This is a genomic window from Flammeovirga yaeyamensis (assembly GCF_018736045.1).
Lineage (GTDB): Bacteria > Bacteroidota > Bacteroidia > Cytophagales > Flammeovirgaceae > Flammeovirga > Flammeovirga yaeyamensis.
Genome location: NZ_CP076132.1, coordinates 1 through 57,671 on the forward strand (window position 1 = coordinate 1; position 57,671 = coordinate 57,671).

Sequence of the window (57,671 nt, forward strand, 5' to 3'; positions counted from 1 at the left end):
ATGAATAGCAAATATTTTTTCAGAAGATACTTACTTCTATTTTTTACCATCAGTTTAGCATTTGGCTTATCATCTTGTTCCATTCGAAAGAGTATTCTTTTTAAAACAGAACAAAATATCAACGATGAAGCTTTCTTAAATGCTGAAAACTCCGCTTTAAACAATTACACAATAGATGTAGATGACTATATCGCTATGTCTGTATTTACCAACGAAGGTGAAAAAGTAGTCGATCCAAACGGTGATTTTCTAACAACTAAGCAAATTGCTTCTCAAAGAGGAAATGGTGGTAATGCCAACTTTAACAACAACGGAATGATCGAAAGTCCGAACAGTGCCTTGAATGCACCTATTAGGGAAAACGGTGACGATCCGAAAAAATATTTGATAAAAAGTGATGGGACAACAGAACTGCCATTAATTGGAAATGTAGAATTAAAAGGTTTAACCCTAGATCAAGCCAATAAAAAACTAGCTGAATTATACAGTAAGTTTTATCAAAAGCCATACGTAATTACTCAATATACCAACAAAAGAGTAATTGTTATGGGGGCAACAGGAGCAGAGATTGTTCCTCTTCGAAACGAACACATGACACTTTTGGAAATCATTGCATTAGCTTCTCAGCAAGGAGCAAATACAGCTAGGAATAATGGTGTTCCTATTCAAAACGATATTATGGCGACCAATATTCGAATGGTACGTCCTGATCCTGTACTCGGATTTAATAAGCCTTCTGTTCAAATCGTAGATTTAAGTACAATCCAAGGTTTAAGCAAAGCTAACCTTCATGTAATGCCCAACGATGTAATTTACATTGAGCCAAGAAGAAAATCGGATACAAGAAATTTACAAGATTTGACCCTTTTAGTTAGTGTAGTATCAAGTGTTGTATCACTTTATCTATTGATCCAACAAATTTCTACTGGAAACTAAAGTCTAAAGATATTCTATGAGTGATTTTGAAAAAGAATGGGAGGACTTAGAGAACAACGAAGAAAGTTCTACCAATGATATAGATTTTGATAAACTCGAGTTTGTCGTAAAGAAGAACATTATTTGGGTGATTCTACTCTTAATTTTGAGTGGTGTAGCCTCCTATCTTTATATTCGATGGACTCCCGAAATATATCAAGCAAATACATTAAACCAAGTAAAGTTAACCTCATCCTCTCAGGAATTTGCCGAGAAGTTTGGTATCACCAACAGTTCTCTTGAAGAAGGAAAGCTAGAAAGTGAGATGGCGTTAATTACTTCAGGTGTGATGTACGAACGTATTGTAGATTCTCTTATAGATCTATCTGTAGAATATTATTCTGTTGGAGATGTTCGTGATTCTGAATTATTCGAAGATGGAGTTCCATTTACCCTCACTTATCCATCTGGAAAACAACCCGCTTTAAAAAACACACCTTTCTACCTGCAATTTTCAAATGGCGGTAAGGAATATGTGATTACCTATAAAGTCGGGCAAACCGAAAAAGAAATAAAAGGACGTTCTGGTGAAATCATTATTTTAGGAGGTCAGTCATTGATTATTACCCCTAAAAATAAAATTCTAGAAACAAATAAATATAGTTTTACATTCAATTCTAAAGCGAGCATTATCGGTTTTCTTAAAAGGAATTTATCGGTAATGATTTATGATCCAAAAGCGAAAACTATTCAAATTTCTTTTACCGCTAGAAATAGAAAAAAAGCAGAGCGAGTGCTAGAAGCTATCAATAAAGCTTACAGTCAGCTTTCAAGAGAAGGTAAGGCTTTGGTGTATGAAAGAGCATTGGAGTTTCTGTATTCACAAATTGATATTACAAAAGACTCTCTAAATAATCTGGAAACTAAGATGCGAGAGATGAGCTTCAACAAAGACCTTAGTTCTTATATGGAAGCTGGGCCAATTGTAGGAAATATTCAAGAGTTAGAAAAATCATTAAACTCTCTCAAGTCAGAGAAGAAGAAATATCAAAAATTAAGAACGTTGCTTCAGGCAGATAGTAGTATCGTCTACATTCAGGCTTATGCAACTATTCTTACTGATGGAAGTATTTCATCTAGTTTAGACGAGCTAGCCAAATTAGAAACTGAAGCACTACGTATCAGAGAATCTTACACTTCTAATACTGTTGCAAGTAATTCTACATTGGAACTGTATAAAAAATTAAGGTACGAAGTCGCAGAATCTATTCGCTTTGCTGAACAGTTTTTGGATGAGAACATCAATGATCTACAAAGAGAAATAAGTAAACTTAGGGCGGTATTTTTCCAAAATATTGGAGGAGATCCTGATTTAAAGAAAATCGAAAAAAGGGTTTCTATTTACACTGACATCTCAGATCTTTTGACCAATAAACTTATTGAGGTCAGTATGGCTCAAGCTAGTACCATCGAAAGTTCTACAGTAATCGATGCCCCTCGGGCAGGAACAGCACCAATTAGTCCAAGGAAAATGATTGCCATAGCTATTGCTATTGCTGTAGGTATTTTCTTATCAGTATTACTTATTGTGATCAATTACTTGTTGATGGACAAAATCAATGGGTTAAAGCATTTAGAAAGAAGAACGAACATGCCAATTCTTGGTTTGATTCCTAAATATGAAAAAGAAGAAATGTCGGTATCGAAATTAGTTGTATCAACTGATCCAAAATCGACTATGTCAGAGGCTTTTCGTTCTATTCGTACCAATTTAGACTTTATGGTATCAGATTTCTTAGATGATAATCCCGAAGAGGAAAAAGAACAAAAAACATCTAAAGTGATCTCTGTTACCTCTACAATTAGTGGTGAAGGTAAAACATTCGTTGCTTCTAACTTAGCGGGTATTATTGCTATGTCGGATAAAAAAGTGATTATGGTTGATCTTGATTTAAGAAAACCAAAAGTCCACTTAGCCATGGGAGGAAGTAACACTATAGGTGCATCATCTATATTAGTAGGACAAAATACGATAGAAGATTGTATGCAAGAAACTGATATACCAAACTTAAAATATATTAGTGCAGGGCCTATACCTCCAAATCCTTCTGAATTGATCTTATCCAATAATTTCAAAAGGTTTATCAAACAACTAAAAGAGAAGTTTGATGTCATAATGCTAGATTCTCCTCCTGTAGGTTTGGTGACTGATGGTATGATTGTAATGAGACATGCCGACAATCCAATCTATGTTGTCAGAGCAGATTACTCTAAACAATCGTTTATTGATAACGCAAACAACCTTTACAAATCGGGTAAGTTTAAAAATATTTCTATTGTACTTAATTCCGTTCCAGATCGTAGAAGTTACGGTGGATATGGTTACGGCTATGGAACCATGACGTATAGCTCTCAAGGTTATGGTTATGGATATACTTACGGTTATGATTCTGATCTTACTGAGGAAGATGTCGCTTATTTTGATGATAAAAAGAAACCATTCTGGAAAAAATGGTTTAAAAAATAGGTCTAACCTCTGATCCCAGAATTGTAATTTTTTAATTTCATCCACATTTTGTAGTATTACTTATTATTTAAGTTTGTGTAATTTCTGTAGATAAACAAAAAACCTAATAATACCATCACTTAAAATGATGGGTATATTTTTAGTGCTCAGGAAAAAGATCATCATAATTTATGAAGTGGTTATTCAAGTTATTTGGGAAAAAGGATCAATCTAAAAATAAAGAAGTAATTAAGGAACCCATGGGACCTCCGATTACTACTGATATGCACGCCCATTTTCTTCCTGGAATTGATGATGGTGCTCAGAATATTGGAGAATCTTTAGCTATTATCAAATCATTGCACTCCATGGGTTATACTAAATTAGTAGCTACCCCCCATGTGATGAGCGACTTTTTTAAAAATACTCCAGAAATTATCCATAAAGCACTAGAGGAAGTTAGAACAGCAGTAAAAGAAGAAGGTATCTCTATAGAGATTGATGCTGCAGCAGAATATTATCTAGATGATGTTTTTATCAAAAAACTCAGACAAGGCGAGAAGTTTTTGACCTTCGGAGATAATTACTTGTTGATGGAAACTTCATTTATTAATCCATGTATTTTTATTGATGAAGCTATATTCTTAGCCATTTCAAAAGGATATAAGCCCGTCATTGCCCATCCCGAAAGATATGGATATACCTATGAAAATAACTTTGACGAAATCGTTCGTTGGAAAAAATTAGGTGCTTTACTTCAGATCAATGCCCTTTCATTAGCAGGCTATTACTCTTCGAATGCTAAACGTTATGCAGAAAGATTGATTGATGAAGGACACGTAGATTTTATCGGAACGGACACTCACAAAGCAAAACATCTACATTGGTTAGAAAAAGTAAGGAAACTATCGTACTATAATAAGGCTCTTGGCTTATCTTTGCTAAACCATAGCATAAAAGAAGTGCCACAAAAATAATTTACACCTTGCAACTTGAAGGAAAAAAAGTATTCATCACCGGAGCAACAGGCTTTGTCGGTGGATATATCACTAGAACATTACATCAGCAAAAAGCTAAAATAATCGCATTAAAAGGGAGAAAAAATGATACTTCTTTCATTGAAGACATCAAAGATGATATTCAATGGGAAGAAGCAGATATTCTTGACCCTAATACTCTTAAAGAAGCACTTCAAGGTGTGGATTACATTGTACATACCGCTTCTATAGTTTCTTTCGAAAAAGGACTAGAAGAATTGCGATCTGTGAATGTTGACGGTACAGCAAACCTAGTAAATATGGCTATAGAAGCAAATGTTGAAAAGTTTATTCACATCAGTTCTATTGCTGCTTTAGGTGTCCCTGAATTTGGCAACGAAATTGACGAAAACTCTAAATGGACTGGAGAAAAAGGTGTTTCTGCTTATGGTATATCTAAATACAACGCTGAGCAAGAGGTGTGGAGAGGATACAGAGAAGGTTTAAATGTAGTGGTTTTAAATCCGTCTGTGATTTTAGGTGTAGGTGATTTCTCTAGAAGCTCATTGGCGATTTTTCAAACAGTAAAGAAAGGGCTAAAATATTATCCTACTGGATTTTTTAGTTCTGTAGATATACGTGATGTGGTCGATGCTGTGGTTAAAGTATTCGATGAACATATTTCTGGAGAGCGATTTATTCTCAATGCACATTCTATTCCTTATAAAAAAGCCTTGGAACTAATGGCCGATGGTTTGAATGTCGCTCCTCCGAAGAAAAAGATTTCAAAAAAACTAACACAATTGGTTTCTTCTTTTGAAGGTTTTATCAGTTTATTTTCTGGAAAGCAGAAGAAATTAACGAAAGATGTGGTACGCACAATGTACACTCAGAATGTATATAAAAGTGATAAAGCCATGTCAACGCTTCAACTTCAGTTTAAACCTTTAGAAGAGACCATGAATTGGGTAAAAACACATCAAAACTAAACCTAATTCACCTTCATACAGTTTAATTATATACACAGTTTACATTTCTAACATTCGATATTTATTACGATATTGTTGTTTGCGTTGTGTTATAAAACCCAAGCTTAATTATTGGGTACTAAATAATTAATAAACAAGGAGCTTTACGATGTCGAATCAATTTAACGACGATATAAATAAGGTCATCAAAGAATATGAGAAAAACCTTAAAGAAGGACGTAGTGATTTCTATGACCTAGACACTTTTGAGGAGATTCTTGAATATTACTTTGAGGAATTTAAAATCAATAAAGCTTTAAGCGTTTGTGAGCATGCCGAAAGCTTTTACCCAAATTCTGCATTAATCAAAGTCTATCGTTCTAAGATTAGTGCATATATGGGCAATTATAAAGAAGCCTTACAATTATCTAATGAGGCGGAAAAAATAGCTCCAAACGATTACATCGTGCTTTTCCAAAAAGGCACTATCCATTCAATTTTAGGAGAAACTGAAAAAGCCATCGGGTATTTTTATAAAGCGTTGGATGAAAGTCATGCCTCAGAAAAAGGCGAACTTTTATACAATATGGCCATCACTTATTTATCTGCAGATCAATTTGATGATGCCTATGAAGTGTTTAAATCTGCCCTTGCTGAAGATCAATCTTTAGAGGAAGCAGTGTACGAACTTTACGATTTAGCACTTAAGCTCAATAAGTTAGGTGATGTTGAAACATTATTGGAAGCACTTATTGATCTCAACCCTTATAAAGCAGAAAGTTGGTACAACAAAGGTATTTTCTTTAGTCAAGCCAAACAATTTGATAAAGCTTTGGCTTCCTTCGAATATGCTACATTGGTTAATGAAAAGTTCGAAAATGCCTATATGCATATGGGGCATTGTTATTTGAACAAAAAGGAATTTGCCAATGCGTTTAGAAAATACCTGGAAGCTTTACAAGTCACTAAAAAACCAACACCAGAGTTGTACTGTCATTTAGGTGCTGCATCAGAAATGATGGAGGACTATAATGTTGGGATCCGTTATTTTAAAAAGGCATTAGAAATAGATGTCGATTACGATGATGCTTGGTTTGGAGTAGGAGAGAACCACAGAAAACTAGGCAACTTCCTTGAAGCCACTCATTATTTAAACAAGGCGGTAAAGCTTAATCCTCATTATGATGAGTATTGGTATGCCTTGGCAAAAGCAGAAAGTTCTTTAGGAAATTTCGTTGCTGGAATTGAAGCATTCAAAAGTGCTACTAGTCTAAATCCGAATAAAATAGGTATTTGGTTGGATTGGTCTGAGGTGTACAGCAAAAACGAAGAGATGGACGAGGCGATTGAGGTCATGAAAAAAGCCATCAATAATATTCCAGAACATGCTTCTTTATATTATCGTAAGGCCGCTTATCAATTACTTGATGGTAAGATGAATGAGGCTTTTGCTTCTATTCAAAAAGCATTGGAACTCGACTACGATGTACATCAAGAATTAATTGATTATATGCCTGAGGAATCGATGAAAAAAATTCTAAAATCCGCAATTGATAAGTTTAAAAGATAATAATTGAAAAATTGTTCAAGTATTTTGATTTTTTAACATAATTATACCTCTAATAATAAAGGCTTTTACGAAATTGCGACGCATCGCAAAATTCTAAGCTTTTTAGATCATTCTGCGGTGTAAAAATGTATCGACTTCTGTATCAATTTGTAGTCGATTTTTTTTATTACAAATCGTCTGAAGATGAATTACGTATTAAATAATCTCCCTGAAAGAAGTGCAAAGCCTAGAGACAAAGGTTTAACGATGGCAATGGACAAAGGAATGTCCCTACGTGAAGTAGAAGATATTTTAGAAACTTCGGGTGATTACATAGATATAGTAAAATTAGGATGGGCTACTTCTTACGTATATCCTAAACTACAAGAAAAAATTAACCTGTATCAAGAAGCTGGAATTAAAGTATACTTAGGTGGAACATTGTTCGAAGCATTCGTTATTCGCGATCAGTTCGAAGATTACTTAAGAGTTCTTGATAAATTCAACTTAGATTTCGCTGAAGTATCAGACGGATCTATGGACATGGCTCACGATGTAAAATGTGAGTATATCCACAAATTATCTCAGCGTGCAACTGTTGTATCTGAGGTAGGATCTAAGGATGAAGAAAAAATTATTCCTCCATACAAATGGATCGAATTAATGCGTGCTGAATTAGACGCTGGTGCTTGGAAAGTAATCGGTGAAGCTAGAGAAGGTGGTAACGTTGGTTTATTCCGTTCTTCTGGTGAAGTAAGATCTGGTTTGGTAGAAGAAATTCTTACTCAAATTCCTTACGAAAAAATTATCTGGGAAGCACCTCAAAAAGCACAACAAGTTTGGTTTATCAAATTGATTGGTACTAACGTAAACTTGGGTAACATTGCTCCTAAAGAAGTAATTCCTTTAGAAACTATCCGTTTAGGTTTAAGAGGAGATACTTTCCACGACTTCTTAAACGAAGGCTGGAAGTAATCCATAAAATATATAAATAGAGGCAATCTCAACCTTTGAGATGACCTCGTATCAAAAGCCCCTGATTTAAATCCGGGGCTTTTGTTTTTTTTGAGATCACCTCATTTTTATTTAAAACAATAACACTTTCCAAGCCTCATTGATCATTCCTTTATTGATCAGGTGAGCTGCTAGCGTATGATTTTCCTCTGAAGAAGACGTTTGTGGAGTCTCTATAGTACTCAACTCTGTTTCTGTAGGAATATGATCTACATTGGCCAATTGTGCCAAATGATTTCCCGTTAATATATTGCTCTCAATAATGTGTAATGGCAATTGATCAATACCAATTCCCTTTTTCTGTATGGGTTTCTGAATTCCCAATAAGGCATCACCTGATGCTCTCACGTAGAGATTGCCACCCATTCTTCCCATCAAATCCAATTTTGCAGAATCCAATACACCCTCTTCATTAAGGTAGTTTTCATTGACATGAATGCAAACCACTTCACAGATGACTAAATTTCCTGCTCCTCCTTCATCGCCCATGGGCATCACTTCTCTTAATTTACATTCGAATTGAACAGGTGACTCTGCTACTCTTGGCGGGGCCACGATATCCGAAGGTGTTTCCGTTAATCCGGCCTTCACAAATTCATTCACACCTTTATCGTAAGCTGTGCTTGATAATGACATTTGATGAACGAAATCATACGTCACAATATTGACTGTACACTCTTTGGTCTCCTGTATATTTTCTAAAGTGTGTTTTAAGGCATTTCCTCTCACACTTCGAGTAGGTGAGAACACAAAAATGGCAGGATTTGCTCCAAAGAAATTAAAGCAACTGTAAGGACTAAGGTTCACTTTTCCAGCAGCATCGACCGTACTTACAAAAGCAATAGGACGAGGAGCAATAGCATTCAATAGATAAGAATGCATTTCTGAGGTGCTTATCTCCGATGGGATAATTTTTTTCATGGTGTTTATATGGTAGTTGTTTATGATCTGATTTTATTCAGATGGATGGTCTTATCAAATATAGAATAAGATTATTAATTCTCATAGAGAACTGAAAAAGGATGTGTTGGGTTTGATATCAATAAAACATCTCTACTATGTGAACTCCTTAACCCTACGTTCACCATTTTACAATAATTACTTAGAAGTGATATAAAGTTCAGATAATGTTTGGATTGTAGTTTTGAAATACAAGAAATAAACAACGATCCTATGCAACCTCAAATTATACCTACTTCAGAATTAATGGAGGAGCTTAACTTAAATAAGTTGAGTGCTGACTTAATGATGAAAACAACGGGACTATCATCATTTAATGAAATGTATTCTCAGTTATCGGAATACGAAGGTGTAGAGCTTATTGAAGAAGCTTTGAAAATGATGAACATCAAAGTGGAAATAAGCGATGAAGATCTTAAGAAAATACCCAAATGGGGTGCTTTTATCACTATTTCTAACCACCCCTATGGTTTATTGGATGGGGTTGTATTGCTTCAAATTCTTAGAAAAATTCGACCGGATTATAAGGTGACCGCCAATTTTTTATTGGGTAAAATGAAGCCTTTTCAAGAGTTGTTTATTCCTGTTGATCCTTTTAAGAAAACCAATTTCAAAGCATCAGAAAAGGTAAAACAAGCTTTAGCAAACGGTGATTCTATTGGTCTTTTTCCTGCAGGAGAAGTTTCTACTTATTATAACTCTCATAAAGGTATTGCCGATAAACCTTGGAGTACTTCTGCCATTAAGTTGATCAAAAGAGCTGAGGTACCGGTGATACCGATTTATTTCCATGGGGTAAACAGTTGGGTATTTCATTTATTAGGTAGAATACATCCATTGTTAAGAACTTTTCAAATCCCTAAAGAATTTCTGAATAAAAAGAATCATACCGTTAAAGTTCGCATTGGTCAGCCGATACCCGTAAAAAAGCAAAATGAATATGAAGATCTTTCTTCATTTGGTCAAATGCTTCGAGATAAAACCTATCTATTAGGTGAGGGGATGAAAAAACAAAAATTTTTACGTCCGAATAAAAAAGCAAAAACAGTAGCCGAGGAGGTAATTGCTGAAATCCCAAAAGAGATTATTAAAGATGAAATACAAAGTCTACCTGAATCTTCTTTATTATGTGCACATGGTCAGAACGAAGTACGAATAGCACATTCTGATGCTATACCATATACCCTTTTAGAAATTGGTCGATTAAGAGAAATCACTTTCAGAGCTGTGGGAGAGGGAACCAATAGAGAAGTAGATCTTGATAAATTCGATGAGTATTACCATCACTTATTTATTTGGAATACGGCTACTGCTCAAATAATTGGTGCCTACAGAATTGGAGTAGGAGAAGAGATTGTTCAAAATATCGGGAAGAAAGGATTTTATACCAATACATTATTCAAGTTCAAAAACGACTTTATTCACGTTCTAAACAATGGTATTGAATTAGGAAGATCTTTTGTGATCCAAGAAAAACAAAGAGACGCCTATCCATTGTTTTTACTTTGGAAAGGTATCAATACCTATCTAAAAAGAAATCCACAATTTAAATACATGTTTGGTCCTGTGAGTATCAGTAATGATTATTCGAATGCAGCTAAAGAGGCCATTATCTATTATAGTTATAAACATTTGTACGATCATGATATCGCCCAATTTGTGAAACCAAGAAAACGCTATAAAATAGGTGATCAAATCAAAAAGTATATTGATAACCTGATCCAGAAAGAAAGTATCGCTATAGATGAGTTGGATAAATTGGTGATGGACATAGAACCAAAAAGATTTAAGGTGCCTGTTTTAATCAGACAATATATCCGATTAAATGGTAGAATGATTGGTTTCAACATCGATCCAAAATTCAACCATTGCTTGGATGGTTTAATTCTAGTGAATGTTGATAACATACCTGAAAAAATTACAAATCAACTACAATAATAACCACATAGTTCCTTATTTAAATAGATTGTGAGAAGCTGTTCTTTTATTTGAACAGCTTCTTTTTTACTTATCCACAGAGTTATTCTTTTGTGGATAACATTTATGCACAAAATATATGATGATTTTGAAATAGCAAGAGTTGAAAACAAATAGTTATTCACATCGATGTGGATAACTATTTGTTTTTACAGTCAATTCACAAGACTTATTACTGCTTGTGTGTACGAAAAGTTATCCACAAAAAAATCCCCAACCGTTACCGATCGGGGATTTTATATAATTTGAATGATAGACGATATAATTGCTTACATCATCTTAGCGAAGTTCTTCCATATATCGTGTTCTGGAACTCTAGCGGTGAATCTCATTGGCTCCTTTTTTACTGGGTGCTCGAATGATAATTCTTTAGCATGAAGGAAGATTAATTTTCCTTTCATGATTCTACCTTTGGCTCCGTACTTCATATCCCCACGGATAGGAGAACCGATATTACCTAATTGTGCTCTAATTTGATGAGAACGACCTGTTTTTGGCTCTACATGCAAGCAATAGTTATCGCCAACACGACCCAATAACTTGTAATAGGTCTCACAATATTTACCACCACGACGATCTGATAAATAAACGTGTGTTCTATTTTTCTTTTCGTCTTTCTTCAGCCAGTTAATCATCGTGTCTTCGTCTTTTTGAGGACGCTTGCTGACTAAGGCCAAATAAGTTTTTGTGATTTTGTGCTCTTGGAAAATCTTTGCCATACGTTCCGCTGCTTTGGAAGTACGTGCAAAAACAACCACACCACTCACTGGACGGTCCAATCTATGAACAGGTGCTAAAAATACAGCGCCCGGTTTATTGTACTTATCCTTGATATACTCTTTTACGATATCGGTAAGTGTTTCATCGCCGGTGTCATCACCTTGTACTAAAATACCAGGTGCCTTGTTCACAACCACTAAGTGGTTGTCTTCATAGATTATTTGTGACTGATCTAAATTCATTTTTATTAAATCTTACTCGCTTACTCACGTAAGTGAAAGGAATTAAGTTGCATTACTTAATTCTTATTACTAATTAATTTAATGGATACTCGAAAATTCCATTCAAATATCAATTAATTGCTACAAATAGAATTGCTACTAATAGCATTCTTTTTCGTTCGGGAAGTCATGCGATTTCACATCAGAAATATAGCTTTGAACAGCTTCTTTCATCATTCCACCAACATCTGCATATCTTCTTAAGAAACGAGGTTTAAAGTCTTGTGTAATGCCCAACATATCGTGAACAACCAACACTTGACCATCAACTCCTGCACCTGCACCAATACCAATTACTGGGATGGTTAATTTCTTTGCAACTCTCTCAGCTAATGCTGAAGGAATTTTTTCCAATACCAATGCAAAACATCCTAGTTCTTCTAAAAGTTTCGCATCTTCGATTAGTTTTTGTGCTTCGGCTTCTTCTTTCGCTCTTACCGTATATGTTCCGAATTTATAAATTGATTGTGGAGTTAATCCTAAGTGACCCATTACTGGAACACCCGCAGACAAGATCTTCTTCACAGATTCTTGAATTTCTGCACCACCTTCAACTTTTACAGCATGTCCGCCTGTCTCTTTCATAATTCTGATTGCAGAACGTAAAGCTTCAGTCGAACTACCTTGATAACTACCAAAAGGAATATCCACTACAACTAATGCTCTATCCACGGCCCTTACAACAGAAGTTGCGTGGTAAATCATTTGATCTAAAGTAATTGGCAAAGTAGTTTCATTACCAGCCATTACATTGGAAGCTGAATCGCCTACCAATAACACATCAATACCTGATGAATCTAAGATTTTAGCCATCGAAAAATCATAAGCAGTAAGCATAGAAATTTTCTCTCCTCTTGCTTTCATTGCCGCTAATTGATGCGTAGTAACTTTCTTAATATCTGGTTTGTGAATTGACATTTTGTATTGAATTTATTTAACCCTCTGATAACTTGGTGCAAATATACCAATTTCAAAGCGGTTGTGAATAACACATGTCACGAATGTAACCCTTTAATTGTATGATATTTATCAAAGTTTTGTCAATAGTTCGTAATTTCGAGGCATAATGAAAGAATCAAGGTTTAATCAGAAAGTCTATTGGGTGGTTGGTGCCTCTTCGGGAATTGGTAAGCAATTGGCCATTTCTTTGAGTCAGTTTCCCTGCAAATTGATCATCTCGGCTAGAAATGAATCGGCTTTAATTGATCTTCAAAATGAATATCAAAAAGAAGATTCGATAACGGTCTTACCAATGGATTTATCTGCAAGTCAGAAAGAATTAACTGATATTTCCCATCAGGCTTATCAAATTCACCAACAATTGGATGGTATTTTTCTGGTGGGGGGAATTAGTCAACGTGCTTCATTCGAAGAAATGGCTTTATCCACTTTCGAAAAAATCATGCAGGTGAACTTTTGGGGAGCATTGCACATTACAAAGGCGGTGTTACCTTACCTAAAAAAATCTGATGACCCCATGATTGTTTGTATAAATAGTGTGCAAGGCAAAATGGGAATTCCAGATCGTACCGCTTATGCAGCATCAAAACATGCTTTATTAGGCTTTATGGATTCGTTAAGGGCGGAACTTCATCCTTTCGGCATTCAGATTACCAATATTCTACCGGGATATGTGAAAACTGATCTTGCAAAAAATGCTTTGCAAGCGGATGGTTCTCAACAAGGACAGCTTGATGAGGGGAAAGGAGGAATAACTGTGGAGAAAGCAGCCCTTGATATTTTACACTATGCTTCTATTGGTAAAAGCGAAGCAGTTATAGGCCGTCCGAGAGAACAAGCAGCGGTTTATATCAAACGTTTCTTTCCGAAGCTTTTAGAGAAATTAGTGAGAAAAAAATCATAACTTTATCAGAGCATTTTTTGCCATTCATCTTAGGGTGATACATCACCTTAAAACTTTTTATTTGATACAAAATGACCAACAAAGATATTATTAAAGGCTTCCGTTTATTGACACAATTGATGGAACTACACGGAGCCAATCCTTTTAAGACAAGAGCATATTCTACGGCGATTCAGAGTATGGAAAATGCCGGTACTCCATTAATCGGCTTAAATAATGACGAGCTGATTGCGTTGGGCTTTTCCAAAACAATGGCAGAAAAGTTAGTCAATTGGTTCTCTAGTGGGACTTTAGACGATCTTGAAGAACTAAAGGAAAAAACTCCAGAAGGTGTGATCGACATGATGGGATTGAGTGGAGTTGGGCCTAAAAAAATTGCTGCTCTTTGGAAAGAATTAGAGATCGATTCATTAGATAAGCTGAAAGTGGCTTGCGAGGAAAATAAAGTTCAAACTTTAAAAGGTTTTGCTGCTAAAACCGAAGCAAAAATTCTTCAACAAGTCGATTTCTTGAAGGAAAATAAAAAGCGTTTACATTATGCTAAAGCTGAAAAGTTTGCTGAAGTAATTGTCGCTTTCTTAGAAGAAAAAGGGATCAAAAATAGCCTTGCAGGTGAGTTATCACTGAAACGAGAAGTCGTCGATACATTATCATTTACTGTAGTTGCTGAAAGTTCTTCTCAATTGAAAACATCACTTTCGGAGTTCAATCAATTGATATTGGACGAGGCAAAATCTTCCCCACTTACTGTTCGAGGTGAATTAGTAGAAACAGGTACTTCGGTCGAATTCTTTGTCTGTAGAGAAGAGGAATTCATCAAAATTGCCTTCCAAAAATCTGCTGCTCCAGAACACCTTTCTTTAAGAGGAAGTGCTGATTATCCAACATTAAGAGACGTACTGAACAAGACGGAATATTCGTCTATTGAAGATATTTATAAGAATGCAGGACTTCCGGTCTTCCCTGTTGAATTGAGAGAAGGAGAGGAGTATGTCGGCGATTTCATTAAGAATGGAATTCCGACTTTAGTAGAAGATGAAGATCTAAAAGGAAGCTTGCACAATCACTCGGATTATTCTGACGGGCAGAATACATTAAGAGAGATGGCTGAATACTTGAAAGCAAAAGGATATGAGTATTTAGGTATTTCAGATCACTCGAAGACTGCTTTTTACGCTAACGGTCTTTCTGTGGAACGTATCGAACAGCAACACAAAGAAATTGATGCTTTAAATAAAGAATTGGCTCCTTTCAAAATCTTTAAAGGGATTGAATCTGATATCTTAAATGATGGTCGATTGGATTATGATGATGATGTTTTGGCTACATTCGATTTTGTGGTTTCGTCGATTCACTCTCCATTAACGATGGATAAAGCAACAGCAACAGCTCGTTTGATTAAGGCCATAGAACATCCTGCGACCACTATACTTGGTCATCCAACAGGACGACTTCTTTTACGTAGAGAAGGTTACCCTATCGATCATAAAGCAGTAATTGATGCTTGTGCTAAACATGGAGTGATTATCGAGATCAACTCTAGTCCATGGCGATTGGATTTGGATTGGAGATGGGCGAAGTATGCTTTAGATCAAGGCGTAAAATTATCGCTTAATCCAGATGCACACGCCGTAGAAGGGTATGCTGATATGCACTATGGATTATTAGTTGGTAGAAAAGCCGGTCTAACCAAAGAAATGACCCTCAATGCCATGAGTTTGGAAGAGATAGAAACCTATTTCAAATCAAGAAAAAAATAGAGTTGATTTTCATTCAATTCAAAAAGAATAGTAACAATTCAAGAAAATAAGTATCGAATAAACTCGGTACTTATTTTTTTTGTTGCAGGGTTAGTTAAAGCGAACCCAAAGATGAAAACCACTGAAAGCCTTTTTTATCAAATACCAAAACCATTAATATCTCTAACTGTCTTTATCACAGTATTGCCTTTCTTGTTACATTACTCAGAAATTGATTTAGGTAAAGAGTTAGATATTATAGAAAGTCAAATTATTCCAGCGACACATTTTGGTTTTTTATCCTTCATGTTATTGAGGTGGTCCTCTATCACCTTACTATTTATAACATGCTGTTTGGCCTATATACATTGTCATTATTCGCATTCAGCTAGTTCAGCAATTGTTGGATATAGTTTTTTCGCCATTGGCCTACTAAAAATCTCACAACTATTACTCATTAATAATTTTGATGTATTCGGTGTAGAACTCATCAAAAATCAAGTACTTATTTCCACAATTTTTGAAGGAAACATATTATTAGTTTCACTAATTTCCATAATGATCATTCAAAATGATAAAGAGGGGAACAAAACAAAATATCTTCAATATTACATCGGTGGGAGTTTTATTTTTATCAGTATTTTAATTGTAGGAACGACCGATTATATATTTAGTTTAATTGATTGGGTTAATGAAAGAGCATCAATTTACCTTCTAACATTTATGCCTATTATTCTTAACTTGGTTTTATTTGGAGCATTCATGATTAAGTTTTTAGAACATACTAAAAGCTACCTTTTACAGATGCTATTTTGGAGTATTTTACCTCTTTCAGTAGCTCAATTACATATTTTCTATGGTAGTACCGAACTATTTGATGCTCATTTTAATATCTCTCAATTTCTTTTAACCGTTTCTTTTGTACTTCCCTTTGTTGGCTTACTCATGGACTATATTGAAATGTTCAAAACAGAGAAACGAAAAACCACTGAATTAATTCTGATTCAACAAGACCTAAAAAGTAAAAATCATGAATTAGAACAATTTGCATATACCACCTCACATGATTTGCAAGAACCTTTAAGGAGTATTACAAGTTTAACAGAGTTACTTAAAAGTACTTATAAAGACCAATTTGATCATAATGGTAATCAGATGCTGGATTATATTCATTCTTCAGCTGATCGGATGATTAATTTAATTAAAGCACTACTCGAGTATTCAAAAATTGGGAGAAACAGGACTTTATCCAACATCGACTGTGATCAAATGATGACCGATGTTTTACAAGACCTTCGTATCTCTTTAAGTGAATCAAATGCTAAAATTAGATTCAATAATTTACCTGTTATCAGAGGGTACGAAATAGAATTGAGATTACTATTTCAAAATTTGATTACCAATGCAATTAAATTCAAAAGGCCTGATGTTAATCCTGTCGTCACCATCTCTTCTATTCACATGGCCGGAGAATGGATGTTTGCTTTTCAGGACAATGGAATTGGTATTAAGAAAGAACATCTCGAAAATATATTTATCATTTTCAATAGACTTCATTCCAAAAGTGAATATGAGGGATCTGGAATTGGTTTAGCCCATTGTCAGAAAATTGTCGATTTGCATCATGGTAGTATTTGGGTAGAATCCGATAGTGAATTTGGGTCTACTTTTTACTTTACGATTTTAGAGAAAATTCCCGAGATAGAGTAGAGCTATTGACATAAAGTATTAATATAAAAGAAGAGGTGACCTTATTATTGATAAAGTCACCTCTTCTTCATTAAATATCTATAGAATTACTCAGCAGCTTTCTCAGATGCTTCTTTGTCTTCTTTTTTATCTTCTAATGACTCTGGGTAGAACTCAACTAGTTTGTTGTACCAAGTCACTAATTTTTTGATATCTGAAGTGTAGATTCTATCTGAATCCCAGTTAGGAAGAACTGCGAAAATGAAGTCTTCTAAAGACTCTTCAGATTTAGTATCAACATCTAGTTTCTCTGTACCAAATTTTTCTTTTACTGAAGCGAATACTTCTTCCAATGGCACTGACTCTTCCGCTTGACCAGTAACATACATAGAGATCTCTTTCAAGATAGAGATTCTTTGGCTTGCACTTACAATTGTTTTCTTAGGCTTAGCTTCCAAAGTTTCAACGATTACACCAGTACGTGATGGTTTTAATACTTTGTATAAACCTGGCTTACCTGCAATTGCAGCAATGTCTTTTAAGTTCATGTTATAATTTTTATTATTTAGAACATGTTTGAAGTCAATGGTATTGAACGATCAAACATGATCTTTTGATTTATAATCAAATTATCTCAAAAATTGTTTGAAATAACTTATTGATAATAGACTTTTTTATGCGTGAAAAAAACGCTTCGCAATTTAATAAATGAAGTGATTTAATATCAAAAATATATCGTTTTTAATACTTAAAGGATGAATTTATTCTATAATTAACACTTTAAATTATAGTTCTACCAAAGTATTTAAAACAAAAAACCTGTGGAGATTGCTCTCCACAGGTATATACATTTTGGCTTTGTAGTCTTGTCATAGGCTCTTTGATTACTGAAGCGTAATTTCTAGAGCTAGACCACGAAGTTCGTGAACCAATACGTTGAATGATTCTGGAACATTCGGGTTAGGCATATTGTCACCTTTAACAATTGCCTCGTATGCTTTCGCACGTCCTTGAACGTCGTCAGACTTCACAGTTAAGATTTCACGAAGTACATTAGCTGCACCGAATGCCTCTAATGCCCAAACTTCCATCTCACCGAAACGCTGACCACCGAATTGTGCCTTACCACCTAGAGGTTGTTGAGTAATCAACGAGTAAGGACCAATAGAACGGGCGTGCATTTTGTCATCTACTAAGTGACCTAGTTTCAGCATGTACATTACACCAACAGATACTCTTTGGTGGAATGGCTCACCTGTTAAACCATCGTATAATTGAGCACGACCATAATCAGGAAGACCAGCCTCTTTCAATTCCGCTACTACTTCTTCTTCAGAAGCACCATCGAAGATTGGAGTGGCATATTTTCTACCCATTTTCAAACCAGCCCATCCAAGAACTGTTTCGTAAATCTGACCGATGTTCATACGAGAAGGTACACCTAGTGGGTTCAAACAGATGTCCATTGGAGTACCGTCTTCCAAGAATGGCATATCCTCTTCAGGTACGATCTTCGCAACAACACCCTTGTTACCGTGACGACCGGCCATCTTATCACCTACTTTCAATTTACGACGCTTAGCGATGTAAACTTTAGCAAGTTTCACGATACCAGTTGGTAATTCGTCACCCACTTCTAATGTAAATCTATCACGCTTGAAGTAACCTGTTACTTCGTTACGAGCATTTACATAGTTCTTCACTGTAGATCTTACCAATTCGTTTACACGAGCATCATCAGTCCAGTTATCCAAGATAAGGTCACCTAAAAGGTTCGCTTCTTCAGCAACTGCATACGATGAGTCATCACGGAATGGGTTCTCACCAGGGAAGATGTTTTCAGAGATATTTGCTTCAGAGAAAGTAACTCCTGCACTCATTACCTCTTGACCAAACTTGTGTTTCACACCTTGACAAGTCATACCGTCAAGAAGTTCCACCAATTTAGCCATCATTCTATTTTCTAAGCCTTTCAAGTCGCGAGAGTATTGTTTTTTCAATAGCTCTACTTCTTTCTTAGCCTTAGCACGTAATTCTTTGTCTTTCTTAGGACGAGCGAATAAACGTGTATCGATTACTGTACCGATCAATGATGGAGAAGCTTTTAATGATGCATCTTTTACATCACCTGCTTTATCACCGAAGATCGCACGTAATAATTTTTCTTCTGGAGTTGGATCAGATTCTCCTTTTGGAGTAATCTTACCAATAAGGATGTCGCCAGGACGAACACGTGAACCAACACGGATAATACCGTTTTCGTCCAAGTTCTTCACTGCTTCTTCACCAACGTTAGGGATTTCAGAAGTTAATTCTTCTTCACCACGTTTAGTGTCACGTACTTCCAATTCGTGCTCTACAATGTGTAATGATGTGTAAACATCGTTACGTACAACACGCTCAGAGATTACGATTGCATCCTCAAAGTTATAACCTTGCCAAGGCATGAAGGCTACTAGTAAGTTTTTACCAATTGCCAATTCGCCATTTTCTGTAGAGTAACCTTCTGAAAGAACATCACCTTTAGAAACACGTTGTCCTTTCTTCACGATTGGACGCATGTTCATACAAGTATCTTGGTTCGTTCTACGGAACTTGATCAAGTTATGGCTCTTCACTTCTGATTCGAAAGAAGCTAACCACTCATCATCCGAGTGATCGTAACGAACGTTGATTGAATTAGCATCAACAGAATCGATTACACCATCTTTTTCAGCAAGAACAACTGTACGAGAGTCAATGGCTACGTTTCTTTCCAAACCAGTACCTACGATTGGAGCTTCAGGCTTCAATAATGGCACTGCTTGACGCTGCATGTTTGATCCCATCAAGGCACGGTTGGCATCATCATGCTCTAAGAAAGGAATCATTGATGCGGCAATCGATACAATTTGGTTAGGAGCAACGTCCATGTAGTCAATTTCCTCTGGAGTCTTTAATGGGAAGTCACCTTCGTAACGAACTTTTACAAATTCTTCTTCGAAACGGTTATTCTCATCAAGATCAGTTTTCGCTTGTGCGATAAATTTCTCATCTTCCTCCTCTGCTGAGATATAAGTAACGTTAGCGTCCTCAATATCAACAACACCGTTAGTTACTTTACGGTAAGGAGTTTCGATGAAGCCCATATTGTTTACTTTCGCATATACAGTTAATGACGAAATCAAACCAATGTTTGGACCTTCTGGTGTCTCAATAGTACAAAGACGACCATAGTGAGTGTAGTGAACGTCACGAACCTCGAAACCTGCACGCTCTCTTGAAAGACCACCTGGTCCTAATGCTGAGATACGACGCTTGTGCGTAACCTCTGCAAGAGGGTTAGTTTGGTCCATGAACTGAGATAGCTGGTTGGTACCGAAGAACGAGTTAATTACTGATGATAACGTACGAGCATTTACCAAGTCAACTGGCTTAAAGTCTTCGTTATCACGAACGTTCATACGCTCTTTGATTGTACGTGCCATACGCGCTAAACCAACACCGAATTGTGAGTACAATTGCTCACCTACAGTACGGATACGACGGTTTGACAAGTGGTCAATATCATCGACAACAGCTTTTGAGTTGATCAAGTGGATCAAGTGCTTGATGATTTTGACAATATCTTCTTTTGTCAGCACACGGATGTCCATGCTCGTCTCTGTCTTCAACTTACGGTTAAGTTTGTAACGACCAACTTCACCTAAGTCATAACGTTTGTCAGAGAAGAATAAGTTTTGGATAATATCACGTGCAGTCTGATCATCAGGAGCCTCAGTGTTACGAAGTTGACGGTAGATTTGGTGAACCGCTTCCTTCTCTGAGTTTGAATTATCTTTAGATAACGTATCGAAGATGATACGGAAATCGTTGATGTTGATATCTTTTCTGTGAACGATTACTGAACCAACGCCAGAATCTTCGATCATTTCAAGATCTTCTTCTGAGATGATGTGGTCACGCTCTAAGATTACATCGTTACGATCAATTGATACTACTTCACCTGTATCTTCATCTACGAAGTCTTCTGTCCATGTTTTCAATACACGAGCAGCCAATGTTCTGTTCTCTAAAGAAGCTAAGTTTTCTTTAGATACTGAGATCTCCTCTGATAACTCGAATAAATCCAAGATATCTTTATCCGATCCATAACCGATCGAACGAAGAAGCATTGTTACAGGGAATTTTTTCTTACGGTCGATATAAGCATACATCACGTTATTCACGTCAGTTGCAAATTCGATCCATGATCCTTTGAAAGGAATTACTCTTGCAGAGTAAAGTTTCGTACCGTTTGTGTGTTTTGATTGTGCAAAGAAAACACCAGGAGATCTGTGAAGTTGAGAAACGATTACACGTTCCGCACCATTTACTACAAATGATCCTCTTCTTGTCATATAAGGAATGTTACCCAAGAACACATCTTGTTCAATGGTTTCAAAATCCTCATTATCTTCATCGCTACACGAAAGCTTTAATTTTGCTTTTAAAGGTACACTAAAAGTCAAACCTCTTTCTACACACTCGTCAACCGTATATTTCGGTGGATCAATTGTGTAATCGATGAATTCCAATAAGAAGTTTTCACGAGAATCCGTAATAGGGAAATTCTCCATGAATACTTTGTACAAACCTTCGTCTTCTCTCAACTCCGGAGGAGTATCGATTTGGAAGAAGTTATGGAATGACTTAAACTGTACGTCTAGAAAATCTGGATAATCTAGAACTCTCTTTGCTTTCGCAAAATTCTTTCTACCGTTCTTGAATGTTGCCAAGGTGGTTTTCTTTTTAAGTTTCAAAACTATCTGTTACAATAAATTGATTATAAAAGCCGTATATAACCTATGTAACAGGGGCGCAAAATGTATTTTACTTGCTTGTAAAAGTGTCTTTTTATGCAATTAAAAGAATATATTTTACATGCAACTTGCAAATATAGATAAAAGTTACTAAAGTCATACCTTTTACCCTATTAGTTTTACGAATAATTTTAAATAAGTAAAATAAAGTCAATGAGATGTGAGCATTTTTACAAAATCCTCGGTATCGTAATTGGCAATACCTGTATGTTTAAAGATGATCTCTCCATTCTTATCAAATACAAAGGTGGTGGGGATACTTCTTGTTTGAAAAACGGAAGGAGTTGAAGTTATTTCTTGATAAACGGGAAAGGTAAATTTCTTTCTTTTCATAAACTCACCCACATTTTCAGGCTTTTCATCCACACTCAACATCACAAAAACTATATCCTCATTGTCTTTTAGTTTTTGATACAATCCCTCAATGCTTGGCATTTCTGCTACACAAGGAGGGCACCATGTTGCCCAAACATTTAAAAATACCGTTTTCCCTTTAAACTCTTCAAGGTTTACTTTTTCTCCAGTAGTATAATCTTGCAGCATCCATTTATAGTCTGTACTTCCATATCTACCTCTCTCTTCTGTATCGGCATCTGCGTTTCTTAATCCGGTAGCTAATGTTAACCGTTGTATAAATCCAAATACTTCAACATGTAAGCCTGTAAAATACAACACACCAAATACACTTACGATTATACCCCAGGATTTAAGTTCCTTAATAATTTTTTGTTTGTTCATAAATTAGATTGTTATCTATTTCTGGTAAAAATATTTTTGATTGACTTTATAATTAGTCTTTAGTATTTATTAATCATGACATATTACTGTAAAAAGAAAAACCCCTACAAAAGTAGAGGTTTCAAATATCATTCTATGTGATGACTGTTACTTAACAATCACTACTATTGAGGATCTTGAGTAATTACAGGCATTTCTGCAAGAATCTGAGTTTTCAAGAAATTATTCACCAATTCGTTTAATTGAACAAAACGAGCCACTGTTTTAGGTGATAATTGCTTTTTCATCATCTTGATGTATTTCTTTTTCAGTTTCAAATTTTTAGCTTGAATCTCTAAAGTGTTATCTACAATCGTTGTTGCTTCCTCGTCAGTGATACCATCTGTATCATTAATTAGAGACTTAAACAATTGTGTTCTTTCTCTTACTAATTCTTGGGAAGCCAATTCGTATTCATCATACAATGCCCAAAAAGTACCTGCTTCTTCTAAAGAAAGATTCATGTTTTCTGTAAAGAAGATTCTCTTTTCAGTTTTGATCACTGTCTTGATTGTCTCAGCATCAATGTTTTGTGCTTGTGAAGCGAAAACAAATCCAAAAAATAGTAAGAAAGAAATGAATAACTTTTTCATAATATCAAATAAAAATTCATCCTGACATTACAGTTAATGTCAGGATGATATCAAAAATCTTTTTTTTTAGTAAACTAAACCAATGTTGAATCCAACGTAAGAGTGATCTATAGAGTTACCTGCTTTAAATGCATGGTTATATCTTACACTAAACAACATATTTAATGAAGAACTCACATCAGCAATAACACCTACTTCAGGAGCTACACCAAAATGCCAATTCTTTTCAACAATGGCCCATTGACCAAATTCTGTTCTTTGGTTTATATAATAGGTACCCACACCTACACCTGCATAAGGGTTTAAGATACCGTCTTTATTGAAGTAATAATGTGCATGTCCTAGAATAGGAACAATGTTCATTGTACGGTATTGTTTACCATCTGCAATTACACCATCACCAACATATCGGTCTTCTGATTTGTCATATAAAACATTCCAGTTTACTGAGAAGCCAAAAGACACAGGAGTTGTAGTTAAATGGTGTCTCCACTCAAGACCCATACCTCTACCACTAAATGCACCTACGTAATCACTAGTTTCTCCAACAGGTAATCCCATTTGGTAAGTGATCATAAATTCTGTTTGTGCTGAAGCTGTATATCCTACCAATGCAAAAATTAAGGATACGATAAATTTTTTCATGATTAAATTTCTTTTTGATGATGAGTATTAATTATCAGATCCTGATTTTGCTGTGTTATATTGATCGAATAAAACGCTAATTCCTTCATTAACTAAAGGAACATTGTTAGAACGAGATAAAACAGAGTTCAATGCTCCCTGCCAACCTAAAATTAAAGTAAAGTCTTGTTCATCAGGCTTACCTTCGTTTTCTGCAATAGTCTTTTTAACATCAACGAAATCTACTAAGATTGTTCCGTTGCTGTAAGAATAATAGGTGTAACCACCACCGTAGCCTGGGTAACCCCAACCTGGGTAACCTGGATAACCCCATCCCGGGTAACCTGGATAAATTGGAGGGTTCCAAATAGCTCCTGATTGTTGAACAGCAATTTGTGTTAAATAGATGTACAAATCTGCACTGTTTTCTGCTGTTGGAGTTGTGATTTTTGACAAGCCTAATTTATTCTGCAATAAATCATCCGTGTTATTAATGATAATGGCTTGCTCTGGTTGTGTTAACACATCAGATGAGTTACCAACAATAGCCATAGAATCAGTAAACAGATAATAGGTCTTGTAACCTTGCAAATCTTCTTGGGAAGAAAACTGAGAAACTGCAATATCCAAATCGCTTGTATATTCCGCTCCACCTGGGTAACAGCTTTGAAGCAAAGCAAGCATAGTGAAGAATGCAGCTATCTTAGAAATAAGATTTTTCATGATTAAAAAATGAGTTATATAAATGTTAATATTAGCAAATATAAATGGATTATATCAAATAGAAATATTTTAAGATGATTATTTTAAAAAATTGAATAAATAGCCTCCTATTACTATTTTTGTGATACAAAACAGTCTGTAATTACATTGAAAAAATTATTAGTTTCCCTTGCTGTTCTTATCGTTATTGCCCTAGTGCTAATAGGTAGAATAGACCGTACCCCCATACATTCTACCGAAGAGTATAAGGTAACCATGGATAACGTCCATGAAACAGTAAAAAAATTAAATAAAGCTATACCTTCTCAAGACACACTACTTGTAGGCTGGTCTTCAGAATGTATTATCCCTAAAGGTGAACCTTTACCACTGGCTGGCTATGGATTTAGAGGTCCATACAGAATGGTAAGAGATTCCTTGTACGCAAGGGCTTTTTCTTTTGATGATGGCATAAGAGAATCTATTGTACTTACTTTAGATTTAATGATTTTTCCTATTGAGGTAAGAAAACGTTTAGAGACAAAACTAAATACGATTGGCTTAACGACAGATGATGTGATGTTTTCTGCTACTCATACGCATAATGGTATGGGAGGATTTGATCCAAGTGCTATAGGAAATGCTGCTATGGGATTATTCTCGGAAGTGGGTACTAATAAAATTACAGAGGCCTCTTTTAAAGCTATTGTAGAAGCACGAAAACATAAAAGTAAAGGGAGCGTTGGGTTCTTAAAATCTGAATCGCCAGAATGGGTGAATAATAGAATTGTACACAATGGTCGGAAGGAGAATTCTATTCGTGGAATAAAAATCACGAGAGAAGATGGTAAAAATGCAGCTATTGTTACATACAATGCTCACCCAACCAATATTGAAATGAACTATTGGATTCTTTCTAGAGATTACCCTGGTGCATGGGTTAGTTACTTAGAAGCCTCAGATAAAATTGATTTTGCCGCTTTCTGTGCTGGTATGGTAGCAAGTCACGGTCCTGCAGACCCAAATCATAATCATGATTGTTTCTCTAGATTAGAAAATATGGGTAAAGTTTTATCAGATTCTATCTTGAATATATGGGATAAAACTCCAACTCAAGCTGTAGTTAACACTATCATCCAAAAAACGCCTATTGATTTTCGTCCCTCACAAGTACGTATAGAAAAGCATTTAAAAGTAAGAGATTGGGTATTTCGTTCCGCTTCTGGCGGTTTAGAAGGTGATATCACTTTACTGAAATTAGGAAACATCAATTGGTTTGCTTCACCTTCTGATATATCGGGTGAAATTGCTATTGATTATGAATATGATAAGCTGGTAAAACAAAAAAATGAACACTTTATGCTGACAAGTTTTAACGGTAACTATGTTGGTTACATCACTTGCGATGCATATTATGATACGCTTGAAAGCTTCGAAATTCGCGAAATGAACTGGGTAGGACCGGAATATGGGGCATATTTTGGTGATATTATTAAAGAATTGATAGAAAATTAATTTTTCATTTGTACCAATAACATTATTGGCTTAAATTAGCTTCATAAAATAAAGAACAGTCCGACACCGATTCCTTCTGGTGACGACTATAAAAGAAGATAGCTTCATATCTCACACCTTATTTTTATAAATTCTTCTGAAAAAGTATTTCATACGCGACAGCCACAAAACTGTCATCATTAATTTTTATGTATACAAGAAAGCTACTAGAGGCTAGATTGCTATCCGAATTAAAGGATATTGCAGAAAGTCTTGGCATGAAAAATTTCAGTAACCTTCGCAAGAAAGAGTTAATTGAAAGAATAGAGAAGCATGTCAATGCTACTTCCGAGAAAAAATCTCCGGAAGGATCTGCTGCACCTGCCCCTGAAACAAAACAGCCAGCAGCCCCTGCCTCTAACGATAAAGAGACTACTCAAAAAACTGCTCCATCTACCCCTTCAGATAAAGCACCTGAAAAAAGGTTAACAAGACGCAAACAACAAAGTCAGCCAGCCCAAAGAGTGAAAAGAGAGAATGTTAAGAAAACGCCTCCGCCTCAAAAAGCTGGTAATAAGAAAAAGAAGAAAGGGGGGAATCAACAACAACAACACGTTCAAGTAACCCACGACGATATTATGTCGATGGAAGAAATCGATTTAGGTATTGATGCATTCGACGATTTGCCTGATTTCGATATGTTCTTGGATGATGACAATGATGAAGGGCTACCAACCTTAGAGCAAGAAAAAGAAACAGCAAGTCAACAAAAAGCACTTGAACCTAAAAAAGAACAACCTAAAGTTTCTGTAAAAGATTTTGATGGTGTAATCGATAGCGAAGGTGTCTTGGAAATTATGTCTGATGGATTCGGTTTCCTAAGATCATCTGATTATAATTATTTGGCTGGACCTGACGATATTTATGTTTCTCCATCTCAAATTAAATTATTTGGACTAAAGACAGGTGATACTGTAAAAGGTAGTATCCGTCCTCCAAAAGATGGTGAAAAATATTTTGCCTTATTAAAAGTAGATACCGTAAACGGTAAAACTACTGAGGAAATTAGAGACCGTATTCCTTTTGAATACTTAACTCCATTGTTCCCTCAAGACCAATTACACTTATCTACAAAACCTCAAATATATTCTACACGTATCCTTGATCTTTTTGCTCCTATTGGTAAAGGTCAACGTGGTATGATTGTAGCACAGCCTAAAACTGGTAAAACAGTACTTCTTAAAGAAGTGGCCAATGCAATTGCACAAAACCACCCTGAATGTTATTTGATTATCCTTCTAATTGACGAACGTCCGGAAGAGGTAACAGACATGCAGCGTAGTGTAAATGCAGAAGTTATTGCTTCAACTTTCGACGAAACTGCCGACAAACACGTTAAGGTTTCTTCGTTAGTACTTGAAAAAGCAAAGAGAATGGTAGAATGTTCTCATGATGTAGTCATTCTATTGGACTCGATTACTCGTTTGGCTAGAGCATACAACACAGTGGCTCCTTCATCGGGTAAAATCCTTTCTGGTGGTGTGGATGCAAACGCTTTACACAAACCAAAAAGATTCTTTGGTGCAGCTCGTAACGTAGAAAACGGTGGTTCTTTAACTATTATTTCTACTGCCCTAATTGATACCGGTTCTAAAATGGACGAAGTTATCTTTGAAGAATTCAAAGGTACAGGTAACATGGAACTTCAATTGGATAGAAAGCTGGCGAACAAGCGTGTTTACCCTGCTATTGATATTCCAATGTCGGGTACTCGTAGAGAAGATATGTTGATGGATAAAGATACATTACAACGTGTATGGATTATGCGTAGAATGATGTCTGATATGAAATCGACTGAAGCCATGGAATTCTTACAAAGTAATATGAGAGGTACTCGTTCTAATGAAGATTTCTTGATCTCCATGAATAAATAGTATTTCTAAAATATACGCTATGAAAAGCCGAAGTGATGTTTTATTACTTCGGCTTTTTTCTTACCTTAAATCTTGAGTTTGATTTAGGTAAAAATATTTTTCTTTGAACCCCAATTTAAACTCTATTCAATCGACTTGATATACACCTAAGTTGAAGAAATTTTTAAGCAACCAATTTTTTAATTAGCAGTTGATGTAAATGAACATTATTACATCCAAAATATATTATTACTTACCAGAGAAAAGCATATTCACTAAGATTTTTCAGGTACTCAGCAAGAATAATCCTACTTGGCTTATCTTCTTTTTTGCCTTTGAAGGAGCTTCTGTTGCTATTGCCTTTTCTACCGCCTATTCCTTTTTATTTAGTGAAAGAGCAGTAGATACTTTACCTTACATTTTCATTTTTTCTGGATTAAGTATTATGGCTCTAGCCAGAGTAACTGCTTATTTAGAAAGAAGAATGAGGCAAGAACACCTCAATACTTTTTATGGTGTTTTAAAAATTTTATTTCAACTCCTCATTTGGTATTTAAGTTTTGATCGACCCGAGTTCTTAAGTATAATTTTACTTGTGATGTCGGTCAAGATCATCATCTTCTTAGAAGATAGTACCTATTGGTCAGTTTCTGAAAATACCTTCACCACATCAGAAAATCGCACTTATTTTGAGAAAGCAAAATCCATCAAACTATTCTCTAAATTAGCCGGATTTATATTTGCCATTGTGATTAGTAAGGTATTAAGTCCATCATCTATTGCTTTTATTGGCGTACTATTGTCCGTATTTAGTGGCTGGAGTGTATGGCAGATTTTTACCTCAAAAAATTGTGAGGAACATTTAAAAGGGTATCATAGGGAAATTACAAGACCATCAAGAAAATACACTCCAGAAAGCTTTTGGATCTTTGGAATCACCAATCCTTATATTTTTAAAATTGGTATTCTTACCCTTAGTATTTCTTGTGTTTGGGCGATTATTGAATACTTTTTCATGATCGACTTAAGGATGACTGTTTACTCTCCTGCAAAAGGGATAATGGTTTTAGGTTTAATTCTGATTATAGCTTATGCTATTGTTTCTATCGTTCAACCTTATTTTACCACGAGAAAATTACAAGATATTGGTATCAAAAAATTATTACATACTCCACCTATAGTACTTTTAGTAGTTACCATTATCACTTACTTGTTATTAAGACTTCACCCTACAGAAATACCAATTCTTCTTTCCTTAATCGCCATTGCTTTTATTTTTACTAGAAATATTATTTTCACTACTGTTCAATCATCGATTTTACGACCAATAAAGAGAAAACATAGAGGTTTTTCTTATGGAATTATTCGAGGCTTCTTTGGTGCTTCCGGACTTTTCCTTTCAGGTGTTTTATTGTGGATATTGGATATCAATAATTCCTCTGAAGAAAGCATGTCTATTGTATGGTTATTAATTGGTTTACTGCTTTCGTGGTGGATTATGGCCAAATTGGTTTCCAGAGATTATCGAGTGATTATTCGCCGTGCTTTCCTTCTTAGAGATATGGAAAGCTACGAAATTGCTACACATGACAAAGAAGTCAACCGTCTATTAAATTCTAAGTTGATGTCAAAAATGCCTGAGGATATTATCTATGCCTTGGAAGCTAATACGATCATCAACCCTAAGAAAAATGAGACGATTGTGTTACATATGCTTCGTCACCCTGATGCAGCTATTCGATATTTTTCTATAGAATTTGGTGAAAACAATATGACAGATAAAATACAATCTGCTATTGAACACCTTGCTAAGGAAGAAATAGATCCTCTAGTACGAAAGAAAGCAATTGTCGTTACTTGTAAATATAAACCTGATTTTATCAAGGATATTATTGATTTGATAGATCATAAAGATGCAGAGGTAAGAAAGGGTGCTTTGTATGGTTTATTATCATCAAAAGATAACGACATGAGGGATATTGCCCTCAATTTTATCAAAAATACCATTGACTCCGACGATGTTTTCCAAGCGATGTTAGCCTTGGAGGTATTAGCAAAAACATCACCTAAAGATAGTGAACCTTATATCTTAAATGCCTTACTAAGTGATGATAAGGTGAGGGTAAAAGGAGCCATAAAGATTACAAGCATTGTAAAAAGTCCAATGCACATTCCTATTCTTATTTCACTTTTAAAAGACAATAAGTTTAATGATACTATTCTTCGCTCTCTAATAAATTATGGTGAAGAGTGTCTGAATGTGATCGAAAATGAGCTTTTCGTCAACAAAAGAAGGGAAGAGATTTATTTGATTACTTTATGTAAAGTGATGGGTAAAATTAAATCTCCTAAATCTTTTGAGATTCTTTGGCAATTGGTAGAATACCCTTGGCCTTTGATGAGAATGGCGGCATATAATGCATTGAAAAGGTTAAAGTATTCTCCTGAAAGTAAAAGTGATTTTGACCTTTTATTTAAGCTTTTAGAACGTTTCTTCTCGAACTACTATTGGGTATGTAATGCCATTTACGTATTAAACCACGAAAAGCCTGTTCGACAATTAATGATCAAAGCTTTGGAAGATGAACTGAAGCTGATTGAGGAGAAAATTAGAATCATTCAGGAATTTCTGATTGCCGGAATAGAATCTCAACTGTATACCGATACTTCTGTAACAGAATTTGATAGAAACAACTCTTTAGAAACTTTAATGAGGAACGCAGAAACCGAAAAGAATCTGTGGAAATCATTACCTCCGTCTATCTATCAAAAACTGATGATCGTACTTGGTTATTACAGTTTGGAAGTAAAAATGCAGAAGCTTGGAGATTATTATACGGCCAATTTGGTCGATCCATTGAGTATCACTTTAGGGATTATCCGACCATTCTCCTACAATCGACCTCTATTTAATACTTGGACTAAAATTACAGCTTTAATTAGTGTGAGAGACACTATGTCGCCAAGTTTATTAAAGTTTATAGGTCAGATTTTAAATAAAGACGAATTACGATTAATTGAACCTGCGGCGATAGGTTTAAAAAGAATATTAGACTACCAAGATCTTCCATTGGAAAAAACATTGGATGAGATGGTATCAGAAGAGAAAAAAGAATTGATTATGGGTATTTTAAGTGAAGGAACGAAGCCTTTATTGGAACTAGAAAAAGTAATCTTACTAAAATCGACCAACCTATTCAGAGAAGTACCTGAACATGTTTTGGTGGATATTGCCAGTATCACTCACGAAATTCGAGTCCCACGAGATAAAAGTATTTTCAGAAAAGGAGAGGAGAGTAGAGAGATGTACATTATTTATGAAGGGGAAGTTCGTCTTCATGATGGTGTATCTACTTATGCCAACCTTATCAATAGAGATTTCTTTGGCGATTTAAGTATTTTAGATTCATCACCAAGAACACTTTCTGCCACAACCACAAAAGACTCGGTTCTTCTAAGAATTGAACAAGACGATTTCCTTGCCTTGATGGGGTATAGAAGAAGTTTGATGGTCGGTATCATGAAAGTATTGGGGCAACGAATTCGTAAAAACGAAAAGTCTTCTTCGTTTACTAAAGAGAAAATATAAATTCATATCTCTAATTTTATACAAACTATTTTTTAATTAAACTAAAATCAATTGAACACATCAGCAATTACTTCAGAGCAAACGAGCAATAAAGCTGGGATTTTTAATGCTTTAACTATGCTATTAAACGGTATAGGGTATTTTGGATTTCGATCTTTCTTAGTCTTATATATGACAAGTGAGGTAATGAACTTAAGTCGTGTAGAAGCTTTTTATATTTATGGTATTTTTACTGTAGGACTTTTTTCTACACAATTTATTGGGGGACTACTTGGAGACCTAGTAATAGGTAGTAAAAATGCTATTATTTTTGGAATAGTACTACAAGGTTTAGGAATCCTAACTCTTTGTTTAAACTCTACAACAGGATTATTTATTGGTCTTGGAATTTTCTGTATTGGTAATGGATTTTATAGACCTAATTTTTTAAGTAATTACTTTAAATATTATTTAGGCAACTCCCAAAAAATGGATGCGGCTTTTCTTGGACTTTCAGTAGTTACAATTATTGGTTCATTAATAGGTGTTCTTATTGCAGGTAGAATAATAGATAGTTTTAGTTATACAATAAGTTTTATAATTACTGCTTTTTTTGTACTACTTTCTATTCTGCCAATAGCAATTGTAAAAGAAGCTGAAATTTCTACAAAGCATATTCAAAAAGGTCAATTACCGAAAAGAATTCTTGCTATATTTGGTATACTATGTTTAAGTATAATTTATTGGCTCGTTTTTCAATATTTCAGTAAAACAACTTACCCCGTATTTAGTTCTCAAGGAATTGTTCAAATAGGTAGCACATTTTCAAATACTCTGTTTTTAATTGCGTTCATTATTGCATGTTTTATTTATGTAAAATCAAAATATAAATTAGGCATTGGTTGTCTACTATTTCTTAGTATACCTATTATTTTTATTGTTTTAAACTTGAATAATCTTCAAGATATATCTACGAATATTTTTATACTATTTTCTTTTCTATTCGCTTTGGTTGAAGTATTAATTATGCCAACCGCAAACGTTTTAATAGCTAGGTATGGACATCCTAAATTTTTAGGTATACTTTTTAGTCTTCTTGCTTTGACTCATTTATGGGTAATGAAAATGGTTGAATTATTCTTTTAAAAAATTTAGATGGTATAAAAAAGAGCGATGTTTAACTCAATAAACATCGCTCTTTTTATTTCTTTTATAGCTTGCTTTTACTCTGCAATCTTATCTGTGATCAGTTTTTCAGCATCTTTTAAAGCTACTTCTAAAACTTCGTTGATAAGGCGCACATCAAACTCATCGCCGTAAGGCATTTCTTCTGCTGCTTTTGCCACACGCTCTTTGATGGCTTCTTCAGAATCTGTTGCACGACCTCTTAAACGCTCTTCCAAGCATTCCACATTTGGTGGACAAACAAACACTGATAGTGCTTTTTCTTGAAAGTATTTTTTAAGATTAATGCCTCCAATAACATCCACATCTAGAACAACGTGTTTGCCAAGACTCCAAATTCTTTCGATTTCACTTTTCAAGGTACCATAGAATAGTCCCTCGTATACTTCCTCATATTCTACAAACTCATCGTTTTGAATACGACTTTTAAAATCATCAGCCGATATGAAGTAGTAATCTTCAGCGTGCTTTTCTTCCCCTCTCGGGTTACGTGTAGTCGCGGAAATTGAAAAAGTCAATTCTGGGAAAACACTTAGTAGATGTCTAACGACGGTGGTTTTACCTGATCCAGATGGTGCGGAAAAGATAAATACTTTGCCTGATTTCATGCTTAAACGTGCAAATTTTTAGATTTAAGTGCACAAAGATAAGGACTTATAATTGTGAATACTCACTTAGTTTGCTTTCTTTTGAGAATATCCCATCTTTTTTGCATAACTCTCTAGTTTTTCCTTAAGTAAATTTCTAGCTCTGTGTAATCTACTTCTTACGGTTCCAATAGGAATATCCAATATTTTAGACATTTCTTCGTAGGTAAATCCCTCAAGATCACATAGAATGATAACAATTCTAAAGTCAACCGCTAAAGCATTTAAAGCAGTCGTTACTTCATCGCCAATTCTATATTTAGAATTATCCTGACGCATTCCAGAAACAACAGCGGGATCATTTTTTTCGCCATTATATATTGTTTCTACTTCTTGATAGTCAATTTTAGACGGTTCCTTACTTTTTCTTCGGTATTCATTAATAAAACTATTCTTTAAAATTCTGAATAGCCAAGCTTTCGCATTCGTTCCTTCCTCGAAAGAGTCGATAAAACGATACGATTTCATATAAGTATCTTGTACTAAATCTTTAGCATCTTCATCATCGCCTGTTAAACGATAGGCAAAACTGTACATTGAATCTGTATGTGGAGCAAACTCACGGTCAAAAACTTCCATGCGTTCCTCAGTAGATAATGTCTTTTTTGTAGTCTCACTCATAGCATTGAGAGTTAATTAAAAGAACTAACTTTGTAGCTCCTTTTTTGAGTTGAAAAAGGGTTAAATTAATGCATAGATTAAGTGTCACATCTATAGATTTAGGCTATGCATTATAGATTTACAGGAATATTTAAGTAATCACTTTTTGCTAATTTGAAAAGATCCTCACCTTTTCATCAAGCTTAAATAAATTAGGTTTTTCAATATACGAATTGCGCAACGTTAAAACGTAATTTCGTAATGTATTGATAATGATATTATTATGATTGTACAAAGAATAAAGAAAATTGTTATAAGTGGGAACTCTTTTTTAAAGGATTTTGGCATTGGTATCCAAATATTGCCCATTCTTAAGAAGTACAATGAAAATTTGGAAATTATTTGGTTGGGAACAGAAGCTCAAAAAAGTATAGCTGAGCACATTTCCTTAATCAATACATTTATAACGGAAGCAGATTCCAAATTATTAGAACAATCGGATGCCCTTCTTCTTTTATCAGAAAATAACGAGTTAAGTAAACAAGCACGTGATTTAAAAATTGAAAATCGAATCGGAGGAAAGTATTCTTGGAGGTACAATCGAAGACTCACCAAAGCCATTGATTTATCAAAATCAACCGCACTTTTAGAAGCCTATTTCCAGTTACTCACAGCATTTGATATTCCTTTAGAGGAATGTTATACTTCTACTAATATTATCGAGGCTCCTGAACAATTCTTCAGGGGAGTGTTTAAAAAAGAAGAAAAGAATTTTTTATTCTATCCATATAGAGACGAAGAACACAGGGCTTGGCCAGGGATCCGTTATTTCGAAATCATCGAAGCTTTGCCTAAATACGAAAATAATTACATTGTTGCAGGTACAGAAATGGAAGGCAAAGCTTTAAAACTCACATCTCCTGAATTATTTAGAGCACCATCTGTAAAAGATTACACCGAAATTGAAGACTTGGAGGAAGGACTCGCTCTAATCGCTAAAGCTGATCAATTGATTACCTATAATAACGATATGGCTCATTTTGCTTATGCGATGGGAGTGAAGGTCTTGGTTATTTCCGCTGCTACAGATATTTTTTATCTACACAATGATCTTCAAAAAATAGTCACCAACGATGCTTCTTGCATTAAATGTGTGGGTGATAAAGCTTGTGAGTGTATGAAAAAATTGAAAGCAAATGATGTGTTAGAGGCGATCAACTAAATTATAGTTTAATTATAAACTCTGTCTTCTGTTTGTCTGAGGTCACTTGTAAACTTCCGTGATGTACACGAACGATATGTTTACTTAAACTCAGACCAATTCCATCTCCCTTTTCTTTGGTCGTAAAGAAGGGAACAAAGATGTGTTTTAATTCTTCTTCACCTATTTCAGGGCCATTGTTGGCAATTCGAATAGACAAGTGGTCTTCTTTTTGAATTTTGATCTTCATCTTAGGATTATCCACATTTTGAAGTGCTTCCACACCATTTTTAAGGATATTATGCACACATTGTCCAATTAAAATGGGATCAAAACTGTGTGATATTACTGAGTTATTCACATTCTTCACTTCAATGTGAATATCTTTTTGTTTTAGTCGCTCAGCTACCTTTTCAACCTGCTGATTGATGAACATTTCCACATCCACTTCTTCTTTTTTAGGCTGTGGCAACTTGGTAATCGATCGATACGTGTTGGTAAAATGCATCAACTGTTCTGCCTGTTGATGAATCACCTTTAAACTCTTCGCATTGGTATCGAGCATTTTTTGTGTTACCTGCTCTAATTGCACAGAATTCCCGTTTTCACCTTCAAATGACATCAATAAACCATCAGAAAGTGAGATAATTGGCGTCATTCCATTCATAATTTCGTGGGTAAGCACACGAATCAACTTATTGTAAGAAGCATATTCTTTATCGTCCAACTCTGTGGATAAGTCTTGTAAAGTAAGCAATGTGATTTGTTGATCTTCCTTCTGAAGCTTTTTCACCTTAAGTACCTTATTCGATTGTGGAAGTTGATAAGAATTTTCCAATTCCGCCTTTTCTAAGACTTTTTGATCAATCGCCGTCTTTGATAATAACTGATTCACATGTGTGAGTGTTGATAACTTCACTTTTTCCTTAAAAGCCGAGTTGATATGAAGGATATGTCCCTGCTCATCGAAAGTACAAATGCCCACTTCCAACTGTTCAATCAACCAAAACAAGTAATTCTCCTGCTTCAAACTTTCCTTCTTGATACGTGCAAAAGAGGTATACAGCTTTTCTAAACGATGTTGATAATGTGCATTAAATAACTTAAAGTTCTTCGAATGCAGAAAACCTAAATCCTCATTGCCTATGGCTTCTACCATCAACAATCCTTTATCAATGATCTTTTTGATAGTGGTCAGTTGATAAGTCAGTAAAAGCCCTGCCAAAATTCCGAAAGTTATCAACAAGTTGATGGAATTTTGATAATGCATCATCAGTCCTCCCAAGATAATTAAGAGAATTCCACTAATGCCAAGAAGGATGTATCCAGATGTTTTCATAGATCATTTGATAAAAATTGAGGCTTAATCCAATCCCAATTTCTTCATTTTATTATAAAGTGTTTGTCTAGTAATTCCCAATTCTTCTGCCGCTGCACTCACATTCTTTGGATGTTTTTGCATGGCTTTCTTAATCAATACCTCTTCCATTTTCACCATATTGAGGGTTTGCACAGAAGTATTTTCTGAAGCGGTAGTCATAAGAAGATCATCAGAAATTGTATCGGAATCGGAAAGAATTACGGCTCTTTCGATGGTGTGCTGAAGTTCCCTCACGTTTCCGGGCCAATGATAGGCTTTTAGTTTATCCTCTGCTTTTTGTGAAAATGAAAGTGTTCCTTTTTCGTATTTCTTCGCCAAAATATCTTTGAAATGATTGGCCAACACAATCACATCATCGTCTCTTTCTCTCAATGGAGGAACTTCAATTTGAATGGTATTGATTCTATACAACAAATCCTGACGAAACTCTTCGTCTTCGACCATTTTAAAAAGATTCTTATTGGTCGCCGATATTAAACGGATATCCACAGGGATGACTTTATTTCCACCTACTTTTGTGATCTGACGGTTTTGTAAAGCAGCCAATAATTTCGCTTGTAAAGAGAAAGATAAGTTTCCAATCTCATCCAAAAACAAGCTTCCTTTATTCGCTAACTCAAATTTTCCTATTCTATCCTGATGTGCATCGGTAAATGCACCTTTCACATGACCGAATAATTCACTTTCAAAAAGGGTTTCAGAAACAGCACCCATATCCACTTCTACTAAACTTTCTTTCTGTCTCTTGGATAAGTGATGCACCGCTTTGGCCACCAATTCCTTTCCCGTTCCGTTTTCTCCCGTAATCAGAATATTGGTATCTGTTTTAGCTACTTTTTCAATCAAGGACATCATGTTCTTGATGCTTTGAGATTCCCCAATAATATCTGGAAATACTTCTGTCGACTTCAATGCTTCCGCTTTTTCTTTCAACTGCTTCACTTCATTTTTAGAAATACTCAACTGAAGTGCTGATTTTAAAGTAGCCAACAACTTTCTATTGTCCCATGGTTTAAGAATAAAGTCGGTTGCCCCAAGTTTTAAAGCATCTACCGCTAATTCCACATGACCATAAGCCGTCATCATGACAACAGATATTTGAGGATACGTTTCTTTGATTTTTTTCAGCCAACGGATACCTTCTCTTCCGGTGTTTAGTCCAGGAGAAAAGTTCATATCCAAAAGCACTATATGATAGGTTTCCGTAGCCAATGTTCCCATTATATTTAAAGGATCAGCCAAGCAAGTGATGTTATCAAAATGTGGTTCCAGAATTATTTCTAAAGTCGAATGAACCGCTAAGTTGTCATCTATAATTAAAATATTGCTCATTTAGTTGTTGGTTAGTTTTCTCATACTGATGATCAGAATCGGAGGAAATTTAGTAAAGGGACCACCTACTTCTTTTTCAAAAGTAGGTTCGATGCAGGCATCCACCACCAATCCATTTTTTGCTCCTAAGTTGATGTAATAACTTATCGGCCGATGAAAGTAAAACTGATCTTCTTTTTGTTCTGAGACCGCCTTACCTTTTGATGTACTCGCATCAATATATCCTTTCATCAAGATATTTTCTTCATTGGTCACCTCCATAAACTCAGAGTTGAAACATGGGTGCTGTATAGAAAAAACAAAATGCCCATCGTCTTTCATCAAATAATTGATTTTGGAAAAGAAAGTCTCCACTTCTGGAACATCCATAAAGACCATGTTCGACACAATTCCATGGTATTTTTTATCTGTCAGCTGAATCAAATCAGCTTCAAAAGTCATGTCTAATACATGGTAATCGATATTATCGCTTGAATACTTTTTAGATAACTCAATATTCGTTTCTGAGAAGTCGAATGCTGTTACTTTCACTCCTTTATTGGCCATTCTTCTGGAGAAAATGCCATTCCCACAACCTGCATCCAATAGAAACTGACCTTCCTTTAAGTTCAAAAGTCGCTCTGTTTCCGGAGCGATGAGTTGTAAGTGCCAATCGTTCCCAAACTCACCCATGGCTTTATCCCATTCGCCTGCATTGGTGTTCCAGATCTCTTTATTTTCTTGATTTACGTTTTTCATGGAGTTATTTAGGTTGGTGGATAATTCAAATTAAGGGAGTTGATGTAAAATTTAAAGCATCAGTGTAAAAAATTTTTACACCTTACTGTGAAAAACTTTTACATGACATCATCAATAAAACCACATAACTACTTGATAATTAATAAAATAATCAATTTAGATTGATTTTGTAGTCTATCATCATCAAATACTTAAATAAATTAAATGATAATGAAAAAGATATTTCTAATCTTACTATTAGGTGTAATAGTAAAACTACAAGCACAGACCACTTCAACACATTCTAAAGAAATTGATGCTTATGTTCAGTTCTTAGAAACACAAAATACATCTGCTAAAGACTACATTCTTCAACTTTTCGATAATAAGGATATGGTGCTGTTGTGTGAACGCCTTCATCCTGAATTGACTCAATACGATATGATTTTGGAAGTATTGAAAGACAAAAGATTTTCTGATGAAATTGGACAGGTCTTTATTGAAACAAGTGGAAGAGATCAGGAGGGGAACATCAAAAAGTATTTGAACGAGGAAATGTCTAACCAAGAGGCAGAGGATTTGTTGATGTACATATGCAGAAATAATAGCTTACACCCGGTATGGAATTATTACTGTTTCTATTACTTTTTGAAGGAAGTCAGAAACATCAATCAATCTTTACCTAATGATCAGAAGATTCAAATTTATCCATCCGATTTATCTGTGAAGTGGGCCGAATTGGATAAAGAAAGTTATGCAAGTGAGGTGTCTTCTAAGTTTCCTAACCGTGATGAAATCATGGCCAACTATATCATTAAGAAATTTGATGCGATTAAAGAAAGCACATCAAAAAGAAAAAAGACGTTGGTGATCATGAATTATAGACATGCTTTTTCACATCAATTTATGTATCCAAACAATGAAAAGCCTAATAATGTTGGACGCTTTTTGATGGATCATTATGGAGATAAAATGGCCAATGTATTTATTAATTCTTTTTGTATAGATGATGAATTATCAGATTCCACTTTTGCATTAAGTAATATTCAAGATGGCAAGTGGGATGCTGCTTTTAAAGTGCTAGGAAAAGATAATATCGGTTTTAGCTTTGAAAATAATGTCTTTGGAAAAGATCATTTTGATTATTGGAAATTCACTCCACACGACTTTAATTATGAAGATGTTTTTGATGGCATGGTGTATTATCATCCTACTTCTGAATATAAAATTATGTTAGGAGTTCCTCATTTAGTGGACGATGCTTTCTTTAAAGAAGTAAAAAGAAGGGATCTAATGGTAAACAAACCACGCCCAGATAAAGAAATCTGGGAAATGAGCACTCCGAAAAATCGTTTGGATATGTTTTATTCAGACAGTTTGCAAATGAATATCGATCAGTGGTTAAAATAGGATATAAAAATACCCCATCGAAAGTGATGGGGTATACTTAATTTGACACTTATGTATAGTATTCTTAGTTATAATTAAATCTTACTCTAGAAGAAGCATCCTTTTTAAAATCTGTTATTCCTGGCTGACTAATGTAAACTTTAGCAGTATCATTAGCCGTACCAATCACTTCTTTTACACTACCATAACTCTTAAAACTAGAATTATTGATCTCTATTTTCAGATGATTCAAAGGTGTATTGGAATAGAAATCCGAATTGTTTTTAACAGATATATTCAAGTATTCTAAAGAATGATCTTCTTTTGAGAAAATATTCATTTTCGACTGATCCAATTTGATATTAAATGATGAGGCAGAAGAATTATATATATCTATATGCGCCTTTTTAAGTTCAAAATTCATAGTCTTAGAAGGAAATTTCATTTCTACATATCGAACTTTTGATACTAACTCCTCAGGTAAAGGAGATAAAACCAAAGTATCTCCTTGAGTGATAAAAGGCAGATTAATTTTCTCTTCACCTTTTTCTAAACCAACGACAAATTCAAACTTTTCTCCCGCTTTTGCATTCAGTTTATAATTTGTTTTGCTCATTAAAACATAACCATAAGATGGACCACTGATCGTAAAATTATTATTGTTGGGTTCAGGTTTCCCTCTAGCCACTGAAACTATAGCACCTGAAATAATAAATAGTGTAACACTACTGAAAAGAGAGATTAAGAATATATTACTTTTTTTCATGATATAAGTCTTTTAGATAGTTTTGAAGTTCATCGAAGGTAATGCCCAACTTGAGGGCATGATCTACTGTTTCGGGTAGAACTTCATTGAGAAATTCGGCTTGCTTATTTTTTACAATGGTTGCTTTGGCACCTTGGCTTACAAAGTATCCTTTTCCCCTTTGGGTATAAATAATTCCTTCTTGTTGTAAAACCGCATACGCCTTTATTGTTGTATTGGGATTTACCCCAACAATACCTGCTAACTCACGTGTGGATGGAATTTTACCTTCCTCCGCGTATTCTCCTTCCATTATTTTATCTTTTACATCATCACCGATTTGGGTGAAAATGCTTTTTGTATTTTTAAATTCCATCCTACAACTCTTTTTCCGTCAACTTCAAATAACTACTGTAAATCAATCCCACATTGGCAACAATTAGATAGAATATCATAAACTTGATTGCCGCTTCTGGAGATGAAAAGAAGAACATCGGGTGATCGTTTGTTACAAATTCACCAACTCCCATTTTTTCAAAAATGAGATAAACCAAAAACCCATTAAAACTCATAAATGCAGCCACAAATAATACTGTTTTAATCAAAGGCCATTTTGTAAAAACTGAATTTCCTGTGAATATCAAATTCATTGTACTTAAAGGCATTAAGACAATCATTACTGTTAATAATTTTTTGAGGTGAATTTCTTTTTCTACACCCTGAAAAATTTCATTGTATAAACTTGATATCCAATCCAATCCTATGTATCCAATTTCAGGGTTAATCAATTTATGTATTTCACCTTCCACCATATAGGCAAACAAGATCAATATAGGTAAAATGACAATTCCCACAATTACTGTTGATAAGTATTCGAAAAAGAATTTTTCAAATTGAGAAACTGGAAAAGTAAGAAATGTGATCAGTTTCTTTTGTGATCGAAAGGCTTTGAAAGCTCTATTCACAACAACGATTCCTAATACAACATAAGCAAACACAAAAAGAGCTGTAATATCACCTGCTGTAATAGGTTGGTCGTTGGCAGCACGTATTATGTATAACCCAATAATCATTACTGAGATAATGGCGGTGATACCGTAATACAATAGCTGTTTATTATAAGTGAATTCTAAAGAAATATATTTTCCGAAACGCTGGGGGTTAAATAGATTATTCATATTAGATAAATTTTTTATAGTCGTTGATTAAAGCATTAAAGAAGAGTTCTAGATCTACCTGAGTATCTTCCTGATCTTGTTTTGGAGCGATCGTTTTATAACCTCCCAACACCTGTTCGGCATATAACGTATCTGCCACTTTAATCTGAGGCACTTTTAGGAAATCGTATTTTTGAGTCAAATCAAAAATAGATTCGTTATAAATCACGCCTCCTTTATCTAATACTATCAGATGATCGATAATGGTATCGATATCTTTTACCTGATGCGTTGAAATCATGATCAATTGGTCTTCTTCGAAATGACCAGCCATGATTTTTCTAAAAATAGATTTCGATGGAATATCCAAGCCATTTGTTGGTTCATCCATTAGAATTAACTCTGCTTTTGTCGCCAAAGAAAAAGCAATAATGACTTTCTTCTTTTGTCCATAAGACAAATTATTCAGATTGAGTTCTGCATTCAATTCGAACTTACCTAATAATTCACCCATTAATCCTTTATCGAATCTAGGATAGAATACAGAGGTACTTTCTACAAAACTTTTGATGGAGATGGGTGGAAGTTCGAATTCTTCTGGAACCAAAAAGAGTTTGGAAAGGAAAGAAGGTCGTCTTTTAAAAGGAGTTTCTTCCAAGACATTTATACTTCCGTCATTAGGTTGTAATAAACCACTTAGAAGTTTAAATAAGGTACTTTTACCAGCACCATTCTTTCCAAGAAGACCAACAATTTTACCTGTTTCAAGCTCTAGGTTTAGTTGGTCGATGATAGTCGCTTTTTTAGAGTAACTAAATTGAAGATTATTAATTGACACCATAATATGTATAGTTGTTTTTAAGTGCACTAGTTATATAGTGCACTGTAAAAGTGGTGTAAATAAATTAATATTCCAAATATATTCTCTATTTTTTATCTGACTCACTTTAAGGAGAGTAGTCAAATACGATTTAATTTTTTGGATCATCATCAAATAATAAGGGTGGGTGATAAGCGTAAAATATTTTGACATGTTAGTGTATAATTTTTTTACACATTACCATCTACATTAAAACTTAATTAATTGTATATCAACTAATTAATTAGAATAGATCACTTTTTCGATATCTATTGGTATCACATCAAGAATTAAAATGAAAAAGTGGACTTACATACTATTATTTATTTCGATATCATCGACTGTTTTAGCCCAAGACAATTGGCAGCTTAACGACTGTATCAACTATGCTTTAGATCATAACCTTGATATTATTCAGAGTACTTTGGAGGTAAAGAATAGCGACATCAATGTGAAAGAGGCGAAGTGGAAATATGCACCTAGTTTTAGTGGAAACATCAATGGAAACTTTAATGCAGGACGTTCTATTGACCCAAATACCAACGGATATATCAACAATCAGTTCTACAATAATTTTGGAAACTTGAACATGAACTTCACGGTATTTCAGGGTTTTAAATTGAAAAACGAAATGCAGTTTCAGAAGTATCAACAACAGGCTGCTCAATACAATTTGCAGAATGCACAAGAGCAATTGGTCTTCGAGATTATGCAGGCTTATTACGATGTAGAGTACTTTTTTGAATTATGGAAGATTGCTCAAGATCAAATCGAATTATCAGAAAAGATTGTGGATAGAGCAACTATTCAGAAAGAAGTTGGGCTAAAAGCTGAAGCTGATGTTGCCGAAATGAATGCTCAGTTAGAGAAAGAAAGGTTGTTGTCCATTCAAGCTTTCAACAATATGATGGAGGCAAAAGCAAATCTTATCAACAAAATGAATTTTGAGGAGAGTATGGAAGCTTTACATCTGACGTTTACTAACACTGTTCACAAAGTTCGTGATTTTGGAAGTGCAGAGGATCTTTTTTCAAGTTTTCAGCTGACTTCTTCACAAATCCAATCCCAATATTTGATTTTGAAAAGTAGTGAGAAGCAATTGTTGGCAACTAAAGCAAATTATGTCCCTCAGATCACTATGAATGCATCATTAAACACGGGTTATTCACAAACTAACCGAGACCCTGAGAATAACATCATTCCTTATAGCGATCAGTTAAGTAATAATCTAAATCAGACAGTGGGGTTTAGTGTGTTCATTCCCATTTTTCAACAAAATACGGTTCGACTTAATGTACAACGTGCAAAGCTGAATCGTTTACAGGCCGACAATCAATTGCAAAAAATTAGAACGGAAACGAAACGAATTGTAGGAAACGATTTAAGAGAATGGAAAGCTTTAAAAGCGGAAATCACACAAGGAGAAAAAGTAAAAAATTCTACTGTTGTGGCCTACGATGTGGCGCTACAAAAATATGAGGAGGGACTCATCGATATCATCAATTTATTAACGGTAAAACAAAAGCTAGGACAAGCTGAATTGGATCTTTTACTCGCTCGTTTGAAGTGTCAAACCAAAGAGAGATTACTGATGTTTTATCAAGGAGACAAATTCTGGCTTTAATAAAAAAACTATGGATACTGTAATTCAAGAAAAGAAAAAGATAAAAGGAAAACACATTCAGATCATCGGTGTAGTGGCTATTGTTATTGCCGGCATCAGTTATTTGATGCTATCTGTGAGTGGTTCTTCAAAAATAATAATAGATAAAAATAAGCTTCAGATTTCGGAAGTGAAGCAGGAGAAATTTCATGATTACATCAACTCTAAAGGAAAAGTTCAGCCCAAACAAACCATCTATTTAGATGCTGTTGAAGGAGGTAGAGTGAAAGAAATTGTCGCAGAAGAAGGCAGTAAAGTGATGAAAGGTGAGGTGATTATTGAACTCGAAAATAACGAGCTGTATCAACAAATTTTGAACAGTGAAGTAGCCCTGGCAGAGAAAGAAAACTACTTAAGAAACACGCGCATCTCATTTAGAAATGATATGATTCAGTCCAAGAAAAATATGCTGGATAGCGATTATCAATTAAAAAGGGCGAAGAGAAATTATGAGCAACAACACCGTTTATTAATCAAAGGTTTGGTGCCTGAGGAGGACTTTATTAAGGCCAAAGAAGATTATGAATATCAGGAAAGCATGTTGGAGATCAATTGGCTGAAATTAAAGAACGACTCTTTGTTACAAGTCACCACGATGCAGACCTTGGAAGAGGATCTGATAAAGATGAGAGAAACGCTAAAATTAGTAAGATCTCGACTAGATCATTTAAAAGTAAAAGCAACTACCAATGCTCATTTAGGTACTTTAAATGCAGAGATTGGTCAGTCGATACAACAAGGCCAACATTTAGGTATTCTATATGATCTTTCTGATGCTAAAATTATTGCTGATATCGATGAACGTTACATCAGTAAAGTGAAAAAAGGGTTAAAAGCAGTTTTTCAGTACCAAAATCAAAATTATTCTCTGATAATTGACCGAGTTTATCCGGAGGTAAAGGATGCTGTGTTTAAAGTGGAACTGCAATTCGAAAACGAAAAACCAAAAGCACTAAGGACAGGACAAACCACTTATGTAAAAATCAATTTGGACGATCCGGTTGATGCCCTCACCATTAAAAAAGGAAATTTCTATAGTGAGACCGCTGGCCGATGGGTATATGTGGTATCAGAAGATGGTACTTATGCCGAAAAAAGAGAGATCCGAATTGGTGCTCAAAATGCTTCTAAATATCAGATTACAAAAGGTTTAAAAGCAGGAGAGAAGGTAATTATTTCGAAATATGAACAATTAGGAGGCTATGACAAGGTAGTCTTTGAATAAAAAAATTAAATTATAATATAATTAGCTATTATGATCAAGTTAGAAGAAATCAACAAGTACTTCCAAACAGAAGAAGTACAAACACAAGCATTAAAGAAAGTCAATTTACATGTGAAAGAAGGGGAGTTTATTGCCATTATGGGACCTTCGGGCTGTGGTAAATCTACTTTACTTAACGTGATTGGTCTTTTGGAAAGTCCTTCTTCGGGTAGTTATCAATTGGATGGGAAGGAAGTAGCAGATTACAAAGAATCTCAGCGTACCAACCTTAGAAAAGGGAATATCGGGTTCGTTTTTCAAAACTTCCATTTGATCAATCAATTAACCGTTTCAGAAAATGTGATGCTGCCTTTGGCTTATCTTGATTTAAGTAAATCAGATAGAAAAAAGAAGGTGGAAGATGTCTTGGATCGTTTAAAAATTAGCCATAGAAGAAATCATTATCCACAACAATTATCGGGTGGTCAGCAACAAAGAGTCGGTATTTGCAGAGCGGTAGTTGCCCAACCTAAACTGATATTGGCCGATGAACCTACAGGTAACTTGGACTCAAAAAATGGTCAGGAAGTAATGGAATTGCTGACCGAACTGAACCGTCAGGGAGCAACAATTGTGATGGTGACCCACTCGCAGAGAGATGCCAATTATGCACATCGTGTAATTTCTCTTTTGGATGGAGAAATAGTGACTGAAGTAGAAAACGAAATTGATTTATTCTAACCCCTCTTCCGATCATGTACAAACTATATCTTTCGCTAGCGATCAGAAACCTGATCAAAAATTATCAAAATACCATCATCAATTTATTGGGATTGAGTTTGGGGTTGGCGAGTGCGTTGTTTGTTTTTCTGTTCTATCAATCCGAAAGTAACTTTGATAATTTTTTCGATGAGGACATTTATAGAATGAATTATGAAATGTCCGTTTCTGGTGGTAATAGTCTTTTCACACCACTTTGTTCCTATCCACACGGAGTGAATTATCAGGAAAAATTTGATAATGTAACTGACTATGCCACAGTTTATAGGCAACATAACATCTCTTATTTCTACTTTAAGAACGAAAAAATAGACAATGTTAAGGCAATTGCAGCTGAAAATAATTATTTCCAATTTTTCAATATTCCTTTATTAGAAGGAAATGAAAAAACGGTATTGAATGATAAAAAAGATGTTCTTCTTTCTGCATCTTTTGCTAAGAAATATTTCGGGAACATCCCTGTAATTGGACAAGAAGTAGAATTTAAAAATGATACTTTCATCGTTAAAGGCATCTTTCAGGATCTTCCTATTAATAGTCATGTTCAATATGATATTATCTATTCTATTAATTCGTTGAAATCGAAGTTGCATACATTTTATCTTTGGGAAGGTGTCAATATTTTCAACTTGTATTTAAAGTTCCAGCATCAAGAAGAAATTCCATCCACTTTAGCACAAATCAATCAACTATTATCGGTAAAGTTTAGTCCATTTGGAATTAATAATAAGGCCACTATTCAGCATATAAAAGAGATTCATTTCGATGAAAGCGGACTCAGTTATAACTATGTGAAATCACGTTCTTATGAGAGTTTTCTAATTATCATAGTAGTGGGAATTACGATACTGTCACTTGCACTTTTTAATTTTATAGTATTATACAGTGTTCAAAAAGATAAGGAGATCACGTCGCTTACACTAATGAAAATATTTGGTGCACATCAAAAAGATTTGATTCGATCGACCTGTTTAGAAATAAGCTTATTGTTGTTAGTAGCTACAGGTATTTCCTTTATTTTCCTTTATGGAATGTTACCTTTTCTCAACGAACAATTAAATGCGGTTGTCAGCTTGAGACAGTATTTAAAGGACATAGTTATTTTCTATTTTATTATCGGTATTCTTCTAACAATTTCACTTAGTTACCTTTCTTTAAGGAGAGTAAGCAAAGTTTCTTTAGCAAAAAGTTTAAGTGGACAAACTCAACTGTTTTCATCAAAAAATAGAACTGAAAAAGGACTCTTAGTTATACAGTTTTTGATTGTGTTTTCTATCGTTTCCATAGGCATAACAATCTATCAACAATATCAACATTTACTTATTTCTGATTATGGATTTGACTACAGCAATACATTGGTTTTGAAACTCAATTCGAATGATAAAATCTCAAATCAAAAGTTGGAAAACTTTAAAGAAGAAATTAAAAAAATTGCTGATGTTGATGATATAATGCTTTCCAATGAAATGATCGGATTAGGAGAAGGGAAAAATAGTTCAAGTATTTTTGTGATTACGGTTGGAGCATCTAAAAAAGAAGAATTAGCTAACATTTTACATGCTGATGATAACCATCTTGATTTCTTTAATATACAGCTCAAAGAAGGAAGATTATTTGATAAAAATAAGCAGCTATCCACTCAACAATGTATCGTAAATGAAGCATTCAAAAAGTTTGATGGATGGGATGGTATAGGTACAAAAGTGGTACTTGGTGATGAAACTTTTGAGGTAGTTGGTATTCTTCAACCTTTATCAATTAATAGTTTAATAGAAGAAACAGGCCCTCTATTATTAACGACAAGTGATGAAGATGGATGGGATAGATATTATGTAAATATCAAATACAACTCAGATAATCCTATTGGTCTTGTTGAACAATTAGAGGACTTATGGGAGCAGTACTTTCCAAATATCCGATCAGAAATTCTATTCTACGATCAGGAATTGCAACAAAACTATGCGGCTATTCAAGGACAACAAAAAGCAGGAAGTTTCTTTGGTATTATTTCTTTACTTATAGCCACTAGTGGCTTGTGGGGAATTACACGATTCTCTGTTCTACAACGCAAAAAGGAAATGAGTATCCGCAAAGTAAACGGTGCTTCGAGGCTAGATATTTTAATGCTTTTCAATAAAGATTACCTGCAGTGGATCTTGTTGGCATTTCTCATTTCTTTACCTATTTCCCACTACTTCTGTACCCAGTGGCTATCAAATTTTCCCGATCGCATTGAGATTAACTTTTTGATTTGGGGTACACTAGCCTTTGGTATTCTTCTGATGTCGATTTCTACCATCACTTTAATCTGTTGGAAAGTAGTCAACATCAATCCATCTAAGATTTTAAGAGACTTATAGTTATGTATAATATATATCTATCACTGGCGATCAGAAATCTGATCAAAAATTATCAAAATACCATCATCAATTTATTGGGATTGAGTTTGGGGTTGGCGAGTGCATTATTCATCTTCCTTTTCTTCCACTTAGAAACCAATTTTGATAACTTCTATAAGGACAATATTTATAGAATTACACACAAAAGGGTGTTTTATGATAACACCGCCTATTCAGCACAAGCCTATTATCCTGAAGGAGGAACGTTTTTAGATAAGATCGAAAACATCAACGAGATGTTCATGATGAGCAATCCGAGTCAGATGCCGATTTACCTTTTGAATGAAAGACATGAAGAAGTGAATACAGCTGTGGGATCTGCAAATTATCTAAAGTTCTTTAATATAGAATTGATTAGAGGAAATGCTGAAAAAGTGCTTCAAACCAAGACGAGTGCTGTTATTTCAGAGTCGTTTTCTAAGAAAGTTTTTGGTAATAATGATCCTATTGGACAGGAATTAGAATTGTATGGAGATAAACTGACAGTACAAGGAATTATTCCAGATCGACCTGCCAATTCCCACATACAATTTGATGTCTTATTGCCAGAAAAGTGGTTAACTGATACAAATAATGCCTATTTAGGTTGGAATGGAGGTTGGACATTTAATGTCTACATCAAATTGTTGCATGAGGATCAGAAAGCAGAAACGATTGCTGCTATGGATAAAATACTGGATGATGTATTTGTTCAAGATTATCTAAGTATGGAGACGTCACTTCAACCTATCGAAAACATACACCTTAATAAAGGATTGGAGTACGATATTGGAAATCCAAGAAGTACAGAAAGCATGTTAATTATTATTTCTGGGGGAATGATCATTTTAGCTTTATCACTTTTAAACTTTGTGGTGTTATACACGGCACAGAAAGATGAAGAAATCCATTCCCTAACTTTAATGAAAATCTATGGTGCACATCATAAAGATTTATGGATATCGACTTGTTTAGAGGTATTCCTGATGGTGAGTTCTGCCATTCTAATTTCCTTACTTGCTTTAAATATCGCTCTGCCGTTTCTTAATCAACAATTATTGACTAGAGTCTATTTAAGTAATTACATTTTCTATATTCTTGCGTTTTATGCCCTCATCGGAATTGCACTGACAATGGTCTTGAGTAGTTTATCTTTAAGGGGTATCAAAAAGACTTCTTTATCGAGAAGCTTAAACGGACAAACTAGTATTTTCTACTCTAAAGGATGGAGTGAAAAGATGGTTTTGGTACTTCAGTTTACCACAGTATTTATATTATCATGCATTGGTATAACGGTATATCAACAACATCGTCATTTACTCACGAAAGACTTGGGTTTTCAACACGAAAATGTGTTTACACTAGATTTATCCACTATTGTTTCATTAGATAAATTAGAAAATTTCAAACAGAAAATATTAAAGAAACCTGGAGTAGAAGTCGTCAGTTTCTCCTCTCAAATGATAGGGCTTGGACTTACTAGAAATGGATTTAGAATTAGCGATAATGATAAACTTGAAATAGTACATTCTTTATATGTGAGTAACGACTTTTTGGAGACTTTTGATATTCCTCTTTTAGAGGGAGAAGAACTTCATGAAAATAAGAAAATAAGTGATTACCAACTATTGGTAAATGAGGCATTTACTAAACTGGAAGGATGGAAAGGACTTGGTACAATTGTACATAGAAATGGAAGAGATTATGAAGTAGTTGGTATTATTCCTTCCATAAAGTTTAATTCTCTTATGTATCAAAGTGGTCCTTTAGTAATTACTACCGCTGCAAAAATTGATGGTTGGGAATTGGATTTTATCAATGTGAGAACATCATCACCTCATCCTTATCAATTAGCCAATGAATTGAATGAAGAGTTCCAAAATGACTTTCCGGATGCCCGATCATATGTGTATTTCTATAATGATGCCATTGCGGTGAATTATCAATATATCAAAGGGCAACAACAAGCTAGCTTATTCTTTGGAGGTATTGCGTTACTTATTGCTGTTTCAGGATTATGGGGAATTACTCGTTTTTCAGTCCTCAAGCGTACAAAGGAAATGAGTATCCGAAGAGTGAATGGGGCATCACGATTGGATGTACTGATGTTGTTCAACAGAACTTATCTGCAATGGATTACATTATCTTTTGTATTGTCTATTCCGGTGGCGTATCACTTAAGTTCAGATTGGATTTCGACCTTTCCCGAGAGAATTGATATTGACTTTATCACTTGGGGAATATTAGGCATTAGTATTTCTATTATAGCTATAGCGACCATCACTTTAATTTGTTGGAAAGTAGTAAATATTAATCCAGCGAAGGTGTTGAGAGATTTATAATTTTGGATAAAAAAAAGTGTTGTCAACATAAAATTTGACAACACTTTCTGAATAAGAAAGGCTTTGCTTACTCTTTTGTATACTCAATTGTAGTTGAAGTAGTAAGTCCTCTCTGATCAGTAACAGTAACTGGAATAGTTCCTTGTCCTGCCGGCAATAATAGTAATGCCGTTTCACTGATCGTTAAAGTATATTCTGTCGCTCCATAGACTTCTTGATAATTTACTCCTAAGAAATCAAATACTGGAGCTGTTGCTTCGCTTGGTTCCTTGGCTAAATCGATATCCCCGAAGTTTAAAGCCGTTAGATTAATGATGAAACTTTCAATTTTATTATCAGCTTTCGCTTTAATATTCACCGCTCCTGTAATCACTCCATTATCGATTCCTGTAACCGTAATTTCAGGTTTAGGGCCTGCTTCAGTTTCATCATCATTTGAACATGATGTGATAAAACCGATAAATAAAAGTGCAAAGAAGTAGGTTAAAAACTTTTTCATAAAGGATGAATTTATGTCAGATTAGGTGACTGAACTTTTTTGAAGAATGTTTATAAAAAATAAACTTATACATATTCTCATGTATAATCAAATTTCAAGCCTTTATGTAACAGAAAGAATTTAATTATAATAGTTAGACAAATAGACGAAAAGCACTCAAGGATTCTTGGGTGTTTTTTTATCTTCCAACATACTTTTCAAACAAACCCTCCAAAATATTTTCTGGATGTTCACACATTCCTGGGTGCACCTTACCACATTGTAATAATGTAGAACGTGTTGCTGTTAACCATCGAAAACGACTTGGAATATCCTGATCACCGATCACTCCACCTTTTTTCCCTTCGCAAACCAATTCCCATGCTTTGAGGTAATCGTACACCTCATCTATAGATATTTCTGGTGAAAATGCATTGAAGAGTGTTTCATCAATATGATATTTCATTTGGATGTACTTCCTGTTCTTACAAAACAAGATCACACCCACATTCATAAACTCCTCTCTTTCTACTTTAGGTACAAAGCGAATGACGGCATACTCGTATACATATTTATCCTCTTGCATCTATCGCTTCTTTAGTTAACTCGTCAATATTTTTAATTCTGATATTCAGAAATTCTTTATACACTTCTCTTCTTTGATCGGGTGTAGTTTCTCCAGTTGGGTCAATTAACCAATCATCAGGCAGCAAATGTACAATTCCTTCGATGATTTCTGGTGTTAATTTTTCTTTTAGGAATGCTTTCGCTTCTTCCAATTTTGTGGCTTTAGCTAATAACACATGATCTTTGATCATCGGGAATTTACGTTTTGCATGTTCTTCCCATCCATCCCAAGAATGATGAAAATACAAGCTTGCACCATGATCTATCACCCATAATGCTTTATTCCAATTCAATAAATTGGTATTTCTATGTGTGCGGTCAATATTGGTAATGATACTGTCTAATAACACTACTTTTGATGCAGCCATAGGATCGGCAATACTTACTAAAGGGTCGTAGGTAATTGCTCCACTTAGGTAACTCATCCCTAAATTTAATCCCTCAGAAAACTTCAATAGGTCTTGAATTTCTTCATCTCCTTCCGATTTACTGAATGTATCAACGAGATGAATAAATACCAATTCAGGCATATTCAATTCGAGTTGCCTTGCTAATTCTCCTCCAATAAGCTCTGCAATTAATGCTTTTACTCCTTGTCCGGCACCTCTGAATTTTATGACATAATCGAAACCATCATCACATTCCACAATAGCAGGAAGGGAACCTCCTTCTCTTAGTGGTGTGACGTATCTCGTCATATTTACCAATCGGATTTCTTTGTTATACATGAATGGGTTGTTTTCTGTGAAGTGATAAAAATAAGGTTTTCTACTGAAGTTGCACAAAGAATAGAAAAGCATTTCCCTTTTTCGATTGATTTATAAGAACTTCCATTCGGGTTTAATAACAGTAATAGAATAGTTTATGTGTTAATTTTAAATGTTTAAAAACGGCTATTGGTATGAACTCACCTCTACCATAGCCGTTATTTTTTTACTAAAACCTATATTATGAAGTTAAACTTCAACCATTACAGTATCATCATTAGTTTTTGTATTGCTTCAATATTTATACTTTTCCCTGAAACAACTGTACAAGCATTAAACTATCTTATCAACTCTGTATTACAAACTTGTGACCGCCTCTTATTATGGACTGTGACTTCCATTCTTATTATTTGTATTGCTATTGGTCTTTCTCCAATTGGTCGACTAAAACTTGGTGAAGGCAAGCCAGAATTCAGTAATTTTTCTTGGGTATCCATGCTTTTTGCTGCGGGTATGGGCAGTGGACTTATCTTTTGGGGAGTGGCAGAACCTGTTTATCATTTACAATCTCCATTAAACCCTGATCAAGATCCTTATGTCGCCTTATCCATCACTAATTTTCATTGGGGATTACAGGCTTGGGGAATATATGCTTTCTCTGGTTTGATTATCGCTTGGTTTGCTTACAACAAAAACCGACAAATGGATATTTCTTCTTCCTTTGGAGTAAAAAAGGGAAATAAACTTTTTTGGGCATTAGATCTATTAGCTGTAATCACCATTCTATTTGGCGTTTCGGGTACATTAGCTAATTCTGTAGCCATTGTTCAAACTGGATTAGTAAGACTTACTGGGATCGATTCTATTTCTGGTTTTTCTTTTAGAGTTATTTTATTGATACTGCTTTCCATTGCATTTATGCTATCATCGGTTAGTGGATTAAAAAAAGGAGTAAAAGTATTAAGCGACTTTAATGTATTACTCACCTTCGTCATTTTAGGCTTTATCTTTTACATTATTAGTCCTCTGCAGGCATTAGATGTTTTCTTTAATTCCCTCATTTCATTTGTAAAAGAACTACCAAGGTTATCAACAAGTATTCCTGATGAAGCACGAGAATGGTCACAAACTTGGACGATTGTTTATTTCCTTTGGTGGGTTTCTTGGGCACCATTTTGTGGTTTATTTATAGCTAGAATTTCAAAAGGTAGAACAATTCGAGAATTTATCTTTAGCATACTTTTCTATCCCACTCTTGTTACCATATTTTGGTTTGCGGTATTTGGTGGAGGTGGTCTATTCTCCGATTATCTTCCAATGTTTAAAGAAGCAATTAATCTAGATTACACCAATGGTATATATATCTTTTTAGAGCAATTACCTCTTGGTGAGATTGTTTCTTATCTATGTATTTTCCTTTTAATTGTATTTGTAATAACCAGTGCTGATTCTGCCATTTTTGTTACGTCTTTATTGACTAAAAATGGAACGACCACCAATAAAATTGTTTGGTCCATTATGTTGATTTTTATTTCAATTGCTTTACTCTACGAAAATAATGTAGATCTCAATAAAGTAATTTCGACAACAGGAGCCATTCCATTTATGATAATACTATTACTTCAAGGAGTCATGTTTTTTAGATCGGTAAAGCAAGATTATAAAGAAAAGAATAAGTAAAATCGAAAAGGTCCACAATGTTATCAATTTCACATTGTGGACCTTTTTAATAAGTTACCCTAAAGATAGAAGGGAGCAATCTATTGTGTTTTTATCTATTAATGATTATCGATTCTGTTTGCAAATATCCATCATTAGAAATCCACCTTAGATGGTACATTCCAGGGCTTAAATGAGCTACTGATATTTGATTTTTTGAAAATAACCATTGAATAGGTTGCTTTACACCGTTAGAATCAAACATTTCAACATCCTTTGTTCCTATATCTAACGTTAGGATATGATTTGAAGGATTTGGATAAATCTTATGTGTACTCGTATTTATTTCATTCGTGGAAGCTATTATTTCTTCTTCCGGGTTATCCACAATTCTTGTTACCGTAGTGTTGGTAACTATTGGATCGTTGAAATCAAAATAAATACTTGCACTATTCAAGATAGAATCGCCTACTAGTAGATCTGTGTAGGGCTGAATTTCATAATAAATAAAACCATGACTATCCGGCTCGTTGGTCACACTATCAACTAGTAGAATATCATTAAAAGTCATGATCAAAGTATTATCCTCTAGTTCTGAAGTCATGGTATGAGATGTAGATTTCATCTCTAACGTAGATAAATCAAGTAATTCGGATAATGTATCTTTTACGATCACAGTAAAAGCGGTATCTGTTCCTGTATTCTGAAAACGGATTCTGTAATCTAAGATCTTTCCTTGTTCTATTTCCGAAATGAAAACTGAATCTACGCCCAATTTATCGTTTGGATCAAAACTTCCTGTAACGGTATAAGAAATCGTATCCGCATTGTTGGCGTAGTTACTTTCTGTAGTAAATGTATTCATATTGACGATCACCGATTCTTCTGTTCCTAAAGTATTCAGAGCAGTTTTTCCATAAATTCTAAATCGCCCTTGTTGACCAGACTGTAATCGACCTACATTAATATTTAAGAAATTTCCGTTAACAAATACATTTTCAATAGCGGGATCAATCTCAAATGAATTGGGAATTGGGAATGTGATAATGGAAGAATCCACTACTTCCGTACCCACATTACCGTAATCAATTATGTATTCCATATCAAAACCAGGACGTGATCTGCTAAATGATGATATGCTTACACTCACATCCTTCATGATTTCGTTGGGCTGTAAGGCAACATCTTGATTTACGATATCAAATGTGTTTCCCAAGTGAACTGTAAAAGTCTGAGGGGTAGCATCAAATAAGTTTGGCGTAATAACAGAAACGGTATAAGTGCCAGTATCAGGTAATGATTTATAATAATTCCCTTCATCATCAGTAAATGTTGAATAATCGCCGGGTTCAAAAAATAACTCTACTCCTTTATACCCAAATTCATCCTCTTCTTTTGTTCCGTTTTTATTGATATCAGAAAATATGTTTCCTTCGATAACCGGATAGTTTTTACATCCTAGAACATTATTTAATCGGTTACAAACATTTGGAGTGAAAGGAACTACACGACTTTCCCATAAAACGATACCCCATTCTGCTTCTGGGATGACGTTAAAACATGAATTTTCATCTTGAATAATAATGTAGTCATACACCTTATTTTCGTCCAGCATTGGAATACATTCATTCAATGACATAAAATCCAACTTAGAGAAATCAATACCCAATGTGGTATAATCAATTGGTGTGTGTGTAATACCTACTCCTTCGAGATTTTTTAGTGTTTCACTTCCGATAACCGTTGTGAGTAATGTGTCATTATTAAAGTTCATGAAACCTAAAGAATCAAGACCTGTAACATTGATAGATTCCAAATGTTGACTCTCTGTAATTATAATTCTTCGTAACTCTTTATTGGCTCTTAAATCCAAGGTTTTTAACAATGATGAGTTAGGGAAATCAATTTCTCTTAATTGAATAGCCGGAGATAAATCCAAAGAATCAATTTTAATTGTGTTGATATACAGATCTTCTAGACTCACTAACCCCGTTAAATCCAAGGTATCAAAAGTATTGGATGGAGAGTTTAAGTTACCACCAATTCTTAACGATTTAAGTTTAGATAACCCAGCCACTTTCAGGTATTCCATTTGATTGGATGAAATAGAAATGGACTCCAAGTTTTTTGCTTGTGAAAAATCTGCAGAATCTATTGGTGAATAGACAAACTTTGCGGTTTTTAATGAGTCTAACTGACCAATATTTACCTTTTTAATACCATAAGTATCTAGTACTTTAAGTTTGGGTAGAACACTAACATCGAGGACTCTATTAAAATATCGGCCCCAATATGTTTCGAAGACTAATGTCTCTAAATTGATAAAAGCTTCTAGGCCTGTTAAACTAGAAATTCCTTCTGCTCTCTCAATTGTTAAAGAGGTTACAGCTTCGGCTTCACTTACTTGAATGATACCGTCTCCACTAGTGTCCACTCCGTTGCCTTTAATTTTTGAAAACAGTTTGTTATCCTCAAAATAGACATCTTGTGCATGAGAAGTTTGGAATATTAAGATCATAACGATCCCAATAAACCATTGAATTGATTTAATATTCATTAGTAGCAATAAAAAATAGTTGAGAAAAAATAAGTTTAAATACTGTTGGTTACTTTGTTAAAAATAACTGTATGACTTCTTAAGCAAATATTTTTCCATTCTGATATTCGATTCATAATCATATGAACTCCGTTGTAAAATGATTAAGTTTGATAATGCATATGAAGATCAATTTCAACAATAGGAGCATCATTTTTACGGGGTTAATCGCACTCATTTTTTTAATCTTCCCTTCCAAAACTATTGATACTTTACAAGTAGTCATCAACTTTTTATTGCATACGCTAGATCGACCGATCTTGTGGTTAGTGAGTTGTATTCTGATGGTTTGTGTTGGAATTGCCATATCGCCTTTGGGCAAGATTAAACTAGGAGATGAACCTCCAGAATTT

The 57,671-nt window shown here is 34.6% G+C and carries 45 protein-coding genes (1 of these 45 running past the window's edge); 23 read left to right on the top strand and 22 right to left on the bottom strand.

Annotated elements, in window-relative coordinates; all coding sequences use genetic code 11:
• The 6 genes from KMW28_RS00005 to KMW28_RS00030 all read left to right on the top strand — a co-directional run bounded on the left by KMW28_RS00005 (window position 1) and on the right by KMW28_RS00030 (window position 7,890).
• Complete coding sequence (locus KMW28_RS00005) at window positions 1-936, top strand: polysaccharide biosynthesis/export family protein (RefSeq protein WP_169665706.1); 936 nt, start codon at window positions 1-3, stop codon at window positions 934-936.
• A gap of 16 nt (window positions 937-952) precedes the next feature.
• Window positions 953-3,442: a tyrosine-protein kinase gene (locus KMW28_RS00010; protein WP_169665708.1), complete on the top strand. Its 2,490-nt coding sequence runs from the start codon at window positions 953-955 to the stop codon at window positions 3,440-3,442.
• Between the two features lie 170 nt (window positions 3,443-3,612).
• The gene (locus tag KMW28_RS00015) at window positions 3,613-4,398 is read left to right on the top strand and encodes a tyrosine-protein phosphatase (RefSeq protein ID WP_169665709.1); all 786 of its coding nucleotides are present in this window, start codon (window positions 3,613-3,615) and stop codon (window positions 4,396-4,398) included.
• Window positions 4,399-4,406: 8 nt separating this feature from the next.
• Entirely contained in the window at window positions 4,407-5,387 is a 981-nt protein-coding gene (locus tag KMW28_RS00020) for an NAD-dependent epimerase/dehydratase family protein (protein WP_169665711.1), read from the top strand.
• 148 nt (window positions 5,388-5,535) lie between these two features.
• The gene (locus KMW28_RS00025) at window positions 5,536-6,936 is read left to right on the top strand and encodes a tetratricopeptide repeat protein (RefSeq protein WP_169665713.1); all 1,401 of its coding nucleotides are present in this window, start codon (window positions 5,536-5,538) and stop codon (window positions 6,934-6,936) included.
• Between the two features lie 183 nt (window positions 6,937-7,119).
• Window positions 7,120-7,890: a phosphosulfolactate synthase gene (locus KMW28_RS00030; RefSeq protein WP_066211285.1), complete on the top strand. Its 771-nt coding sequence runs from the start codon at window positions 7,120-7,122 to the stop codon at window positions 7,888-7,890.
• A 111-nt stretch (window positions 7,891-8,001) separates the two neighbouring features.
• On the opposite strand, the gene KMW28_RS00035 is transcribed toward KMW28_RS00030, so the two are convergent.
• A complete protein-coding gene (locus KMW28_RS00035; RefSeq protein WP_169665715.1) occupies window positions 8,002-8,850 on the bottom strand; it encodes a flavin reductase family protein in 849 nt (282 codons plus the stop codon).
• Between the two features lie 252 nt (window positions 8,851-9,102).
• Between KMW28_RS00035 and KMW28_RS00040 the strand changes: the two genes are divergently transcribed.
• Complete coding sequence (locus KMW28_RS00040) at window positions 9,103-10,827, top strand: GNAT family N-acyltransferase (protein WP_169665717.1); 1,725 nt, start codon at window positions 9,103-9,105, stop codon at window positions 10,825-10,827.
• Window positions 10,828-11,135: 308 nt separating this feature from the next.
• Here the strand turns inward: KMW28_RS00040 and KMW28_RS00045 are convergent, their stop codons facing one another.
• Both KMW28_RS00045 and panB read right to left on the bottom strand, forming a co-directional pair.
• A complete protein-coding gene (locus KMW28_RS00045) occupies window positions 11,136-11,828 on the bottom strand; it encodes an RluA family pseudouridine synthase (RefSeq protein ID WP_066211261.1) in 693 nt (230 codons plus the stop codon).
• 138 nt (window positions 11,829-11,966) lie between these two features.
• Entirely contained in the window at window positions 11,967-12,785 is an 819-nt protein-coding gene (gene panB, locus KMW28_RS00050; protein ID WP_169665719.1) for a 3-methyl-2-oxobutanoate hydroxymethyltransferase, read from the bottom strand.
• 148 nt (window positions 12,786-12,933) lie between these two features.
• On the opposite strand from panB, the gene KMW28_RS00055 reads away from it, so the two are divergent.
• The 3 genes from KMW28_RS00055 to KMW28_RS00065 all read left to right on the top strand — a co-directional run bounded on the left by KMW28_RS00055 (window position 12,934) and on the right by KMW28_RS00065 (window position 17,180).
• Entirely contained in the window at window positions 12,934-13,731 is a 798-nt protein-coding gene (locus KMW28_RS00055) for an SDR family oxidoreductase (RefSeq protein ID WP_169665721.1), read from the top strand.
• 71 nt (window positions 13,732-13,802) lie between these two features.
• Complete coding sequence (locus KMW28_RS00060; protein ID WP_169665723.1) at window positions 13,803-15,491, top strand: DNA polymerase/3'-5' exonuclease PolX; 1,689 nt, start codon at window positions 13,803-13,805, stop codon at window positions 15,489-15,491.
• A gap of 111 nt (window positions 15,492-15,602) precedes the next feature.
• Entirely contained in the window at window positions 15,603-17,180 is a 1,578-nt protein-coding gene (locus KMW28_RS00065) for a sensor histidine kinase (protein ID WP_169665725.1), read from the top strand.
• An 86-nt stretch (window positions 17,181-17,266) separates the two neighbouring features.
• On the opposite strand, the gene KMW28_RS00070 is transcribed toward KMW28_RS00065, so the two are convergent.
• The 6 genes from KMW28_RS00070 to KMW28_RS00095 form a co-directional block, all read right to left on the bottom strand.
• Window positions 17,267-17,707 (bottom strand): DUF5606 family protein, encoded by a 441-nt coding sequence (locus tag KMW28_RS00070; protein WP_169665727.1) that lies wholly within the window; start codon window positions 17,705-17,707, stop codon window positions 17,267-17,269.
• A 336-nt stretch (window positions 17,708-18,043) separates the two neighbouring features.
• The gene (gene rpoB, locus KMW28_RS00075) at window positions 18,044-21,916 is read right to left on the bottom strand and encodes a DNA-directed RNA polymerase subunit beta (RefSeq protein WP_169665729.1); all 3,873 of its coding nucleotides are present in this window, start codon (window positions 21,914-21,916) and stop codon (window positions 18,044-18,046) included.
• A gap of 234 nt (window positions 21,917-22,150) precedes the next feature.
• Window positions 22,151-22,738: a TlpA family protein disulfide reductase gene (locus KMW28_RS00080; protein WP_169665731.1), complete on the bottom strand. Its 588-nt coding sequence runs from the start codon at window positions 22,736-22,738 to the stop codon at window positions 22,151-22,153.
• 164 nt (window positions 22,739-22,902) lie between these two features.
• Entirely contained in the window at window positions 22,903-23,370 is a 468-nt protein-coding gene (locus KMW28_RS00085) for a hypothetical protein (protein WP_066211249.1), read from the bottom strand.
• A gap of 66 nt (window positions 23,371-23,436) precedes the next feature.
• Entirely contained in the window at window positions 23,437-24,015 is a 579-nt protein-coding gene (locus tag KMW28_RS00090; protein WP_169665732.1) for an outer membrane beta-barrel protein, read from the bottom strand.
• A 27-nt stretch (window positions 24,016-24,042) separates the two neighbouring features.
• Entirely contained in the window at window positions 24,043-24,717 is a 675-nt protein-coding gene (locus KMW28_RS00095) for a DUF4136 domain-containing protein (protein ID WP_169665733.1), read from the bottom strand.
• A 147-nt stretch (window positions 24,718-24,864) separates the two neighbouring features.
• Here KMW28_RS00095 and KMW28_RS00100 point away from each other — a divergent pair, with 147 nt between their 5' ends.
• The 4 genes from KMW28_RS00100 to KMW28_RS00115 all read left to right on the top strand — a co-directional run bounded on the left by KMW28_RS00100 (window position 24,865) and on the right by KMW28_RS00115 (window position 32,817).
• Complete coding sequence (locus KMW28_RS00100) at window positions 24,865-26,211, top strand: neutral/alkaline non-lysosomal ceramidase N-terminal domain-containing protein (protein WP_169665734.1); 1,347 nt, start codon at window positions 24,865-24,867, stop codon at window positions 26,209-26,211.
• A gap of 188 nt (window positions 26,212-26,399) precedes the next feature.
• Complete coding sequence (gene rho / locus KMW28_RS00105) at window positions 26,400-28,124, top strand: transcription termination factor Rho (protein ID WP_169665735.1); 1,725 nt, start codon at window positions 26,400-26,402, stop codon at window positions 28,122-28,124.
• A gap of 199 nt (window positions 28,125-28,323) precedes the next feature.
• Window positions 28,324-31,692, top strand: a complete 3,369-nt coding sequence (locus KMW28_RS00110; protein ID WP_169665736.1) for a cyclic nucleotide-binding domain-containing protein — start codon at window positions 28,324-28,326, stop codon at window positions 31,690-31,692.
• A gap of 51 nt (window positions 31,693-31,743) precedes the next feature.
• On the top strand, window positions 31,744-32,817 hold the full coding sequence (locus KMW28_RS00115) for an MFS transporter (RefSeq protein ID WP_169665737.1): 1,074 nt from the start codon (window positions 31,744-31,746) through the stop codon (window positions 32,815-32,817).
• A gap of 77 nt (window positions 32,818-32,894) precedes the next feature.
• Here KMW28_RS00115 and gmk read toward each other — a convergent pair whose 3' ends face one another.
• Both gmk and KMW28_RS00125 read right to left on the bottom strand, forming a co-directional pair.
• Window positions 32,895-33,464, bottom strand: a complete 570-nt coding sequence (gene gmk, locus KMW28_RS00120) for a guanylate kinase (protein WP_066211235.1) — start codon at window positions 33,462-33,464, stop codon at window positions 32,895-32,897.
• 66 nt (window positions 33,465-33,530) lie between these two features.
• Window positions 33,531-34,124, bottom strand: coding sequence for a sigma-70 family RNA polymerase sigma factor (locus KMW28_RS00125; protein ID WP_066211233.1), 594 nt, complete (start codon window positions 34,122-34,124; stop codon window positions 33,531-33,533).
• A gap of 262 nt (window positions 34,125-34,386) precedes the next feature.
• Between KMW28_RS00125 and KMW28_RS00130 the strand changes: the two genes are divergently transcribed.
• Window positions 34,387-35,325 carry a glycosyltransferase family 9 protein gene (locus KMW28_RS00130; RefSeq protein WP_169665739.1) on the top strand — a complete coding sequence of 313 codons (939 nt, stop codon included), beginning with the start codon at window positions 34,387-34,389 and terminating at the stop codon, window positions 35,323-35,325.
• A 1-nt stretch (window position 35,326) separates the two neighbouring features.
• On the opposite strand, the gene KMW28_RS00135 is transcribed toward KMW28_RS00130, so the two are convergent.
• Genes KMW28_RS00135 through KMW28_RS00145 form a run of 3 tightly spaced genes read right to left on the bottom strand, consistent with a single transcriptional unit; the run spans window position 35,327 to window position 38,755 of the window.
• Window positions 35,327-36,643 carry a sensor histidine kinase gene (locus KMW28_RS00135; protein WP_169665741.1) on the bottom strand — a complete coding sequence of 439 codons (1,317 nt, stop codon included), beginning with the start codon at window positions 36,641-36,643 and terminating at the stop codon, window positions 35,327-35,329.
• Window positions 36,644-36,667: 24 nt separating this feature from the next.
• Window positions 36,668-38,017 (bottom strand): sigma-54-dependent transcriptional regulator, encoded by a 1,350-nt coding sequence (locus KMW28_RS00140; RefSeq protein ID WP_169665743.1) that lies wholly within the window; start codon window positions 38,015-38,017, stop codon window positions 36,668-36,670.
• Entirely contained in the window at window positions 38,018-38,755 is a 738-nt protein-coding gene (locus tag KMW28_RS00145) for a class I SAM-dependent methyltransferase (protein ID WP_169665745.1), read from the bottom strand.
• A 210-nt stretch (window positions 38,756-38,965) separates the two neighbouring features.
• On the opposite strand from KMW28_RS00145, the gene KMW28_RS00150 reads away from it, so the two are divergent.
• Window positions 38,966-40,144, top strand: a complete 1,179-nt coding sequence (locus tag KMW28_RS00150) for a hypothetical protein (protein WP_169665747.1) — start codon at window positions 38,966-38,968, stop codon at window positions 40,142-40,144.
• 64 nt (window positions 40,145-40,208) lie between these two features.
• On the opposite strand, the gene KMW28_RS00155 is transcribed toward KMW28_RS00150, so the two are convergent.
• From KMW28_RS00155 to KMW28_RS00170, 4 genes are read right to left on the bottom strand one after another with little or no spacing between them, the layout of a single operon-like run.
• Window positions 40,209-40,889 (bottom strand): hypothetical protein, encoded by a 681-nt coding sequence (locus KMW28_RS00155; RefSeq protein WP_169665749.1) that lies wholly within the window; start codon window positions 40,887-40,889, stop codon window positions 40,209-40,211.
• Window positions 40,876-41,244: a GntR family transcriptional regulator gene (locus KMW28_RS00160; protein ID WP_169665751.1), complete on the bottom strand. Its 369-nt coding sequence runs from the start codon at window positions 41,242-41,244 to the stop codon at window positions 40,876-40,878. Before KMW28_RS00160 ends, KMW28_RS00155 begins: the two co-directional genes overlap by 14 nt.
• Before the next feature lies 1 nt (window position 41,245).
• Window positions 41,246-42,046, bottom strand: a complete 801-nt coding sequence (locus KMW28_RS00165) for a hypothetical protein (RefSeq protein ID WP_169665753.1) — start codon at window positions 42,044-42,046, stop codon at window positions 41,246-41,248.
• A 1-nt stretch (window position 42,047) separates the two neighbouring features.
• On the bottom strand, window positions 42,048-42,866 hold the full coding sequence (locus KMW28_RS00170) for an ATP-binding cassette domain-containing protein (RefSeq protein WP_169665755.1): 819 nt from the start codon (window positions 42,864-42,866) through the stop codon (window positions 42,048-42,050).
• 313 nt (window positions 42,867-43,179) lie between these two features.
• Here KMW28_RS00170 and KMW28_RS00175 point away from each other — a divergent pair, with 313 nt between their 5' ends.
• From KMW28_RS00175 to KMW28_RS00195, 5 genes are read left to right on the top strand one after another with little or no spacing between them, the layout of a single operon-like run.
• Entirely contained in the window at window positions 43,180-44,508 is a 1,329-nt protein-coding gene (locus tag KMW28_RS00175) for a TolC family protein (protein WP_169665757.1), read from the top strand.
• Window positions 44,509-44,518: 10 nt separating this feature from the next.
• Window positions 44,519-45,772: an efflux RND transporter periplasmic adaptor subunit gene (locus KMW28_RS00180; protein ID WP_169665758.1), complete on the top strand. Its 1,254-nt coding sequence runs from the start codon at window positions 44,519-44,521 to the stop codon at window positions 45,770-45,772.
• Window positions 45,773-45,802: 30 nt separating this feature from the next.
• A complete protein-coding gene (locus KMW28_RS00185) occupies window positions 45,803-46,492 on the top strand; it encodes an ABC transporter ATP-binding protein (RefSeq protein ID WP_169665759.1) in 690 nt (229 codons plus the stop codon).
• A gap of 14 nt (window positions 46,493-46,506) precedes the next feature.
• Window positions 46,507-48,891 carry an ABC transporter permease gene (locus tag KMW28_RS00190; RefSeq protein ID WP_169665760.1) on the top strand — a complete coding sequence of 795 codons (2,385 nt, stop codon included), beginning with the start codon at window positions 46,507-46,509 and terminating at the stop codon, window positions 48,889-48,891.
• Between the two features lie 2 nt (window positions 48,892-48,893).
• Window positions 48,894-51,251, top strand: coding sequence for an ABC transporter permease (locus tag KMW28_RS00195; protein WP_169665761.1), 2,358 nt, complete (start codon window positions 48,894-48,896; stop codon window positions 51,249-51,251).
• Window positions 51,252-51,318: 67 nt separating this feature from the next.
• Here KMW28_RS00195 and KMW28_RS00200 read toward each other — a convergent pair whose 3' ends face one another.
• The 3 genes from KMW28_RS00200 to KMW28_RS00210 form a co-directional block, all read right to left on the bottom strand.
• Window positions 51,319-51,750 carry a hypothetical protein gene (locus tag KMW28_RS00200; RefSeq protein WP_066211198.1) on the bottom strand — a complete coding sequence of 144 codons (432 nt, stop codon included), beginning with the start codon at window positions 51,748-51,750 and terminating at the stop codon, window positions 51,319-51,321.
• A gap of 178 nt (window positions 51,751-51,928) precedes the next feature.
• Complete coding sequence (locus KMW28_RS00205) at window positions 51,929-52,315, bottom strand: DUF3037 domain-containing protein (protein WP_169665762.1); 387 nt, start codon at window positions 52,313-52,315, stop codon at window positions 51,929-51,931.
• The gene (locus tag KMW28_RS00210; protein WP_169665763.1) at window positions 52,302-53,084 is read right to left on the bottom strand and encodes a HipA family kinase; all 783 of its coding nucleotides are present in this window, start codon (window positions 53,082-53,084) and stop codon (window positions 52,302-52,304) included. The genes KMW28_RS00205 and KMW28_RS00210 overlap by 14 nt, the downstream gene beginning before the upstream one ends.
• Before the next feature lie 222 nt (window positions 53,085-53,306).
• Here KMW28_RS00210 and KMW28_RS00215 point away from each other — a divergent pair, with 222 nt between their 5' ends.
• Window positions 53,307-54,743 carry a BCCT family transporter gene (locus tag KMW28_RS00215; protein WP_169665764.1) on the top strand — a complete coding sequence of 479 codons (1,437 nt, stop codon included), beginning with the start codon at window positions 53,307-53,309 and terminating at the stop codon, window positions 54,741-54,743.
• A gap of 91 nt (window positions 54,744-54,834) precedes the next feature.
• Here the strand turns inward: KMW28_RS00215 and KMW28_RS00220 are convergent, their stop codons facing one another.
• Window positions 54,835-57,279: a DUF7619 domain-containing protein gene (locus KMW28_RS00220; RefSeq protein ID WP_169665765.1), complete on the bottom strand. Its 2,445-nt coding sequence runs from the start codon at window positions 57,277-57,279 to the stop codon at window positions 54,835-54,837.
• Window positions 57,280-57,440: 161 nt separating this feature from the next.
• On the opposite strand from KMW28_RS00220, the gene KMW28_RS00225 reads away from it, so the two are divergent.
• Window positions 57,441-57,671, top strand: the 5' portion of a protein-coding gene (locus tag KMW28_RS00225) for a BCCT family transporter (RefSeq protein WP_169665767.1). Its footprint extends 1,188 nt past the window's final position; 231 of the gene's 1,419 nt are visible here — the first part of the coding sequence; it begins with the start codon at window positions 57,441-57,443; its stop codon lies off the right edge, out of view.

Bases quoted from the DNA above. Each gene is read 5' to 3' on its own strand.
- rho (WP_169665735.1), top strand. From the start codon at position 26,400: ATGTATACAAGAAAGCTACTAGAGGCTAGATTGCTATCCGAATTAAAG.
- KMW28_RS00070 (WP_169665727.1), bottom strand. From the start codon at position 17,707: ATGAACTTAAAAGACATTGCTGCAATTGCAGGTAAGCCAGGTTTATAC.
- KMW28_RS00220 (WP_169665765.1), bottom strand. From the start codon at position 57,279: ATGAATATTAAATCAATTCAATGGTTTATTGGGATCGTTATGATCTTA.
- KMW28_RS00165 (WP_169665753.1), bottom strand. From the start codon at position 42,046: ATGAATAATCTATTTAACCCCCAGCGTTTCGGAAAATATATTTCTTTA.
- KMW28_RS00175 (WP_169665757.1), top strand. From the start codon at position 43,180: ATGAAAAAGTGGACTTACATACTATTATTTATTTCGATATCATCGACT.
- KMW28_RS00180 (WP_169665758.1), top strand. From the start codon at position 44,519: ATGGATACTGTAATTCAAGAAAAGAAAAAGATAAAAGGAAAACACATT.
- panB (WP_169665719.1), bottom strand. From the start codon at position 12,785: ATGTCAATTCACAAACCAGATATTAAGAAAGTTACTACGCATCAATTA.
- KMW28_RS00190 (WP_169665760.1), top strand. From the start codon at position 46,507: ATGTACAAACTATATCTTTCGCTAGCGATCAGAAACCTGATCAAAAAT.
- KMW28_RS00090 (WP_169665732.1), bottom strand. From the start codon at position 24,015: ATGAAAAAATTTATCGTATCCTTAATTTTTGCATTGGTAGGATATACA.
- KMW28_RS00140 (WP_169665743.1), bottom strand. From the start codon at position 38,017: ATGAGCAATATTTTAATTATAGATGACAACTTAGCGGTTCATTCGACT.
- KMW28_RS00025 (WP_169665713.1), top strand. From the start codon at position 5,536: ATGTCGAATCAATTTAACGACGATATAAATAAGGTCATCAAAGAATAT.
- KMW28_RS00210 (WP_169665763.1), bottom strand. From the start codon at position 53,084: ATGTATAACAAAGAAATCCGATTGGTAAATATGACGAGATACGTCACA.
- KMW28_RS00185 (WP_169665759.1), top strand. From the start codon at position 45,803: ATGATCAAGTTAGAAGAAATCAACAAGTACTTCCAAACAGAAGAAGTA.
- KMW28_RS00215 (WP_169665764.1), top strand. From the start codon at position 53,307: ATGAAGTTAAACTTCAACCATTACAGTATCATCATTAGTTTTTGTATT.
- KMW28_RS00150 (WP_169665747.1), top strand. From the start codon at position 38,966: ATGAAAAAGATATTTCTAATCTTACTATTAGGTGTAATAGTAAAACTA.
- KMW28_RS00045 (WP_066211261.1), bottom strand. From the start codon at position 11,828: ATGAATTTAGATCAGTCACAAATAATCTATGAAGACAACCACTTAGTG.
- KMW28_RS00170 (WP_169665755.1), bottom strand. From the start codon at position 42,866: ATGGTGTCAATTAATAATCTTCAATTTAGTTACTCTAAAAAAGCGACT.
- KMW28_RS00205 (WP_169665762.1), bottom strand. From the start codon at position 52,315: ATGCAAGAGGATAAATATGTATACGAGTATGCCGTCATTCGCTTTGTA.
- KMW28_RS00195 (WP_169665761.1), top strand. From the start codon at position 48,894: ATGTATAATATATATCTATCACTGGCGATCAGAAATCTGATCAAAAAT.
- KMW28_RS00040 (WP_169665717.1), top strand. From the start codon at position 9,103: ATGCAACCTCAAATTATACCTACTTCAGAATTAATGGAGGAGCTTAAC.
- KMW28_RS00060 (WP_169665723.1), top strand. From the start codon at position 13,803: ATGACCAACAAAGATATTATTAAAGGCTTCCGTTTATTGACACAATTG.
- KMW28_RS00065 (WP_169665725.1), top strand. From the start codon at position 15,603: ATGAAAACCACTGAAAGCCTTTTTTATCAAATACCAAAACCATTAATA.
- KMW28_RS00135 (WP_169665741.1), bottom strand. From the start codon at position 36,643: ATGAAAACATCTGGATACATCCTTCTTGGCATTAGTGGAATTCTCTTA.
- KMW28_RS00125 (WP_066211233.1), bottom strand. From the start codon at position 34,124: ATGAGTGAGACTACAAAAAAGACATTATCTACTGAGGAACGCATGGAA.
- KMW28_RS00145 (WP_169665745.1), bottom strand. From the start codon at position 38,755: ATGAAAAACGTAAATCAAGAAAATAAAGAGATCTGGAACACCAATGCA.
- KMW28_RS00030 (WP_066211285.1), top strand. From the start codon at position 7,120: ATGAATTACGTATTAAATAATCTCCCTGAAAGAAGTGCAAAGCCTAGA.
- KMW28_RS00155 (WP_169665749.1), bottom strand. From the start codon at position 40,889: ATGAAAAAAAGTAATATATTCTTAATCTCTCTTTTCAGTAGTGTTACA.
- KMW28_RS00110 (WP_169665736.1), top strand. From the start codon at position 28,324: ATGAACATTATTACATCCAAAATATATTATTACTTACCAGAGAAAAGC.
- KMW28_RS00055 (WP_169665721.1), top strand. From the start codon at position 12,934: ATGAAAGAATCAAGGTTTAATCAGAAAGTCTATTGGGTGGTTGGTGCC.
- gmk (WP_066211235.1), bottom strand. From the start codon at position 33,464: ATGAAATCAGGCAAAGTATTTATCTTTTCCGCACCATCTGGATCAGGT.
- KMW28_RS00085 (WP_066211249.1), bottom strand. From the start codon at position 23,370: ATGAAAAAGTTATTCATTTCTTTCTTACTATTTTTTGGATTTGTTTTC.
- KMW28_RS00130 (WP_169665739.1), top strand. From the start codon at position 34,387: ATGATTGTACAAAGAATAAAGAAAATTGTTATAAGTGGGAACTCTTTT.
- KMW28_RS00015 (WP_169665709.1), top strand. From the start codon at position 3,613: ATGAAGTGGTTATTCAAGTTATTTGGGAAAAAGGATCAATCTAAAAAT.
- KMW28_RS00080 (WP_169665731.1), bottom strand. From the start codon at position 22,738: ATGAACAAACAAAAAATTATTAAGGAACTTAAATCCTGGGGTATAATC.
- KMW28_RS00200 (WP_066211198.1), bottom strand. From the start codon at position 51,750: ATGAAAAAGTTTTTAACCTACTTCTTTGCACTTTTATTTATCGGTTTT.
- KMW28_RS00095 (WP_169665733.1), bottom strand. From the start codon at position 24,717: ATGAAAAATCTTATTTCTAAGATAGCTGCATTCTTCACTATGCTTGCT.
- KMW28_RS00035 (WP_169665715.1), bottom strand. From the start codon at position 8,850: ATGAAAAAAATTATCCCATCGGAGATAAGCACCTCAGAAATGCATTCT.
- KMW28_RS00160 (WP_169665751.1), bottom strand. From the start codon at position 41,244: ATGGAATTTAAAAATACAAAAAGCATTTTCACCCAAATCGGTGATGAT.
- KMW28_RS00010 (WP_169665708.1), top strand. From the start codon at position 953: ATGAGTGATTTTGAAAAAGAATGGGAGGACTTAGAGAACAACGAAGAA.
- KMW28_RS00005 (WP_169665706.1), top strand. From the start codon at position 1: ATGAATAGCAAATATTTTTTCAGAAGATACTTACTTCTATTTTTTACC.